The sequence below is a fragment of the uncultured Thermosynechococcus sp. genome (assembly GCF_937958135.1).
Taxonomy (GTDB): Bacteria; Cyanobacteriota; Cyanobacteriia; order Thermosynechococcales; family Thermosynechococcaceae; genus Thermosynechococcus.
This window is the reverse complement of the sequence record NZ_CALGOG010000066.1, coordinates 1-45,649: the sequence shown is the minus strand read 5'-3', so window position 1 is coordinate 45,649 and position 45,649 is coordinate 1. Positions and strand designations below refer to the sequence as shown.

47 protein-coding genes and 2 pseudogenes are annotated in these 45,649 nt (G+C 53.1%); 24 read left to right on the top strand and 25 right to left on the bottom strand.

Annotation, left to right across the window (positions count from 1 at the left end; all coding sequences use genetic code 11):
* From Q0711_RS08145 to Q0711_RS08135, 4 genes and pseudogenes are all read left to right on the top strand, one after another.
* Positions 1–888 (top strand): helix-turn-helix domain-containing protein (locus tag Q0711_RS08145; RefSeq protein ID WP_299042257.1); only part of this gene is annotated, 888 nt, incomplete at its 5' end.
* Positions 889–1,280: 392 nt separating this feature from the next.
* The gene (locus tag Q0711_RS08140) at positions 1,281–1,661 is read left to right on the top strand and encodes a transposase (protein WP_298614822.1); all 381 of its coding nucleotides are present in this window, start codon (positions 1,281–1,283) and stop codon (positions 1,659–1,661) included.
* A 3-nt stretch (positions 1,662–1,664) separates the two neighbouring features.
* Positions 1,665–1,868, top strand: a pseudogene (locus tag Q0711_RS11705) (site-specific DNA-methyltransferase); the annotation flags it as partial.
* Positions 1,869–1,987: 119 nt separating this feature from the next.
* Positions 1,988–2,290, top strand: a complete 303-nt coding sequence (locus Q0711_RS08135) for a carbon dioxide-concentrating mechanism protein CcmK (RefSeq protein WP_298617721.1) — start codon at positions 1,988–1,990, stop codon at positions 2,288–2,290.
* Between the two features lie 337 nt (positions 2,291–2,627).
* Here Q0711_RS08135 and Q0711_RS08130 read toward each other — a convergent pair whose 3' ends face one another.
* Genes Q0711_RS08130 through Q0711_RS08115 form a run of 4 tightly spaced genes read right to left on the bottom strand, consistent with a single transcriptional unit; the run spans position 2,628 to position 5,148 of the window.
* The gene (locus tag Q0711_RS08130) at positions 2,628–3,023 is read right to left on the bottom strand and encodes a hypothetical protein (RefSeq protein WP_298976668.1); all 396 of its coding nucleotides are present in this window, start codon (positions 3,021–3,023) and stop codon (positions 2,628–2,630) included.
* A 37-nt stretch (positions 3,024–3,060) separates the two neighbouring features.
* Positions 3,061–3,768, bottom strand: coding sequence for a GUN4 domain-containing protein (locus Q0711_RS08125; protein ID WP_298614815.1), 708 nt, complete (start codon positions 3,766–3,768; stop codon positions 3,061–3,063).
* The gene (gene rfaE2, locus Q0711_RS08120; protein ID WP_366142529.1) at positions 3,744–4,256 is read right to left on the bottom strand and encodes a D-glycero-beta-D-manno-heptose 1-phosphate adenylyltransferase; all 513 of its coding nucleotides are present in this window, start codon (positions 4,254–4,256) and stop codon (positions 3,744–3,746) included. The genes Q0711_RS08125 and rfaE2 overlap by 25 nt, the downstream gene beginning before the upstream one ends.
* 22 nt (positions 4,257–4,278) lie before the next feature.
* Entirely contained in the window at positions 4,279–5,148 is an 870-nt protein-coding gene (locus Q0711_RS08115; RefSeq protein WP_298617706.1) for a branched-chain amino acid ABC transporter permease, read from the bottom strand.
* A 344-nt stretch (positions 5,149–5,492) separates the two neighbouring features.
* On the opposite strand from Q0711_RS08115, the gene Q0711_RS08110 reads away from it, so the two are divergent.
* From Q0711_RS08110 to ychF, 5 genes are all read left to right on the top strand, one after another.
* Positions 5,493–6,569 (top strand): glycosyltransferase family 4 protein, encoded by a 1,077-nt coding sequence (locus tag Q0711_RS08110; RefSeq protein ID WP_298614809.1) that lies wholly within the window; start codon positions 5,493–5,495, stop codon positions 6,567–6,569.
* Between the two features lie 58 nt (positions 6,570–6,627).
* Positions 6,628–7,986: a glycosyltransferase family 1 protein gene (locus tag Q0711_RS08105; RefSeq protein ID WP_298614807.1), complete on the top strand. Its 1,359-nt coding sequence runs from the start codon at positions 6,628–6,630 to the stop codon at positions 7,984–7,986.
* 166 nt (positions 7,987–8,152) lie between these two features.
* Positions 8,153–8,650 carry a DUF2085 domain-containing protein gene (locus Q0711_RS08100; protein WP_298614805.1) on the top strand — a complete coding sequence of 166 codons (498 nt, stop codon included), beginning with the start codon at positions 8,153–8,155 and terminating at the stop codon, positions 8,648–8,650.
* 110 nt (positions 8,651–8,760) lie between these two features.
* Positions 8,761–10,176, top strand: a complete 1,416-nt coding sequence (gene glnA, locus Q0711_RS08095; protein WP_298614802.1) for a type I glutamate--ammonia ligase — start codon at positions 8,761–8,763, stop codon at positions 10,174–10,176.
* A gap of 238 nt (positions 10,177–10,414) precedes the next feature.
* Entirely contained in the window at positions 10,415–11,506 is a 1,092-nt protein-coding gene (gene ychF, locus Q0711_RS08090; RefSeq protein WP_298614799.1) for a redox-regulated ATPase YchF, read from the top strand.
* Between the two features lie 26 nt (positions 11,507–11,532).
* Here the strand turns inward: ychF and Q0711_RS08085 are convergent, their stop codons facing one another.
* The 4 genes from Q0711_RS08085 to rodA form a co-directional block, all read right to left on the bottom strand.
* Positions 11,533–11,985 carry a diacylglycerol kinase family protein gene (locus Q0711_RS08085; RefSeq protein ID WP_298614796.1) on the bottom strand — a complete coding sequence of 151 codons (453 nt, stop codon included), beginning with the start codon at positions 11,983–11,985 and terminating at the stop codon, positions 11,533–11,535.
* 167 nt (positions 11,986–12,152) lie between these two features.
* Entirely contained in the window at positions 12,153–12,632 is a 480-nt protein-coding gene (ybeY, locus tag Q0711_RS08080) for an rRNA maturation RNase YbeY (protein ID WP_298614794.1), read from the bottom strand.
* A 21-nt stretch (positions 12,633–12,653) separates the two neighbouring features.
* The gene (locus tag Q0711_RS08075) at positions 12,654–12,821 is read right to left on the bottom strand and encodes a DUF3285 domain-containing protein (RefSeq protein WP_298614792.1); all 168 of its coding nucleotides are present in this window, start codon (positions 12,819–12,821) and stop codon (positions 12,654–12,656) included.
* 59 nt (positions 12,822–12,880) lie between these two features.
* Positions 12,881–14,155: a rod shape-determining protein RodA gene (gene rodA / locus Q0711_RS08070; RefSeq protein WP_298614790.1), complete on the bottom strand. Its 1,275-nt coding sequence runs from the start codon at positions 14,153–14,155 to the stop codon at positions 12,881–12,883.
* 42 nt (positions 14,156–14,197) lie between these two features.
* Between rodA and Q0711_RS08065 the strand changes: the two genes are divergently transcribed.
* From Q0711_RS08065 to Q0711_RS08055, 3 genes are all read left to right on the top strand, one after another.
* The gene (locus Q0711_RS08065) at positions 14,198–14,374 is read left to right on the top strand and encodes a hypothetical protein (RefSeq protein ID WP_298614787.1); all 177 of its coding nucleotides are present in this window, start codon (positions 14,198–14,200) and stop codon (positions 14,372–14,374) included.
* A complete protein-coding gene (locus Q0711_RS08060) occupies positions 14,371–15,252 on the top strand; it encodes an inositol monophosphatase family protein (protein WP_298614784.1) in 882 nt (293 codons plus the stop codon). Before Q0711_RS08065 ends, Q0711_RS08060 begins: the two co-directional genes overlap by 4 nt.
* Positions 15,253–15,322: 70 nt before the next feature.
* Positions 15,323–15,553, top strand: a complete 231-nt coding sequence (locus Q0711_RS08055; RefSeq protein ID WP_298614781.1) for a hypothetical protein — start codon at positions 15,323–15,325, stop codon at positions 15,551–15,553.
* 100 nt (positions 15,554–15,653) lie between these two features.
* Here Q0711_RS08055 and Q0711_RS08050 read toward each other — a convergent pair whose 3' ends face one another.
* The 4 genes from Q0711_RS08050 to rseP form a co-directional block, all read right to left on the bottom strand.
* The gene (locus Q0711_RS08050) at positions 15,654–16,973 is read right to left on the bottom strand and encodes a hypothetical protein (RefSeq protein WP_298614778.1); all 1,320 of its coding nucleotides are present in this window, start codon (positions 16,971–16,973) and stop codon (positions 15,654–15,656) included.
* A 62-nt stretch (positions 16,974–17,035) separates the two neighbouring features.
* A complete protein-coding gene (gene gloB / locus Q0711_RS08045) occupies positions 17,036–17,794 on the bottom strand; it encodes a hydroxyacylglutathione hydrolase (RefSeq protein WP_298617708.1) in 759 nt (252 codons plus the stop codon).
* A 189-nt stretch (positions 17,795–17,983) separates the two neighbouring features.
* The gene (gene nth, locus Q0711_RS08040) at positions 17,984–18,652 is read right to left on the bottom strand and encodes an endonuclease III (RefSeq protein ID WP_298614772.1); all 669 of its coding nucleotides are present in this window, start codon (positions 18,650–18,652) and stop codon (positions 17,984–17,986) included.
* A 3-nt stretch (positions 18,653–18,655) separates the two neighbouring features.
* Positions 18,656–19,762 carry an RIP metalloprotease RseP gene (gene rseP / locus Q0711_RS08035; protein WP_299042251.1) on the bottom strand — a complete coding sequence of 369 codons (1,107 nt, stop codon included), beginning with the start codon at positions 19,760–19,762 and terminating at the stop codon, positions 18,656–18,658.
* Positions 19,763–19,999: 237 nt separating this feature from the next.
* Here rseP and accD point away from each other — a divergent pair, with 237 nt between their 5' ends.
* From accD to Q0711_RS08020, 3 genes are all read left to right on the top strand, one after another.
* Positions 20,000–20,923: an acetyl-CoA carboxylase, carboxyltransferase subunit beta gene (gene accD / locus Q0711_RS08030; protein WP_298614767.1), complete on the top strand. Its 924-nt coding sequence runs from the start codon at positions 20,000–20,002 to the stop codon at positions 20,921–20,923.
* Positions 20,924–21,051: 128 nt separating this feature from the next.
* The gene (locus tag Q0711_RS08025; RefSeq protein WP_298614764.1) at positions 21,052–22,902 is read left to right on the top strand and encodes a serine/threonine phosphatase; all 1,851 of its coding nucleotides are present in this window, start codon (positions 21,052–21,054) and stop codon (positions 22,900–22,902) included.
* A gap of 409 nt (positions 22,903–23,311) precedes the next feature.
* The gene (locus Q0711_RS08020) at positions 23,312–24,418 is read left to right on the top strand and encodes a CHAT domain-containing protein (RefSeq protein WP_298614761.1); all 1,107 of its coding nucleotides are present in this window, start codon (positions 23,312–23,314) and stop codon (positions 24,416–24,418) included.
* A 4-nt stretch (positions 24,419–24,422) separates the two neighbouring features.
* Here Q0711_RS08020 and hemC read toward each other — a convergent pair whose 3' ends face one another.
* On the bottom strand, positions 24,423–25,385 hold the full coding sequence (hemC, locus tag Q0711_RS08015) for a hydroxymethylbilane synthase (RefSeq protein WP_298617714.1): 963 nt from the start codon (positions 25,383–25,385) through the stop codon (positions 24,423–24,425).
* A 73-nt stretch (positions 25,386–25,458) separates the two neighbouring features.
* Entirely contained in the window at positions 25,459–26,793 is a 1,335-nt protein-coding gene (locus Q0711_RS08010) for a TIGR03279 family radical SAM protein (RefSeq protein WP_298614757.1), read from the bottom strand.
* A 216-nt stretch (positions 26,794–27,009) separates the two neighbouring features.
* Between Q0711_RS08010 and Q0711_RS08005 the strand changes: the two genes are divergently transcribed.
* A complete protein-coding gene (locus Q0711_RS08005; RefSeq protein WP_366142441.1) occupies positions 27,010–27,237 on the top strand; it encodes a hypothetical protein in 228 nt (75 codons plus the stop codon).
* Entirely contained in the window at positions 27,234–28,862 is a 1,629-nt protein-coding gene (locus Q0711_RS08000; protein ID WP_298614752.1) for a cyclic peptide export ABC transporter, read from the top strand. The genes Q0711_RS08005 and Q0711_RS08000 overlap by 4 nt, the downstream gene beginning before the upstream one ends.
* On the opposite strand, the gene ntcA is transcribed toward Q0711_RS08000, so the two are convergent.
* From ntcA to Q0711_RS07980, 4 genes are all read right to left on the bottom strand, one after another.
* Positions 28,859–29,524, bottom strand: coding sequence for a global nitrogen regulator NtcA (gene ntcA, locus Q0711_RS07995; protein WP_298614749.1), 666 nt, complete (start codon positions 29,522–29,524; stop codon positions 28,859–28,861). The two genes, Q0711_RS08000 and ntcA, sit on opposite strands and share 4 nt — an antisense overlap.
* A gap of 173 nt (positions 29,525–29,697) precedes the next feature.
* Positions 29,698–30,342, bottom strand: coding sequence for a DUF2834 domain-containing protein (locus tag Q0711_RS07990; RefSeq protein WP_298614746.1), 645 nt, complete (start codon positions 30,340–30,342; stop codon positions 29,698–29,700).
* A gap of 11 nt (positions 30,343–30,353) precedes the next feature.
* Positions 30,354–31,013, bottom strand: a complete 660-nt coding sequence (locus tag Q0711_RS07985) for a hypothetical protein (RefSeq protein WP_298614743.1) — start codon at positions 31,011–31,013, stop codon at positions 30,354–30,356.
* A gap of 339 nt (positions 31,014–31,352) precedes the next feature.
* Positions 31,353–31,562, bottom strand: a complete 210-nt coding sequence (locus tag Q0711_RS07980) for a hypothetical protein (RefSeq protein WP_298614740.1) — start codon at positions 31,560–31,562, stop codon at positions 31,353–31,355.
* A gap of 520 nt (positions 31,563–32,082) precedes the next feature.
* Between Q0711_RS07980 and Q0711_RS07975 the strand changes: the two genes are divergently transcribed.
* Complete coding sequence (locus Q0711_RS07975) at positions 32,083–32,916, top strand: acyl-CoA desaturase (protein WP_298614738.1); 834 nt, start codon at positions 32,083–32,085, stop codon at positions 32,914–32,916.
* 6 nt (positions 32,917–32,922) lie between these two features.
* On the opposite strand, the gene Q0711_RS07970 is transcribed toward Q0711_RS07975, so the two are convergent.
* Both Q0711_RS07970 and Q0711_RS07965 read right to left on the bottom strand, forming a co-directional pair.
* A complete protein-coding gene (locus Q0711_RS07970) occupies positions 32,923–34,698 on the bottom strand; it encodes a hypothetical protein (protein WP_299042247.1) in 1,776 nt (591 codons plus the stop codon).
* Positions 34,699–34,935: 237 nt separating this feature from the next.
* A pseudogene (locus tag Q0711_RS07965) lies at positions 34,936–35,349 on the bottom strand (DUF1269 domain-containing protein); the annotation flags it as partial.
* Positions 35,350–35,520: 171 nt separating this feature from the next.
* Between Q0711_RS07965 and Q0711_RS07960 the strand changes: the two are divergent.
* Both Q0711_RS07960 and Q0711_RS07955 read left to right on the top strand, forming a co-directional pair.
* Positions 35,521–35,913 (top strand): 2Fe-2S iron-sulfur cluster-binding protein, encoded by a 393-nt coding sequence (locus tag Q0711_RS07960; RefSeq protein WP_298614734.1) that lies wholly within the window; start codon positions 35,521–35,523, stop codon positions 35,911–35,913.
* A gap of 6 nt (positions 35,914–35,919) precedes the next feature.
* Positions 35,920–36,771: an inositol monophosphatase family protein gene (locus Q0711_RS07955; protein ID WP_298614732.1), complete on the top strand. Its 852-nt coding sequence runs from the start codon at positions 35,920–35,922 to the stop codon at positions 36,769–36,771.
* Here Q0711_RS07955 and Q0711_RS07950 read toward each other — a convergent pair.
* Both Q0711_RS07950 and Q0711_RS07945 read right to left on the bottom strand, forming a co-directional pair.
* Positions 36,768–37,493: a ScpA family protein gene (locus Q0711_RS07950; protein ID WP_298614730.1), complete on the bottom strand. Its 726-nt coding sequence runs from the start codon at positions 37,491–37,493 to the stop codon at positions 36,768–36,770. The genes Q0711_RS07955 and Q0711_RS07950 overlap by 4 nt on opposite strands.
* A gap of 28 nt (positions 37,494–37,521) precedes the next feature.
* Entirely contained in the window at positions 37,522–39,465 is a 1,944-nt protein-coding gene (locus Q0711_RS07945; RefSeq protein WP_298614728.1) for a DICT sensory domain-containing protein, read from the bottom strand.
* Between the two features lie 338 nt (positions 39,466–39,803).
* Between Q0711_RS07945 and Q0711_RS07940 the strand changes: the two genes are divergently transcribed.
* Genes Q0711_RS07940 through Q0711_RS07930 form a run of 3 tightly spaced genes read left to right on the top strand, consistent with a single transcriptional unit; the run spans position 39,804 to position 42,400 of the window.
* Positions 39,804–41,513 (top strand): AarF/ABC1/UbiB kinase family protein, encoded by a 1,710-nt coding sequence (locus Q0711_RS07940; protein WP_298614002.1) that lies wholly within the window; start codon positions 39,804–39,806, stop codon positions 41,511–41,513.
* A 55-nt stretch (positions 41,514–41,568) separates the two neighbouring features.
* Positions 41,569–41,940, top strand: coding sequence for a hypothetical protein (locus Q0711_RS07935; protein WP_298614003.1), 372 nt, complete (start codon positions 41,569–41,571; stop codon positions 41,938–41,940).
* Between the two features lie 28 nt (positions 41,941–41,968).
* Positions 41,969–42,400: a hypothetical protein gene (locus Q0711_RS07930; protein ID WP_298617719.1), complete on the top strand. Its 432-nt coding sequence runs from the start codon at positions 41,969–41,971 to the stop codon at positions 42,398–42,400.
* Here Q0711_RS07930 and Q0711_RS07925 read toward each other — a convergent pair.
* From Q0711_RS07925 to Q0711_RS11700, 3 genes are all read right to left on the bottom strand, one after another.
* Complete coding sequence (locus Q0711_RS07925) at positions 42,397–43,722, bottom strand: heterodisulfide reductase-related iron-sulfur binding cluster (RefSeq protein WP_299042243.1); 1,326 nt, start codon at positions 43,720–43,722, stop codon at positions 42,397–42,399. The two genes, Q0711_RS07930 and Q0711_RS07925, sit on opposite strands and share 4 nt — an antisense overlap.
* Positions 43,723–43,877: 155 nt before the next feature.
* On the bottom strand, positions 43,878–44,018 hold the full coding sequence (locus Q0711_RS07920) for a hypothetical protein (RefSeq protein WP_299042240.1): 141 nt from the start codon (positions 44,016–44,018) through the stop codon (positions 43,878–43,880).
* Positions 44,019–44,085: 67 nt separating this feature from the next.
* Positions 44,086–44,490, bottom strand: a complete 405-nt coding sequence (locus Q0711_RS11700; protein ID WP_366142724.1) for a transposase — start codon at positions 44,488–44,490, stop codon at positions 44,086–44,088.
* A gap of 17 nt (positions 44,491–44,507) precedes the next feature.
* Here Q0711_RS11700 and Q0711_RS07915 point away from each other — a divergent pair.
* Positions 44,508–45,649, top strand: a 1,142-nt coding sequence (locus Q0711_RS07915; protein ID WP_299042237.1) for a transposase, incomplete at its 3' end; no start/stop codon positions are given.

The following is a 45,649-nucleotide window of genomic DNA, read 5'->3' as shown; positions in this document are numbered from 1 at the left end:
TGCGGCACGGCAAGGCGCGTCTGGAATTGGGCGTTGGATGAGTGGAACAAGCAATACGCGGCGGGTCGCAAGCCGAATGCGATGGATCTGAAAAAGCAGTTCAACGCTATCAAATACAGTGATCCGCAATGGCTTGACGAGAACTGCCAGCCGTGGTTGCGTGGCATCCACCGGGATGCGCATTCGCAGCCGTTTGCAAACCTAGCAAAAGCATGGAATCAGTTCTTTGCCGATATCAAGGCCGGAAAACCGGCGCACGCCCCACGGTTTAAGAAGAAGGGTCGCTGTCGCGACAGTTTTTACGTGGCGAATGATAAGTTCACACTTAATGGCAAGACCATCCGCCTGCCCAAGATTAGCAGTATGTCAACGCAAGATAAGAAAATGAAACGGGTCCTGGTCAAGCTCGTTGAGCTTACCGACTGGCCAACCGAGTACGATGACAACAAGAAGCGAGAGGTTTTTTGTTTCGTCACCAAACGGTTTCAAGAAGCCTTCGAGCTTGAAGGTATTGAGGCCACCATGACGCCAACCAAAATCACAATCAACTCAGGCAGTTCTTCAGGAAGTTCAAGCGGTTCTTCTGGCTCCTCTGGCTCTACTAGCACTGCTCAAAGGGAAAGATGGATTATCAAGGGTCGTGGTAGTAGGTTTTCTAAATCCTATAAATTCTGGAAGGAAGTTAACAATAAACGCGTTGCCTACCAAGCGCCGTGTGGGGGTGTTCCAGTTTTTGTTGTTATATCTGCCGCCAAGAATATGAAAGATTGCATAGGTATCACAACTCCGTCGGGGGTTTCTTACTTCTTTAGTGAACCCGGTCGAAAACGGAATAGCTCTAGCAGTGGCGGCTCTAGTAGCGGTTCTAGCAGTTCTAGCGGCTCTTGATGAATTTACAATACTCAAAAACATTTTCGGTCATGCTTGAAGAACCCGGTGAGCGCATCATCGGGCCTATGGAACCCTATCAAGGTTTTGGGCAAAAGCGGGGTTTCCCCTGACCAATCAGCGAAAGCCTGGGGATTTTTCGCCACCACTTTGCGCACCTGCGCCAAATGCCTCAACATCCCCGTAGGGGTCTTGAAACATGGGGATTAGCTATCCTGCACCAGTTGAGTGGCGTCTGAGGATGTTCTGCCACAGCTCGACGCACACGGGAACTCCTAGCCAATTCCTCCGGCAACGTTTGCTCGTTTGGCTCAACGACATCCATTAATCCCTCCTAAGGAACGGATTCCCTCTCAAGCAATCCTAAACAGTGCGCAATAGTGTATAATTGTATGCTGGCCAACCACAAGCTCGCCCGCGCTATTAGTGATGTGGGCTTTGGCATGTTCCGCTCGCAGATCGAATACAGAACCCGGTTGATCATCGCCGATCGCTGGTATCCGAGCAGTCGCCTGTGCTCGGTCTGCGGTTATAAAAATGATGCGCTGGCCTTGAGCTTACACCATGACCGCCACCTCAATGCTGCGCTGAACCTTAAACGGCTGGCAACCGCAACTGCCCTACCCGTGGCGAGTCCGTCCGGTAACGGCGGCACTGTGGTAGAGGGTATCTCTATTACAGTCGGGGAAGTCACGCCTGTCAGATACGAATGCAGTCTGCAAGACGCTTCGGGGCAGGAAAAGAACGGTGCGCATGTTTGCGCACTTTCTTGATAGCAGCTACCGAGAAGATGTATCAAACTCTTCAGTTTTCCGGGGGATACTGTCTTCGATCCCTTTTGTGGCAGTGGTACAACACTGGTAGAAGCCTTTGCTAATAAACGAAAAGGCGTCGGTGTTGAAATAGATCCTCGATATGCAGAACTGGCAAAGCAGAGACTCCTGAATGAGATTACACTTTTCGATGTAGTAAATTTGTAAATTTCTCTAATTGACAGTTTTTGTTAGATAATTCTGTTAGTTCTGCTTGTAGCAAGCTAAAGTAGGATACCATCCTTTTCTCATCATAAAATATGGGAGACGTGGAAAGGGGAATGGCGATGGCCGCAGAGGCGGTGGGCATGGTGCAAGTTTTGGGGTACCCGGCAGCCCTTGCTGTGGCCGATACATTGGTGAAAGCCGCTCAGGTTACCCTTGTGAGTTGTGAAGGAATTGGTGCGGGCTATTGGACGGTGGTGATTCGAGGAGAGGTGGCGGACGTAAATGCAGCGGTTCGGGCGGCGCGATCGCTCAAGGGGCAAGCCATTATTTCCCATCAGATTATTGCCCGTCCCGATGGCAACCTGGAACATGTCCTACCAATTCTCACACCTCGTCAGCCACCCGAGGATTTCTTACTTTGAAGTGGTTTGCATCGGTGCTTGAGCAAAATCCCCTCGCGCTATGCTTTCAGCATCCCGATGCCGTACCGCTGGCAGTAGCCGTGGGCAACCCTGAGGTCATCCCGCCGTAGGTGAACGGAGTAAGCGCGATCGCCCTAGGTTTGATCGAGTCACCCCAAAAACTTAAGAAAGGCGATTGTCCACTCCAATAGGGCAACTGGGGTAGGCCAAGCGAGCCTCACCCCGCAGGAATGTCCGTGACTTATGGGCACTCCTGAAATTGGTGATGAAGCTGCAAGCCTTGGCAAACGTGACTGAACCACAGCGACCAGTACAGGGGACAAAAACGTTCATCACGCTAGCGCGATCCTTGCAGTTGCTTCACCTGCTCGGGGGTGAGAATGGTTAGCATTTCGACACGGGCCTCCTCTGTCACCTTCGAGAGCTGGGCTTTTTGCTCCGGCCGCAGGGCAACCGCGTTCATGGCTTCACTTGTGGATTTCCCCTCTTTGATGGCATTGCGAAAGATGCGCTGTTGATCGCGATCCAAGATTTTGAGGATGCGATCGTTGGTGCGCAGTGTGAGCCGCAGTACCGCCTGTTTTTGCTCAACACTGAGATTAAGTTTTTTCATTTGCTCGGCGGTCAATAGGCCACCACTGGTTTGAGCCATCACCTGAAGGGGAATGGCTGCAGTGCTGAGGCTTATCCCAAGGGCGATCGCGATCATCAATTGCGGAATCTTCTTCTGCATCCCTGCATTCACCCCTGCTACGATTGCTATCCCTATTCTAGGCTGTCCAAGCGGGATGATTGAGGAGAGCATTGATCACCTGTACCCCCCGCAGTTGATTCGTCAGGGGTAAGTGGCCACGAGGGGCACTCAAATCCCAGATAAATTCATGGGGATAGCGCGGCCACCGCTTGCCCTGCCGCCAGCCAATTTTCTCCCAGAGGCGATCCCAGTTTTGCCCGCAGCCCAGCCACAGTTGCCGCTGCACTGAATAGCCAAAGCGACCTAGAGAAAATGCCAGCCACAGTTGATCAATCGTTTGCAAATCCACAATGGGAAACTGCTCCACCTCCGTGAAGTAAACCCAGCGGCGTTTTTGCGCCATTGGACCAGCCAGTTCACACAGCTTTTGGGTGGTCAGGCGATCGGCGGCTTCAAATTTTTCGGCTACTAGGAGTTCAGCGAGTTCCTGATAGTCCACCCCGCGATCGGAGCGTAGGGGAATGACCCCTTGGGGATAGTGCTGTTGCAAAAAAGCTTGCACAGATGCTTCTGGACAATGGTATAGGAGACGATAGGCTTGACCCCGCACCCAGAGGGCAGGTGGAGGAGACAAGGTGGCACTGTCTTTGAGAAACTCCTGCAGGAGTTGATAGCCTTCACTGCCCACCGTACTCAGGGTGGTCATGGCAGCCAGTTGGGATTTTTCGTTGCCGTTGTACAACTGTTGCCGTAAATCGGCTAAGGTAGGTTCTGTGCTGACCATGTGCCCAATGACTCCTCCCCGTACAACTCTAAAATGCGCTGGACGATCGCCGTTGTCGAACTGGGAACCTCCACCTGAATAAGTTCAATGCGACCGCCATAGCGCTGGACAGCCGCTGCTTCCGGTAGAGTCTCCAATTGGTAATCGCCCCCCTTGACGTAGATCTCCGGTTGGAGAACCTCAATCAGGGATATGGCCGTGCGATCGCCAAATAGTACGACTGCATCTACTGATCGTAAACCAGCCAGCACCTCTGCCCGCTGCTGCTCAGGAATAATTGGCCGTTTTGGCTTGAGGGCAGCCACGGAGCGATCGCTATTTAACCCCACCACTAAGCGCTTGCCAAGGGCACGGGCGGCCGCGAGGTAGCGCACATGACCAGCATGGAGGAGATCAAAACAGCCGTTGGTAAACACCAAGGGGCGCCAGTCTTGGGGAGCGGCACCAATTGCAGCAACAAGGGTGTCAACGGTGTAGAGACGGGGAATCAGGGGAACCCTCCTGCCGGAACTAACTAAGTGTGCCACGAAATAGCCCTTGGGGGCGCACCAAGAGCACGGCCATCATGATCCCCAAGGCAACGGCTAGCTTGTATTCAGAGGGAATGAGAAGTGTACTCATCTCTTGGGCAACACCGATAATCAGGGCGCCGGCGATCGCCCCGTAGGGATTGCCAATGCCGCCAAGAATCACACTGGCAAAAAGGGGCAAGATCAAGAACCAACCCATATTTGGTCGTACTGCTGTCATCAGGCCGTAGAGACCCCCGGACACACCTGTGAGCACCCCTGTTAGGAGCCAAGTGCACAGCACCACCCACTCGACATCAATTCCCGAAACCCGCGCCAGGTCGAGATCATCGGCCACCGCTCGCATTGCCTTGCCCACTTTCGTGCGTTGCAGGATGAAATGCACAGTGGCAATTGCCATCACCGCCAAAATCATCACAATCACCTTCGAGTAGATAATTCTCACACCCCAAAAATCAAGGGCAGGCATCACTGGCAAACGGTAGGTTTGGTTCTCGCTCCCCCAAATAAGAATCACGCCATTGCGCAGCAGAAATGAAAGACCAATAGAAATAATAATCAGCGTCGTTGAAGTGGCGCGGCGATCGCGCATTGGCTGCCACAGAAGCTTCTCACTCACCAGCATCAACCCGGCCGTTCCTAGTCCCCCCACTGCCATTGAGAGCCAAATATCCAGTCCTGTCCTATTGGCAGCCAATGTGAGGTAGGCTCCCACGGTCATAAAATCCCCATGGGCAAAGTTAGGCAGACGCAAAATCCCAAACGTGAGCGTTAAACCGACGGCGGCAAGAGCAATAATACTGCCCACTGCCAAGCCATTAACGAAAACTTGAATCAGTTGAATATCCATGAACCATTGCGCCTAAAATTTTAGTAAGGTGTGAAACGGGCAACGCCTGTTCATAGAATAGCGATTAGAGGAATATTTTCACGATACTTTTTCTCTAGCTAGGAAAATTGCCGTTGCCTCAGAAATCGCAAAGACAAATACGAAATCTTATCATACCCTAAGTTGACAAAATGTAGCGACAATAACAAATAAAAGTACGGATTCCCGAAGTTTCAGGTAGGGATTTACCCCCTTGGTCTTTTGCGGCGAGATTGCGTACCGTTGAGGCAGCCATGCTGCTTGAGTCAATCGCGCGATTAGCATCAAGGCAGCGGTGACCAACCGTATTGTTTGAGGAGGCCTGTATGCGCATTGCTCAAATCGCTCCCCTGTGGGAACGGGTACCGCCGCCGGCCTATGGGGGTGTGGAGTTGGTGGTGAGTCTGCTGACGGAAGAGCTAGTCAAGCGAGGGCATGAGGTCACGCTCTTTGCCAGCGGCGATTCGATGACCCAAGCCAAACTGGTTTCTACCTATCCCAAAGCCATTCGCCTCGATCCCACTGTGCAGGAATATGCCGTCTATGAAGCCCTTCAATTAGGAGAGGTCTTTAGTCGCGCCAATGAATTCGATGTCATTCATTCCCATGTGGGCTACGCCGCTTTACCCTATGCCAGCCTGGTGAAAACACCCGTTGTTCACACGCTCCATGGTCGCTTTACAACGGATAATGAACGCATTTTCACCCAATATCGCCATCAAAACTACGTCAGTATCTCCCATTCGCAGCGGCAACTTGGCGATCTCAACTACGTTGCCACGGTTTATAACGCCATTGCCGTGGAAACCCATCGCTTTTATCCCCAGCCCAGTGATCCTCCCTATCTGGCTTTCCTAGGACGACTTTCCCCTGAAAAAGGCCCGCACCTTGCCATTGAGATTGCCAAACGGGTGGGCATTCCTCTGAAGATGGCAGGCAAGGTGGATCGGGTGGATCGCGACTACTTCAAGGAATTAATTGAACCCCACATTGATGGTGAATTTATCCAGTTCATTGGCGAAGCCGATCATCCTACGAAAAATGCCCTCCTTGGGGGGGCGATCGCCATGCTCTTTCCCATTACGTGGCAAGAACCCTTTGGCCTTGTGATGATTGAATCCATGGCAGCAGGAACACCCGTGGTGGCGATCGCCAAAGGAGCTGCCCCTGAGGTGATTGAACATGGCAAAACGGGTTTCCTATGCCACTCTGTTGAAGAGTGTGTTGCCGCTGTTGCAGAAGTGTCAAAACTGGATCGCCAAACCTGTCGTGATGCTGTTTGGAAGCGCTTTAGCGTGGAGCGCATGGTAACCGAGTATGAAGCCGTTTACGCAGCAGTACTCGCAGGTGCCTTGGTAAGTAACGGACATCGCAAGGGTAGTTTAGAACTAGTAGCGAGCTAGACTGCCCGGTATTTTCTTACAACGGTTGTTCCTTGGTCGTTATTCAAAAGGTGTATTTATGCAAACATTATCAACCCGTACAGCAAAAAGTACACTACCGCGAGCCTTTGCTACATCCCAACCACAAATTCCTGCTCGGCAACCTATTGCCCTGATTTCTGTCCACGGCGATCCCGCTGCCGAGGTCGGCCATGAATCGGCGGGGGGTCAAAATATCTACGTGCGGCAACTGGGGGAAGCCTTAGCAGCCGCTGGGTGGCAGGTGGATATGTTTACTCGCAAAATTGACCCCAATGACCCCGATATCATTGAGCACAGCCCCCACTGTCGCACTATCCGCCTTGAGGCAGGTCCGGTGACCTATATTCCGCGGGAAAAGCTCTTTGAGACCTTGCCGAAGTTTGTTAAAGCCTTTAAGGCCTACCATGCCAAATATGGGTATCCCCTGATCCACACCAATTACTGGCTTTCCGGTTGGGTGGGGTGGCAGTTGCGGCAGGACTTAAATTTCCAATGGCTGCACACGTATCACTCCTTGGGGGTAGTGAAATATCAGGTGGCTTCTGAGCAAGCTCAACGGGATGAAACTCGCCTGATGGCGGAAAAGATAATCCTTGAAAATGCCGATTGTGTCATCGTCACCAGTCCCCAAGAAGAAGCCTACCTGCGACGCTGGGTCTCAAAGGCGGGGCAAACACGTCTGATTCCCTGTGGGACGAATTTGAATCTCTTCTATCCCGTGGCCAATGCCCGCGAGCAACTGAAGCTGTCTGCCGAGGAACCCATTGTTCTCTATGTGGGGCGCTTCGATCGCCGCAAAGGGATTGAGACGCTGGTGGCAGCGATGGCTCAAGTTCCCGAAGGGCGGCTCCTGCTGGTGGGGGGCAGTAATCCCCAGCGCAGTGATGGTGCCGAACGGCGGCGCATTGAAGGATTGGTGCAGGAGTACCACTTAGGCGATCGCGTGACGTTTGTGGGCCAAATTGACCATGAGCGCCTAGCGGTTTACTACAGTGCCGCCAATGTGTGCGTGGTGCCCAGTTACTATGAACCCTTTGGCCTAGTGGCCATTGAAGCCATGGCCTGTGGCACGCCGGTCATTGCCTCCGCGGTGGGGGGTCTGCAATTCACAGTGGTGCCGGAGGAAACAGGATTACTGGTGCCGCCGCAGGACGCCAGCGCCTTGGCCAATGCCATTCAACGCCTCTTGGCCGATCCCGCCTGGGCACGTACCCTTGGAGAGAATGGCCGTGCGCGCGTGCAAGCCCTCTTTAACTGGGAGGCGATCGCCCTCCAGATGGGGCAGCTCTATCGTCAACTCTTTGCTGCCTCCCTCATGGGGAATTCACCCCGCCTAGATACCGTCAAAAACACAGCCTCACTGACGACTGTGACCAAAGCGGCCTTAGCCTCCTAAGCATCTTAATGACGTGGCAGAGTGGCTCAAGACAAGATCAAGTAGCATTCCCGCGTGGGCGGATCACGTCTGTCTCCGCTCTGCCCAACCCCTGATTGCCCTTGCTGTGAACAATTTGTTAGATTCTAGGGGGTTATTTATCGTTTTGTATCATTTCTAACATCCGATGGTGCGGTGGCGATCGCTTTCTCCCCTCTGGCCTGACGTGGTTCTGGCAGCTCTCGTTTTAGGTCCCCTCTTTGCCCCCTTCTTGGCTGCCAGCAATTTTCTTTTCTTGCCGCAAATTGCCCACATTATCTACACCATGGGCAATCATGTGTGTCCACAGCCAGACATGGGCCTGATGCTCGCTCCCCCTTGGAAAATGGCGGTGTGCATGCGCTGCTACGGCACCCTTTGCGGGGTTCTCTTGACCCGTTGGTGGATTCAGCGTTCCCCCACCGGCTGTGAATGGTATTGGCTGCCGCAGTATGGTCTAGGGGGCTTTTTGGTGGCGACGCTGTTGATGCTGTTTTATCCCCTAGAGTGGGCATTGCAACACTACGGTGTTTGGGGCTACTCCAATTGGGTGGTTTTTCCCTTTGGCGCGATCGCTGGATTGGGCTTGGGATTATTAATCATGCCCCTGCTGTATCCCAAACAGCGCCTTGTCACCTCCCGTTAGGGCGCAAACAACCGAATTTTGGTAGTCTCCGATACAAAAACTAATTAAGGCAACTTTCTACCATAGATTGTCGCTGCGGTGCGCCCAATACAGTAAGGAGTAATCTATACATGGCAACGCCCCAAGAAATCTTGGATTTAATCAACAGTAAGTACGAGCTAATCGACTTGAAATTTACCGACATGCCCGGTACGTGGCAACACCTGACAGTCCACAAAAGCCAAATTGACGAGGATTCATTTACCGAGGGTATCCCTTTTGATGGCTCTAGTATTCGTGGTTGGAAAGCCATCAACGAGTCTGATATGGTGATGGTGCCGGATCCAAATACGGCGTGGGAAGATCCCTTCATGAAAGAACCCACCCTGAGCATGATTTGCACCATCAAAGATCCGCGCACCGGCCAACTCTATGATCGCTGTCCGCGCTCCATTGCTATCCGTGCCGTTGAGTATCTGAAAGCAACAGGCATTGCCGATACAGCTTACTTTGGTCCTGAAGCTGAATTCTTTATCTTTGATGACGTTCGCTACGATCAAAATCAGAAATCGGGCTACTACTACATTGACAGCATTGAAGGAATTTGGAACACAGGTCGTGAAGAGGAAGGGGGCAACCTAGGCTACAAAGTCCGTGGTAAAGAGGGCTACTTCCCCGTCGCTCCCACCGACACCCTCCAAGACCTGCGCACAGAAATGCTGTTGACAATGGCCAAGTGCGGTGTGCCGATTGAAAAGCATCACCACGAAGTGGCCACCGCCGGTCAGTGTGAATTGGGCTTTCGCTTTGGCACCCTTGTTCAGGCGGCCGACTGGCTGATGACCTATAAATACTGCGTCAAGAACGTAGCACGCAAGCACGGCAAAGTGGCCACCTTTATGCCCAAGCCCCTCTTCAACGATAACGGTTCGGGGATGCACACCCACCAATCCATTTGGAAAGATGGCCAACCGCTGTTCTGGGGAGATGGCTACGCCAATTTGAGTCAAATTGCTCTCTGGTACATTGGCGGTATCCTCAAGCATGCGCCCGCACTACTGGCCTTTACCAACCCGACAACCAACTCCTACAAACGACTGGTTCCCGGCTTTGAAGCTCCCGTGAACCTTGCCTATTCCCAGGGCAACCGCTCTGCCTCCGTGCGAATCCCCCTCACGGGTCCCAATCCCAAAGCCAAGCGCCTAGAGTTCCGTTGCCCCGATGCAACCAGTAATCCCTACCTTGCTTTTGCGGCAATGCTGTGTGCCGGCATTGATGGCATTAAGAATCAAATTGATCCGGGTAGCCCCCTCGATGTTGATATCTACGATCTCAGCCCTGAGGAACTGGCTAAGATTCCCTCGACCCCCGGTTCACTGATGGCGGCTTTGGAAAACCTGCAAAAGGATCACAGCTTCCTGACGGCAACGGGGGTGTTTAGCGAAGACTTTATCCTCAACTGGATTCAGTACAAGCTGGATACGGAAGTGATTCCCCTGTCGCTGCGTCCTCACCCCTATGAATTCACCCTTTACTTTGATGCCTAGGGACATAAACCGCTAGATCGTTACCTCCAGAAAGATCACCATCAGAGGCACTCGGCGAGGGTTGCCTCTTTTATTTTTTCTGCGGATTCCATGCCGAGAGGGGGCTGAGGAGGGGGTGCTGGCAGTTGCCTAGGGCTAGAATTTCTGATAATTTGGGATGTTGCTAAAAATTAACATTCCTATGCTTAAATGCTATTTTTCAGGAATGTTTTTCCCAAGAACGAGGTTGTAGGGTCTGATGCTACGTGCGGGAATTGTCGGCCTACCGAATGTGGGCAAATCAACGCTGTTTAATGCCCTTGTGGCCAATGCCAAGGCGGAGGCAGCCAATTTTCCTTTCTGCACGATTGAACCCAATGTGGGTGTGGTGGCAGTCCCCGATGAACGGCTGGAGGTACTGGCAAAAATTTCCCAATCAGCGCAGATCGTGCCGACACGGGTAGAGTTTGTGGATATTGCTGGTTTGGTCAAGGGAGCCAGCAAAGGGGAAGGATTGGGCAACCAGTTTCTTGCCAATATTCGCGAGGTGGATGCGATTGTGCACGTGGTGCGCTGCTTTGAGGATGAAGATATTGTCCACGTGGCAGGACGGGTGAATCCTGTGGAGGATATTGCAGTCATTAACTTGGAACTGGCGCTGGCAGATTTGGCGCAAATTGAAAAACGCATAGAGCGCACCCGCAAGGCGGCGCGATCGCAAAAAGATGCCCAGATTGAACTGACTGCCTTGGAAAAGCTGCTGGAGGTGCTCAATCAAGGGCAGCCTGCCCGTCTCTGTCAACTCACGGAGGAGGAGGAAGCCGCAATCCGTTCGCTGGGGCTGCTCACCCGTAAGCCTGTGATCTATGCCGCCAATGTTGCTGAGCAGGATCTGGCCACCGGCAATGAATGGACGGCGGCGGTTCAGGAAATTGCCCGGCAGGAGGGGGCAGAGATGGTGATTGTCTCTGCGCAAGTGGAGGCTGAACTTGTGGATTTACCCGAGGGCGATCGCGCGGAGTATCTCGCCAGTCTTGGCGTCAGGGAAGGGGGCTTGCGATCGCTCATTCGCTCCACCTATAAGCTCTTGGGTCTGCAAACCTTCTTTACCACAGGTCCCAAGGAAACCCGTGCCTGGACGATTCCCGCTGGTGCCAAAGCGCCCCAAGCGGCAGGGGTCATTCACAGTGATTTTGAACGGGGCTTTATTCGAGCTGAAACGGTGAGCTATGAGGATCTAGTGGCCTGTCAATCCATGACTGTTGCCAGGGAAAAAGGCTTGGTGCGCAGTGAAGGTAAAGACTATGTTGTGCAGGAGGGGGATGTGATGCTCTTCCGCTTTAATGTTTAGCCATTCCTCACTGATTTAATCGCAACCTATAGTAGCATCCCCACCATCGGGTAAACCAAGGGGGGGACAATCAAGGTCATCGCCACCCCCACTGCGGCAATGGCACTGAGGAGAACCGCACCGGCGGCACAATCTTTCGCAATACGGGCAAGATCATGGTATTCCTTGCCAACGGTGAGATCCACCACCGCTTCCAGCGCCGTATTCAGCAGCTCTAATCCCATCACCACAGCAATTGTGAGGAAAATCACTGCCACTTCAACGGGGGGAAGTTTTAGCAAACCACTGAGGGCGATCGCGCTTAGCCCAACTGCGGTGTGAATGCGGAAATTGCGCTGCGTTTGAAAGGCATAGGCCACACCATTCCAAGCATAGCGAAAACTACTCAATAAAGAAAAGGCTACGCGGTGGGAGTGCTGTCGCCTTAGTGCTGTTTTTGCCACCTTTTCGGCACAGGCAGTCATTGCTTGCTGCGTCATACCACTCCAGTTACTCCCTAGTTTACCCATCACACCGAAAATCATTACTCAGTTGCTGAGCGATTTATCTAGTTTTGACCCCTCCTGGGGTAGAGGGGGAAAAACACCGTAGCACTCAACCCCTAAATGCCTCCCATTGAAGCACATCTTGCAGGAAAGAGTTCCAGTTAACAAAGGAGAGGGGGAGTCAGTCCCACCGTTTCTAGGCAGCGCGCTTGCTGCGCCAGCATTCGGCTCAAGTGCACCTCGTCGGGATGATCCCAGCCCAATAGATGCAGCAGGCCATGGCAAGCAAGCCAACTCACTTCCGTTAAGAAGGGATGGTTTGCCGCGGCGGCTTGCCGTTGGGCGGTCTCAGCAGAAATGACAATGTCACCAAGGTATTCTGGTTCCTCCGGCGGGAAGGGCAGAGCCTGATCCCGCGTGGCAAAGGCCAAGACATCCGTCGGGGTGTCGCGATCGCGATATTGACGATTGAGAACTCGAAGTTCGGCGTCGGTTGTCAAGCGCAGCGTCAGCTCATACGCTTTACCGGCCTTTGGTTCAACCATCCCGATCCAAGTTGCAAACCACAGGTTCCAAGGCAGTGCTGCCACCTCAGAGGGTAGAGAAGGGACGTGGAGTTCCAGATAGACGGTAACCGTCATTCGTTTTTTCTTGGTTCTTAACTAACGGGTGAGGTAGGACAAGCCCACCAGCAACGCCAACAGACCAATACTGGTGAGGGCGAAATGGGTCAAGGATTTACCCCCCTTGCGCACCATGTTTCGCATCGCCAATTTGACGTAACTGGGCTGCTCGGTAGGGGAAGATGTGGATTCTGGGGACTCGCTCATGGAACTGTCGGGATTCGGCTACATTAGTTTTAACAGATTTTAACAAAGAGTGATTCGACCTAGTAGCGCGATCGCGGGCGGTGATTGGCCACCGATTGCACCAGCCCCAAACCAATATAGGTTGCCAGCAGCGCAGAACGGCCATAGCTGAGGAAGGGGAGGGGAATACCTGTCACAGGAAGCAAATTAACTGTCATGCCGATATTGACCACTGCTTGGAACATCAACATGGCGAAAAGGCCGATCGCCAACAGGGAGCCAAAATCATCGCGGGCACTATTGGCAATTTGCAGCAGCCGCAGGCCAATCAACCAAAACAGCCCTAAAACCAGCAAACCTCCCACAAAGCCCAATTCCTCCCCAATGGCCGAAAAAATAAAGTCCGTGTGCTGCTCAGGAATAAACCCCAATTGCGTCTGCGTACCGTGAAACAGCCCCCGCCCCCAGAGGCCACCCGCCCCAATGGCAATGCGGGATTGGATGAGGTGATAGCCCGCCCCCAAGGGATCTTTATCGGGGTCTAGGAACATCAAGAGGCGATCCTTTTGGTAGTCTTTGAGAACACTCCACAGCAACTGGCCCAGACCTGCCCCCGAAAGATTGAGGACAATGCCGCCGATCGCCCCAATCCAACCCAAGGGAAGATTCTGCCAAGCCACAACTCCCATGGCCAATGTCCACAGAAACCAAAGCCATAGGTTGAGTCCATAGGGCAGGGGCAGGGCAAAGAGAATGGCCGCCACCAACGGGGAAAGCATGAGCACAATCCAGCCCAAACGGGCATTTGCCCAGTAGAGCATCCCCAAAGTAATCGCCCCAAAGACCAGCGAAGTCCCCAGATCAGGCTCAGCTAAAATCAACCCCAGGGGCAAAACCGTTGCCGCAAACACCCGTAGAATGCCACTGAGGCCATCGGCAGGCACTCGCTGCAGGAGGGCAGCTTGGGTGAGAATGATGGAGATTTTGGTCAGTTCTGAAGGCTGCAAATTAAAGCCAGCAATAGGCAGCCAGCTGCGGGCGCCATTGGCTTCAACGCCAAATAGGTTCACAGCCAGTAGGAGGGCGCAACTAATGCCGTAAACCCACCAGTGCACTGAGAGAAAGACCGAGGTTGGAACGCGGGCTAGCAGAAAAAGCAAAATTGTCCCAATACCAGCGATCGCCAGATGTTGGAAGCCATCCTTTTCGCCAATGTGCAGTTCGGCACTGTGAATGGCCACTGCCCCCAGCAGCGTAACTAGCCAGACGGCAATGAGGAGAACCCAATCCATCCCCCGCCATGGATAAAACCAAGCAGACCAGCGGCGTTGCCATCGCCGAGTTGTCCAAAACATCCTCAAATATCCTTGGTTCCCGCTAGGCTAGAACAGTGGTGATTGGATCAAGACTTCCATTCTACCCTGAGCAGATTCCTACTTCGGTGGCGACAGCGTTGGTCAGGGTTTTTGGGGGGTAAAGCTGCTATTCTCGAACAGTTACGCCAGCGATCGCCACAGGAGCCGCTGGTCTTTAGCGCCAAACTAAAAGAAAGTGGACGGCTAGACCTCAAATGACAACTTCTCCTCCCCTGACTGCTAGCCAAATCTGGCGGATCAATCAACTCCTGCGCCAAGCAGGACAGCGGGCACGGCAACTGGCACAGCAACCCTTTGAGGTCATTGAAAAGGGACGCCAAGATTTTGCCACTAGTATTGATCGCTTTTTGGATCGGCTGCTGAGTCAGAAATTTCGCGCTTGGTTTCCCGAAGATGGCATCATCAGCGAAGAAAATGCCGCCTCCCAAGCGGTGTTTCGAGAACAGAAAAATCGCTACTGGCTGATTGATCCCCTCGATGGCACCGACGATCTGATTCACCATCGCCAAGGGTATGCCCTCATGGTGGGATTACTGGAGTACTACAGCCCAGTGGCGGGTTGGATCTATGCTCCCAATCTGGATCATCTTTACTACGGTGGTAAAGACTGGGGACTCTTTCAGATGAGCAGTGGCGGGCCGCCTGTCCCCCTGTTACCCGTTTGCCCGCCCTCCCCCAGTGAAAACCATTGCCCGATCATGATTGGCTATCGCGACTACCGCACCTACGGGGAGGCGATTCATCGGGTATTGCCTCAAGTCCAATTTCGCTTTCTAGGCAGTTTTGGCCTCAAGGTAATCGAAGTGATTTTGGGGCGAGCAGGACTCTATCTTTACTTAAATCAGCGGGTCAAGCTTTGGGACACCACAGCTCCCTTGGCTTTAGCCACGGCGGCAGGTTTGGTTTGCACCGACTTGCAAGGGAATCCACTGCGCTTTGATGCCAGCGGTTTGCAGGGAGAGACCCTTGCCCACCAGCAACCCATTCTCATTGGCTGGCCGGAGTACGTGGCTGCCTTGCGATCGCCCTTGGTGGAGGCAATTACGACGGTTCAACTGTCCTTTGGCTCTGCTTAGAATCCCCGATTAATCGGCTATCGTGGGTCTAGCGTCTGCCGGCAGGCATCCCGATGGGGCGCCGGCATAGTTGTCATTCCTGGGAATGGCGATCGCCCTCAATCCCCAGTACACTGAAGCCTATGTATCTAACTTGCTCCTCGGCAATTTTGATAATGCCGTTGCGGATCGCGATCGCCCCCCTGCTCTGAGTCCCAACAGGAGCGATCTGCAAATGATTCAGTCCGTGGCGCTCTTTCTCAGTGGAAATTTTTGCCGCCGTATCCCTGTGTTTAACATATCAACATATCTTGTTGAATAGAATCCCAAAGCTAGCCTATCGAAACTCTCCCGCCCACAGGGGAATATGCAGTCCTCTAAGGAAATGATGGATGCGATTCGATTCGTCAGATTGAGGAGCGCTAGGGGTGCCGCCGGCGCTGCCACTGTTGTAAGAGCCAACGACCCCAGCCAATCAGGTGTTCTTCAATCCACAAAAACAGGCGATCGCACCACAGCAGCAGTCGTTCAAACCAGTGGAGTTCGTAGCCAATGAGAGCGGCATCCACATCGAGAATCAGCTGCTCTGGATTCAGATGGACACCGGTGGCCGCAGTTTCTGCTTGTAACAAATGAGCTGTGGATGTGCTCCCTAGCCTGAGCAGCGTCTCCCCTGGCGAAAAAACAGGTAAAGGATCCGTAGCTGCCAATAGTGGCGAATTCACGGCTGCCCCCAGCGGCGGCTGGACTCCCCCTAGCCAGTAGGAGAGTTGACTCAGCCAATTTCGGAAGGGCAGTTTGAAGGGGTGGAGATGGCGTTCAATCCAGGCTAGAACTTGCGCCTGTTGGGCAGGGCTAAGGGTGTAAAGGATTTCATTATCGCTGCCAATGAGCACCATTTGTTGGGTTCCCAGGAGCGTAGCAATTCCCTGGACTCGCCTTAGAGATAGCGGGTTCTTGCGTCTCAAGGGGAGGTGGGATCGCACCCATTGGATAGCTGCCCCTAGGGGAGATAGGGGGGGCAAGGCTAAATCCCCTTCCCCTGTTCCTGTGAGCTGAAGTTGCGCGAGAAAGGTTCCCACCAAACAGAACTGGGGGGTAGAGCCTGCTTTGAGCGATCTCTCCCGCCGGCCCCAGAGCCAGTGATGCCGCCGCCGATACCACTGCCGAAGGCGCTGATAGTACACTGCCAGGGCATAGGTAATCCGTTGTTCGATGTGCTGCTGTTCTGCAGCGGTGAAGACTTTCAAGGGACGGGCAGCCTCATCCACTATCAACAGGGATTTGGCGATGCGATCGCAGGCGAGGTAAAAGGGTTGCCGCTGTGCCAAGGGGGTGTCCTGTGGCAGTAACGTCTTAGACGGGGGGTGAAACCAGCGGTGCAAAGGGGCAAGCCAGCGCTGCCACCAAGGCAGGGGGCGGGCAAGGGGGGCGATCGCCACGGCCAAAGCTTCATCTTCTCCTCCTGTGAGGGAGAGAGCGGACATCACCCTTAACAGGGCTTCATCGGCAGGAGGAGCTGCCGTGGGTTTCGGTAGGAGGCGTTGACGTACTTGAGAGACCGTCCCCATGAGTTGGGGAAGTCCCCGCTGCCAAAACTGGGCTAGAATCGCGCCAATGACCTGAAGCGTGCCACTAAGGGTACTTTCAACCTGCCATTTTTGGCGTTGCCACTGCTGCTGCCAATACTGCCATTGCCGTCGCCAGAAGTTAAAAAAGCGACTCTGATAGGAAACTGCCATGGCAACTTTCTAGGTAAGGGGTATAGAACTAGATTACCGTTCTCTTGGCATCAGCGAGATTGCTAGTACTGATCCCGTTTACCCCGCAAGCGTGTAAAGGTCTGGAGGGGTGTGGTGGCCCCCACGGCTGCTTGAATGGCACTCACTTCACAGCGCAAAAAGGGATTGGTCGCCTTCTCAAGGCCAATCGTACTGGGAATCGTGCTTTTCCCTTGGGCGCGATCGCGACAAACTTGGGCGTAGCGCTCCTGCAGAACAGGATTGTCGGCTTCCACGGTGAGGGCAAAGCTGAGGTTCTTTTGGGTATATTCGTGGGCGCACCAAACCCGCGTACTCTCCGGCAATTGCCGCAGTTGGTTCAAAGACTCCAGCATTTGCGCCGGTGTGCCCTCAAAGAGACGTCCACAGCCACCGCCAAAGAGCGTATCGCCGCAGAATAGGTCACCCGTTTCCGGGGCATAGTAGGCAAGGTGGCCGCGGGTATGGCCGGGAACAAACAGCACCTCAAAATCAGTGTTGCCAAAGGGAACGCGATCGCCCGCCTTGAGAAAGACGGTCTGTTCTGGAATGCGCCCTTGATCCTCACGGCTGCCATAGACCTCGATATTGGGAAAGCGCGATCGCAGGGCACGATTGGCACCCACATGATCCCAGTGGTGATGGGTATTAAAAATGGCCGTCAGCGTTGCTCCCAATTCCGCTAACTTGGCAAGAACAGGCTCCGGCTCTGCCGGATCCACCACTGCCGCTGTCCCCGTTTGCGGATCGTGGAGCAGAAAAATGTAGTTATCCGTCAGGGCATTGAGGCGATAAATCATCATCGTGGCAGTACCGTTGCAAAGTGGATCCTCAGGGGCATTGTAATCTCAAGCGTGCCGCAATCAAATCAAATGAGCAGCACGGATTTGCGGCAAAGCATTGAGAATCTCTTCCTACTGCTGCCAAGTGAGGCCATAGAGAGCGACACGCTGCTGGCCAGTAGTTGCGGTTAGGTTGTCATCTACAATCCCCTATGACTTGGGTATGAGCTTCTTGCCCGTGGCACACAAATCAATGAGTTCACAGGCTTCACACTGGGGTTGACGGGCTTGACAAACCGCGCGGCCGTGGTAAATCAAGCGAATTGACCAGTTTTCCCAATCGGGTTGGGGGATCAGGCGCATTAAGTCTCGCTCAATTTTCACGGGATCCGTTTCTTGAGTCAAACCGAGGCGCCGACTCAGCCGCTTGACATGGGTATCCACAGTAACTCCCCCCAAAATGCCGTAGCCGTGGGCAAGAACCACATTGGCAGTTTTCCGGGCTACCCCCGGCAGCGACAGCAGATCCTCCATCACCTTGGGCACTTGCCCCCCATAGACTTCGACAATGCGGCGACAGGCGCCTTGAATATGGCGGGCTTTGTTGCGATAAAAACCAGTGGACTTGATGTACTGTTCTAGCTCGGCCAAATCCGCCGTTGCAAAGTCCTCGGCATCGCGATAACGAGCAAACAGCGCCGGTGTGACTTGATTCACCCGTTCATCGGTACACTGGGCAGACAAAATCGTAGCCACCAGGAGTTGCAACGGATTGGCAAAATTGAGGCTACAGGTGGCATTGGGATAGAGGCGCTTAAGACGGGTGAGAATTTCCAGTGCCCGTTGTTTCCTGGCACAGAGGCGACGAGTAATAGCCATGACTTAAAAGAGTTGCTGCACCCAGTCCAAGCCCGTGAGGTTCACGGTATCGCGAACAATGAGGAACATCCCAAGTCCGAGGAGCAAAACTAGCCCCGTTTGCATCACACCCTCTTGAATGCGATTGGGCAAGGGACGACCCCGCAGCGCTTCCACCAATAAAAAGAGTAGCTGACCGCCATCAAGAGCCGGAAAGGGCAGAATGTTGATGATAGCAAGGTTAATGCTGATCAAAGCCGTAAACGTAAAGAGCTGTTCAGCATTGGAGCGGGCAATGTCTGCCCCCATCGCCACGATCGCCACCGGTCCAGAGACCTGTTGAGCCGCTTGATCAAAGTGCTGGAAAATTTCCCGAAACCCCTCTAGGGTGAGTACAGTGACCCGCTGAAACTCCGCTGCTGCGGCGGTAACTAGCTTAATCGGGTTTAGGGTATGCTCACGATGGATGTCCGCATGGGGCGCTAGTTGAACCCCAATTCGGGCTTTGCCGTCCTCACTCACCTCTGGCGTCACGGTGATCTCTTTGATCTGCCCTTGGCGTTGAATCGTCAGGGTCAGGGGTTGCTGCGGATGTTGCTGAATGGCTCGCATCAGGTTGGGTAGGCTATTGGCATCGGCCCCCAAGGGTTGGCCATCTACGGCTAAAACCAAATCCCCCGGCTGAATGCCTGCTTTGGTGGCCACAAGGCTACTTTCGGGGACAAGCGCCGGAATCAGCACCCCCTCATGGTAGGTGGCCTGACTAATTCCCATGACGCCCACTTGCACTAGCAGTAGCAAATAGGCAAAAACCAGATTGGCAATCACCCCCGCGCTGATGACAATGGCGCGGTCTAAGATCGGACGGTTGCTCAAGAGATTGGGATCGGTGGCAGGAACGTCACTATTGGGATCGTCGTCTGGAAAGCCCACATAGCCCCCTAGGGGAATCAGGCGCAGGGCGTACTCGGTGTCCTTGCTCTGAAACTTCCAAAGAATAGGACCAAAGCCGATGGAAAAGCGGTTGACATGAATGCCTTGGCTGCGGGCAGCGATGAAGTGCCCCCATTCATGAACAAAAATCAGAACTCCTAGGATAGCGATCGCCACCACAACTGCAACCATGGACATAAATTTAACCCAGTGCTACGCTGCAAACTGTCAACTTCTTTCCTATTGTGACACCGAACTTCCCCCTTGGGTCGGTGATCCACCTACAGGCTCTTGCATACTTTCTCAAGCTTGTGCGATATATTGCAAAAATGCAACAAAGTGGGATGATAAGTAATTATTCTTAGTGGACACTCCTTGGGGAGACCCATACAAACGCGCTATTTGAGAACTGAACGTTAAAGGGAATTTTCTACAATGTCTTTATTTGATTGGTTTGCAAATCGCCGCAAAGATGCCCCCCTCACGCCCATGCAGCCAGAGCGAGAAATAGCCGATGGTCTCTGGACCAAATGCGAAGCCTGTGGCGTGATGATCTACAGCAAGGATCTGCATAGCCATCAACTGGTGTGCCCAGAGTGTGGCCATCACCACCGCGTCAGCAGCAGTGAGCGCATCCAACAGCTCATTGACCCGCACACGTGGCGTCCTTTAGACGAAAATCTGGTGAGCTGTGACCCCTTGCAATTCAAGGATCGCAAGCCCTATAGCGATCGCCTGCGGGAGTATCAAGAGAAAACCGGTCTTAAGGATGCCGTACAAACGGGCCTTGGCCAACTGGAGGGGTTACCGATTGCCCTAGGGGTGATGGACTTTGCCTTCATGGGTGGCAGTATGGGCAGCGTGGTGGGTGAAAAAATCACCCGCCTGATTGAGCGCGCGACCTGGGAGCATATTCCCCTTGTGATTGTCTGTGCCTCTGGGGGTGCCCGCATGCAGGAAGGGATGCTCAGCTTGGTGCAAATGGCTAAAACTGCTGCTGCCCTTGAGCGTCATCGCAGTGCCGGCCTGCTCTATATCCCTGTTTTGACACACCCAACCGCTGGAGGTGTGACCGCTAGCTTTGCCATGTTGGGAGATATTATTATTGCCGAGCCAAAAGCAACGATCGCCTTTGCGGGGCGGCGGGTTATTGAGCAAACGCTGCGGGAGAAACTGCCCGATGACTTCCAAACTGCCGAATTTGTTCAAAAATGTGGTTTTGTGGATGTGATTGTGCCGCGCACCCAACTGAAGTCAACCTTGGCACAGTTAATCCGTTTGCATCAGCCTGTGGCAAGTCAAGTGTCCTCAACACTGTTGCCAAAATCATTTCCCTTGATGGCAATGGTTGAAGAATAGTGATAAAAAGCAGGAACAGGACATAGAGAAGGGCCGTCCTGGGGCGATCGCTATACAATAGGGGATACCCCTCCCATACCGCAAGGTGTGGTCGTCGCTGTGCGTTTTTTGCTGACTCACCTGCTCTAATGCCTACCGCTCAAACGGATCAAAACCTCAAACTTTGGTGGGGTGTTCTCTATCCTGCCTATCCTAATCACCCCATTTTGGCTCTTCCCAACCGCAACTCTGAGGAAACGGTGTTTGAGCAGGACACCAATCCTCCTAATGCCGCCGCCTTTTTTGACCCACAACACCGCTATCAACGCTGGGATCACCGTTACGCCTGTGATTTACCCCAATTGGTACAGGATCTACAGCCTGAGGAACCAACACTGCTAGAAACCCTGCGGGCAACGGCTCAGGACTGGGCACAGGGGCTAAGTATTCTCGACCCCAGTGTGGTTATTCCCCATCTGCAATCGCAATACCCCAACCTCAGTGCGGTGGCGATCGCCTACCTTGCCTTGCACCTTGTCTATCCCGAAACGATTCCCCCTATCCACGATGCTTGGCTAGATACCGTTTCCACCGGCAACCTGCCGGCCAACTATTGCCACGGCATTATTCTCGACTACAATCCCACTGCTCGCCCTCTACAGGATGTTTGGCAAGACGACAACATTTCCGATAAGCAAATTTTTCAGTACCTAGAGGACATGATCGACCTCTGGAAAATCTTAGAACCGTGGCACTGCCATTATTCCTTGCTCACCGTGAAGAACTTAGCCGTCAACCCTGACAATCAATTGTGGCTGCATCAGCTCGACTTCACCTTGCCTTTAGTGGAAACCTTTGAACGACCCACGCCACCCCTCAGTCTCGTTGGTGTTTGGCAGGAGTTGTTTGCCCATGCCTCTAATCGCCGCCAAGCCGTTTTCCTGCCCCTCTTAGTTTCCTTGAGTACAGCGCCTTTAGAGAAAATTTCAGAAATTCAGATGTTACTCGACTCCTTTGCTTCCACCCTGCCTGGTGAACCTTTGCCAAACTGTGAGGAGGGGATAGGCGGAAGTAGGGGTGATTTGATTGATGAACTGCCAGACATCCCCCTCTCAGTGGAGGAAGATCACACTGCCATTGAGGATGCACCAACTGCCCTCTTACCGCGACAACTGGTTCAAGTAGATGTTGCTGCCCACACCGACACCGGGCGCGATCGCCACCACAACGAGGATTTCTATCTCATCAATCATCGGCAGCAGGTGCGCATGACTCCCAACGGTCAACAACTAGAAGTTCAGGGGGTCTATGTTCTCTGTGACGGCATGGGGGGGCACGCTGAAGGAGAAGTTGCCAGTTCCTTGGCCACGAAAACCGTTCATGACTACTTCGAGCAGACTTGGCCATGGCAGGGAGAACTTCCCAGTGCTGAGGAGGTTCGCAACGCGATTTACCGTGCTAACGAGGTCATTTTTGCCGCCAATGATCAAAAAGCAAAAACAGGTAGTGGCCGCATGGGCACAACGCTAGTGATGGCGTTAGTCCAAAACTACCATCTTCGCCTAGGTCATGTCGGAGACAGTCGCATTTACCGCTTTACTAAACGCCAAGGGCTGCAACAACTGACTACAGATCACGAAGTGGGCCAACGTCTGATCCAGCAGGGGGTCGAACCAGAAATTGCCTATGGCCGCCCCGATGCCTACCAACTCACCCAAGCCCTCGGCCCTCGCCACAATGAGGCCATCCACCCGGAAGTGATTGACTTAGACATCGAAGAAGATACGCTGGTTTTACTTTGCTCCGATGGCCTCTCCGATAATCGCTGCCTCGAGACCCATATTATTAGCCACCTAGTCCCGATGCTCGACTTTAGTATCCCCCTCAGTCAGTCGCTCCATAAATTGATTGACCTAGGAAATCAAGTCAATGGCCATGATAACCTGACGGCGATCGCCCTCCGGTTTAAGTTGCGATCTGTATTGAATAGCTTATTTTAGTTCTTAAATCCTCTAGTAAGGTAAACTCCGTATGTTAACTCGTCGCTTCCAATCTCTGCTTGCATACGCTCTGGGCAGTATTACGGGAGCCTGCTGGATTAATTTAGTTTTAGTATCGAGTAAATGGATTTTGCCTGTTGCTTCCCAGACTTATTACCCTCCTCCTTCTTACCCTTCTAAACCTAGTCCTTCTTACAATAATTTGCTGCAACCTCCGCCCTCAGTTACCCTCCCCTCGATTGAAGTCACAGGCTTCCCGGTTCCTATTCTCTCAACAAAAGAGATTGAAATTGCTTTAGCAAGGAACAATCCAAGCCGTGCTATCCCTCTTCTAGACCAACGAGGTTGCCAAGAGATAACAAGTTACTTGGGTCGGCTTTGTAACCAGCCAGAGCTATCGATCAAGGATTTGCAAGCTGCTCTAAATGAAATTGCCAAGCAAACAGGTAAGAAGCCAGCCGTCATCTATACACTGGCACGCCCTACCCAACTGGATTTGATGATGGTGACGCCTGAGGGAGAGACGATTTATGCACCTGTGCGGGCAGTTGGGCGGGAGCAGCTTCTAAAAACGGCGAACCAGTTTACCAATAGTATTCGTGACCCACGCTTGGTCAATACTCGTGCCTACCTACCTGCATCCCAGCAACTTTATCAATGGTTGATCGCTCCTTTGCGACCTCAATTGGATGCCCAAGGCATTGAAACCTTGGTTTTTGTCCTTGACAGTGGCCTGCGGACTGTCCCTCTATCGGCGCTCCATGATGGTCAACGCTTTTTGATTGAACGTTTTAATCTGGCACTCGTGCCCAGCATGAGCTTAACGGATAGGCGCTATCGCAACATTCAACGGGCGAAAATTCTGGCGATGGGGGCATCGGAGTTCAAAGACCAATCTCCCTTACCCGCTGTACCCATAGAACTAGACCAAATTACTAAGGATTTAGGGGGGGGTACGGAGTTCCTCAATGCTGACTTTACGATTCCCAACTTGCAGCGGCAGCATCGGCAGGGAATTTATCAAATCATCCACCTGGCAACCCATGCTCAGTTTCAGCCAGGGTCTCCTGAAAACTCCTATATTGTCTTTACTGATGGGCGGTTGAATTTATTGCAGTTGCGGAATTTACGCCTGTATCGTCCGGAAACGGAATTACTGACCCTGAGTGCCTGTCGCACAGCAGTAGGTGACTTGGATGCAGAACTGGGATTTGCCGGGTTGTCGGTGCAGTTAGGAGTAAAGTCGGTAGTGGCCAGTCTGTGGTATGTCAGTGATGAGGGGACACTGGCTTTGATGACAGGCTTTTACAATCAGTTGAATACAGCCCCCATCAAGGCGGAAGCACTACGCCAAGCTCAATTGGCCATGTTGCGAGGAGATATTACAGTCAAGGGGAATGAACTACGAACGATTCGTGGCGCAATTCCCTTACCCCCAGCACTTGCGGTGGGCGATCGCTCCTTGAGCCATCCTTACTTCTGGGCTGCCTTTACGATAGTTGGCAGTCCGTGGTAACTAATTACCGTTCAGGACGTGCGGTGGCAAAAATTTCTTCCAAAATCTCTGCGGCTCCCTGTTCGCGCAGCTTTAGGGCAAGGCGCATCCCCAGTTCTTCGGCCTTGGCAGGCTCCCCTGTGAGACTGTCTTTGACAAGGCGTTGGCCATCGAGACTCGCCACTAAGCCTGTGAGGGTGAGTTGGCCATTTTCAATCACCGTATGTACCCCAATGGGCACTTGACAGCCCCCTTCCAATTGCCTTAGGAAGGCTCGCTCCGCTAAGCAACGAGCTGCTGTTTCTGGATGTTCGAGGGTCTTGACCAAGGCCAAGATGTCGGCATCTTCGGCGCGGCATTCAATGCCCAAGGCGCCCTGACCCACGGCGTACAGAGAAACCGTTGCGGGTAAGACTTGGCTAATGCGATCGCCAAATCCCAAACGCCGTAGACCGGCTACCGCCAAAATCAAGGCATCGTATTCCCCGGCATCCAACTTGGCAAGGCGGGTATTCAGGTTCCCCCGCACATCCTTGAACGTCAGATGGGGATAGGAGTGGCGCAGTTGGGCCAAGCGGCGCAGGGAGGAAGTACCAATCACCGTGCCTGGGGGGAGGGTCTCAATCGTATATCCGGTCCATTTCGCCCCCAAGACAAGGGCATCCGCTGGGTCTTCCCGCTGGGTAATCGCGCCCAAAACTAGGCCCTCCGGCAACTTGGTGGGTAAATCTTTGAGAGAGTGGACGGCTAAATCAGTTTCGCCCCGCAGCATTGAAAGTTCTAGCTCTTTGGTAAAGAGTCCTTTATCGCCAATTTTTGCAAGAGCGACATCAAGGATATTGTCCCCTTGGGTAGTCATGGTTACCACCTCAAAGGCGCGATCGCGATGGCGAGCTTGGAGTTGCGCCTGTACCCATTCCGTTTGCACAAGAGCCAGTTGACTTTTGCGGGAACCAATGCGAATCGGACGGGACGAGGTGGCAACCATAGTGTTGGGTGTGCAGCGAACAGCATCCAGTCATTATAGGTCGCGGGGATCCCAAGGGGCAAGATCGGCCATTTTAGGGATGGGTACAGGCGGCAATAATCCCTGCCGCGCCACCGGAGACCACTTGAATTGGTACCTCTAGCGCCTCCTCCACCGTGGCTAAGGGCACATCATCAAGAAAGACTGCTTCATCGTGCTTGAGCATGAGACTGGGCAGCAGTAGGCGATCGCCCAAGGGCTTGCCCTTTAGGTGATAGATCAAATCATGGCCGGTCAACAGACCCGTGACCGACATCTGCTGTCCCCAATAGTCACTGGCAAGGGCATACAGATCAAGGCGCAGGTTCTCAATCTGATTAAGGCGAGCCACTAGGGGTGCAAAGGCTTGTTCTACCGCATTGCCCACCACCCAACTGAGATGGCGTGGCTGCGGTAGGCGTTGGGGAAGCTGTTGGGCGTGAAGGTCAAACTCTTCTAAAAACAGGCGAATTGTGCCCACGCCATTACTGAGTTGAGGATACTCCTGATAGTGGGCGGCAGGGGGTAAGGGGCAGCCAGCAATCAAAAACCATTCATCCGCCAACCAGGCAAAGGGGGTTTGCCACTGCTGCTCAAAGTGCTGTTGGAGCCTTTGTACCTGCTGAATGACCGCTTGGGCATGGTCAGGGGTGACAGGAATCAGTTCATCCTCAGGAGGGCGAAAGCGGGTCAGCCCCACGGGCACCACTGCCACTGAAAGCACGGTTGGTTCCTCCGGATCATAGAACTGCGCTAAATCCCGCAGTGTTTGCTCAAGGCATTCCCCGTCATTGATGCCCGGACAGACAACCACTTGGGCATGAAGTTGCAGCCGTTGCTCTTGAAACCAGCGAATTTGTTGGAGAATTTCCCCGGCGCGTGGATTTTTCAGCAAGCGCTGGCGAACGCTGGGCACTGTGGCATGGACAGAGACATACAGGGGAGAAAGACGCAGTTGGGCAATGCGTTGCCACTCCGAGGGCAGCAGATTTGTCAGGGTAATGTAACTGCCATAGAGAAAGCTAAGGCGGTAGTCATCATCCTTGACGTAGAGGCTCTCCCGTTTACCGGAGGGTTGCTGATCAATAAAACAAAAGGGACAGCGATTGTTACACTGCATCAATCCATCAAAAAGGGCCGTGGTAAACTCCAGTCCTAAGTCTTCATCAATGTCTTTTTCAATTTCGAGGACGTAGGTTTGGCCGTCTTTGCCCAGCACTTCGAGGGTGAGGTATTCCTCGGCACAGAGAAACCGATAGTCAATCAAGTCGCGGGGGCGATCGCCATTAATGGCCACCAAAGCGTCTCCGGGTTCAAATCCCAACTCAGCGGCAATAGAACCAGGCTCCACAGCAGCCACAACAGCCGGTCGAAGGGCGCGATCGCTCATGGTTAATTGATGAAAAGAGGGACTACATTGACATCCTACCCGGCCTGTTGGCTTGCGCCCGCGCAGCGGTACGGCGGAACTTGCCGCGCACCGGATCAGCAAAACTTCCTTATCTTGTACTGTACCTTAGCAAACACAGCCGCTTCCAACGCCAAGGATTCTCAAAGCAGTCGCTGCATTGATATAGTGGTGTTCTATATGTTAACGAGGGAAATCATGGGGTTGTTGGGGATTAGCTTTACCGTGGGGACTGGTAACTTTGTCCCCTTTTATGGGGTGTTGCTGCTGGGTCTTGTGGCTGCGGTGAGTATTGGCCTTGTTGCCTGGTACAACTCGAAACGTCCCCTCGGGTGGGAAAATGCCGATCGCCCCAGTTTTATTCCCAAGTTAAATCTCGAAGAGTCCGAGTCCACCCCCGCCCCTGATGAGACCACAGAGTCGTGAAGCTCTTTCGGATTCTATTACAGGCGGCTTGGCCGACGATTGTTGCAGCAGCGATCGCTGGGCTTCTCAACGGTGGCAGCACGGCTGCCCTCATTGCCCTGATTAATGCGGCTCTCCAGAAAACCCCTGTCCTACAACAGCTCTTGCCTTGGGGATTTATTCTCCTCGGCACACTTCTACTAGTCACTCACTTTAGCTCCCAAGTTCTGCTGGTGCGGGCTGCCCAACAGGCGGTCTATGAAATGCGTCTCCTCCTCAGTCGTCAGATTCTCGCCTCACCCCTACGCCACTTAGAAGCCATTGGTCATCCTCAACTCCTTGCGACGCTGACAGAAGACGTGGACGCCGTCTCCCGTTCCTTTTCCGTCCTGCCCAATCTTTTTAATGCCATTGCCATTGTCATTGGCTGTCTGATTTACATGGGCTGGTTGTCGCCGCCCCTCTTTTTTGCTCTTGTTGCCTTGATTGCCATCGGTACTGGCAGCTACTTGTTTCTAGCGGGCAGAGCACGAAAATTCCTAGAGCAGGCGCGGCAGCAACAGGATCACCTCTTTCAACACTTTCGGACACTGACTGAAGGCAACAAAGAACTCAAGCTCAACCGACAACGGCGCTTGGCTTTCTTTTATGGGGAGCTAGAACCCACTGCTCAGAAAACACGGCAGCAAAACGAACTAGGGTACATGGTCTTTGCCATTGCTGCCAGTTGGGGACAGTTGCTGTTGTTTGTGACGATTGGCTTCTTTCTCTTTACGCTGCCCCATTTGCTCCAAGCCACACCAACGGTTCTCTCAGGCTATGTTCTGACGATTATTTATCTAATGCTGCCGATGCAACAGGTAATTGATGCTATTCCTATCTTTAGTCGTGCCAGCGTTGCCTTAAAAAAAGTGGAATCCCTGCACCTGAACCTTGGAGATCCCCGCCAAGACATTGAGGGTCGTGGGGAACTCCCCCCCTTGGGCTGGAAAACCCTCTCACTGCGACAGATTCGCCATCAATACCACGGCAACCGTGAGGACGAACCGGCAACGTTTACCCTAGGGCCTTTAAGTTTGACCGTCCAAGCTGGCGAACTCCTGTTTATTGTGGGTGGCAATGGCAGTGGCAAATCTACCCTCGCCAAAATTATTACGGGACTCTACATTCCCGATCAGGGGGAAATTTGGGTGGATGATCACTGTTTGCAGCCTGAAGACTATGAATGGTATCGCCAACACTTTGCCACAGTTTTTAGTGACTTTTATCTTTTTGACTCACTCTTGGGCATTGAATCCCCCGAACGCTTGGCAGCAGTTCCCGCTTATCTTGAGAAATTGCGCTTGAGCCACAAAGTCCGCCTGGAAGGTAACCGCTTTTCCACAACCTCTCTTTCCCAAGGGGAGCGCAAGCGTTTGGGCTTGTTGATGGCCTATCTGGACGATCGCCCCGCCTATCTCTTTGATGAATGGGCAGCGGATCAAGACCCCCTCTTTCGGGAGATTTTTTACCGCCAACTTCTGCCAGAGCTAAAAGCCCAGGGCAAAACGGTGTTTGTGATTAGCCATGACGATCGCTACTTTGATGTCGCCGATCGCCTGATTAAACTGGACTATGGTCAACTGGTGACAACCACCAACCCTTAGGTAAACTGCTGGCTCAGCATGAGGGGATTGTGGACTGTGATTTTCTTTTTGTGGATTGAGATCAATTTTTGATCTCGCAGTTCTCCCAATAGACGCGTCACAGTTACCCGCGTCGAACCAATGGCCTCGGCAATTTCCTGATGGGAAAGCCTTAAATCCACGGTTATGCCAGCACTGGTGGGAATGCCAAAATCACGGCAAAGAATCAGCAAAAAGCTGACCAAGCGAGATCCCATATCGCGGTGGGCAAGGGTTTCAATCATCATCTCCGTTTGTAAGATGCGCGATGACAACCCCTGAATCATAAACATCAGCAACTCTGCATCCTCGTGCATTGCCTTTTCCACCTGTTCGATGGGAACCGCCAATAGTTCCACATTTGTAAATGCCACCGCATGGTAAAACCGATCGGAGCGGGTGCCCGTAATCAAGGACAACACGCCAAACACCGTATTTTCCCGCAGCAGTGCCACCGTAATTTCTTCACCTGCTTCATACACTCGGGAGAGCTTCACTGCGCCCTTGAAGAGAAAATAAACCTTTTCTGCTGGGTCCCCTGGAAAGAAAATGGTTTTCCCACGTTCGTAGGTTTCAGTTGTGGATGGAAACAAGCCACTGGCCATGTGGCGAAAGACGGGTGCCAAGGGTTGATCTTTGTTCATGAGTCGTGTGTCAATCCATGGTGGTTCAATGGATGGCGTAGCGATCGCAGAGGTGCTGTTGGCATTCCTATCCCCCCAACAACACAACTCTCTCAACGCCGGTGAATCTCGCTCTGGGTGTAGAGTTCAGCATTGACAGATGAGTAAAACCAATTCAGGGGCATTTTTTTGTATCATGCCACACTTTTTTTCGAGAGAATTAAAGGTGGACGCAAAAGTAAGTACCCCAATGCTCCCAGTAAGGGCACAACACTCCACCACCGCCACGGCGAATTCTCTATACCCCGCCGCTGCCAATCATCAACGAGAAGGAATGGAAACAATAGCGATAGCAGACAAAAATCAAGGGTCATCACATGGACAAAGCGGCTGGTTTGCCACTGCTGCCAAAAGTCTGCCCAATTGCCTGCGATCAAACCATAACCAAGGCAGCCCACAGCCAATAGACCAATGCCAGTGGCCGTAATTCGTGATTCCCCAAGGCGTACACCTCTATTGATTTCTCCTGTAAAGATCGGTGCCGGCCGGCGCAGGATGAAATAGGGTAATAGGGCAAACACACCCACGGCAAAACTCAAGACAGCAAATGGCCACGCTGGAAATCGCTGTTCTTGGCCATCCACGACCAGTAATGCAGTATAAATCAGTGGCCACACGCCCATAAGATTAAAAAGACTGACAATTAGGGGGTTAATGCCCTGCCAGTCTCCTGTAGCTAGTCGTTGAATCAGCACCAGTGTCTGCGGGTGATCTGGGGGTGCAAAACCAAAGCTATAGACAATCAATCCCAGCCAGAGAACCGCAAAGACAATTCGCATACCGCCCTTTTCTAAGCTAGAACCGTTTCCCGTACCCCTGCTTTTTGCAGTTGTTTCGTGAATTGGGGCAGCACTCGCTGGCACTGGCGAATAAATGCTTCTAGCCAACTTTGCAAATGCTCTAGCTGCTCCTCACTAAGGAACACATCATGGGTGGACTGGTACGATTGATAAACCACACGACCTTCATTGGTTACTGTAAAGTCAGCAAACCAACTGCTGTGGGGACGAGTACCCCGCCAATAGTTGGCCACAATCATTTTGCCAAGGTATTTCTGGGCAATATCACCAACTTTATTAAAGTGTTCTAGCACTTCAGCCAAGGTGAGGACTTTTGCTGCGGTACCCTTGGTCTCTTCGAGCTGAGGCAGGGTGATCTCTGTCAATTCTTCGCAGACTTGCCCCCCTAGACCCATGATGGCAAAGAGCTTTTGTTCTAAATTGGCAAGGTAGCGGTTGTAGGTTTGGCCATTGCGGCTGAGGGTTTGGTGCATCCGAACAATTAAATCAATCTCTGCCAACTTGGTTGCTGCTAAGGACTCTAGACGCGCCAGTTGATCGGCAAAGGCTTGACTGTGATCTTCGGTGCTACTCACGGTTAACCCAAGGGATTCAGCTCGCTCTGCAAGCAGACGGCGAATGTAGTAACGAGTCATGGGTGTGAGCGACATAATCTAAACCTCAAACGCGGCCAAAGTGGAACAGGAGGGGAATATGAACTTTTGTAAACCAGTTTAACATGTCTCCTGCTTTCGTTGCAAAATATAAATGCTCTGTTTATTCAATCAATGAATGTTGAAAGCAGTAGCAATTTGAATCTAGCCACATCCCTCCCTTTGTTTTACCAATGTAGAGGACAGTGCGTGTCAACTGCTCAGTAATTTTACGGAAATTTACTAGTATATTGGCATACTTTAATATATCCAAAATCAGCTAGGGTTACCGAGGTTTAGGGTTTTTGCAGCCGTTGTTCAATTTCGGTATCAAGAAATCAAAAAAAGGGGCGATTGTTAAGCAGGTGCGAGCTGGCGCTGATCAACGCCGCGAGTTGTTTCCAGACCACGGCTAAGTATCCTTATTTCCAGGACCTCCTCGGCATCGAAAACATTCAGCGCCATGATAATTTGTGCGATCAGCCCCATCCAGGCCGTTTGGTGACTCGCACCTAGTCCTACACCACTATCCCCGTGAAAGTATTCGTAGAACAGTGTTGCGTTCATTTGCTTGAGTTTGGGTTTGGCGAGAACCTTCGCCGGTGTCCACTTCCAAGTATTGCGGTATCGGAGGGCAAGGGCAAAACAGAGCTGCTGTCGGGCATCACAAATGCCGCCGAGGCCATCTTCATCCCCCCAGTAGGCTTGAGATCGCGCCTGAACATGGGAAACATATTCTCAAGCGTTGCCGTCGGCGGAATAATCTTCCCGCACAGTGCCCCACTGCCGTTCGCACAAGTAGGGATCCTAAAATTTCTAAGGGTTGGTCTGGCTCTGTACTTGTTTGAGTCGTTCCAGCTTGGGATTTTGATCAGGTGTCAGGGGGCTTAGATGTTGGTGGATAACCGATCCAAATTTCACTTGACGTGCTCTCTAATCTCGGCAAAAATAAAATTAAGGGTTGGCTGATTTGCCAATTAAGCTACAGGTTTCTCTTGAGGCCGAGCCGCAAAGGCATTCACAACCTGATGCCTCAATCGGGCTAGCTGTAAGTCCGGCGGGGCTTGTCAATGCGTTTGAGAGTTCTATGACATCTGTTTCTTCGTTGCCTTCACGCCCCCAGCGTCCCGAGTGGGGGGTGATTTTTTTTATGGGCATTGTCCATTTGGGAGCATTGCTGGCATTTGTGCCCGAACTGTTTTCATGGTCGGCAGTGCTTCTTTGTTTTGTCCTTTATTGGGTGTCCGGGGGTCTGGGGATTACCTTAGGATGGCATCGCCTTATCACCCATCGCAGTTTTCAGTGTCCAAAATGGCTGGAATATTTCTTTGCCTTTTGCGGTACCTTGGCCTGTGAAGGGGGTGTCATTGAATGGGTTGGCCTCCACCGCAATCATCACCTCCACTCTGACCAAGAACTGGATCAGCACAATTCCCAAAAGGGGTTTTGGTGGTCACATATGGGCTGGATGCTCCAAGAAGTGCCCGCTAAGGCAGAGGTAGAGCGCCTCACCAAGGACATTAACACTGATCCTGTCTATCGGTTTTTGAATCGGTATTTCCTGCCCCTTCAAGTGGTTTTAGGGGTTTTGCTGTATCTGTGGGGTGGGCTGCCTTTTGTGGTCTGGGGCATCTTTGTCCGCCTTGTCCTGGTGTATCACCTCACTTGGTTTGTCAATAGTGCCACCCATAGGTTTGGCTATCGCACGTTTGAGTCGGGCGATCGCTCCACAAATTGCTGGTGGGTTGCCCTGCTTACGTTTGGTGAAGGCTGGCACAATAATCACCACACCTATCCCCATTCGGCACGTCACGGTCTGCAATGGTGGGAATTTGATATTACGTGGATCACGATTCGGGCACTGCAAGCGATCGGTCTTGCCAAAAGGGTGCGGCTTGTGGAAGCTCCCGCGAACCAATAAAAGCTGCTAAAAAGGCTTCTCTGGTTCCGCCTCTTGCCAAACGCGGATCAATTCCCTTGCCTCTGGGTAGAGGGGATGCGTGGGGGGGATGAGTTCAGCGGTGGCGATCGCCTGCCGGTTGTTCCGCCCCACCCAATAGCGCGCTTGTTCTAGGATGTTGTTGCCCCACTGCACAATTAACTGGTGGGCGGCGGCATAGACACTGGAGTTTGGGGAAATTTCTTGGGCAATGGCAATGGCAGCGGCAAAGTCGCGATCGCGCCCTCCCCGAGCACGGCGCTGGGCTTCATCGAGACGGACTGTATCCGCATCAGGCTGCCAGCCGACCGCTTGAGTTACAAGGGGGGGAAAGAGTTCTTTGAGGCGATTTTGAGCCGTTTGATAGAGGGCACGCCGGGGGCGAATTTGCTCAAGGAGTTGGCGAGCTTCCAGCAGGGCTTCGGGAGTGCCTTGACGGGCAAGGGCATTGGCTTGATCAATGAGCGGTTGATCCTCGGCAATCTCAATTTGGCGTTGCCACAGCCGTCGCTGATCGCGGATTTGTTCTTGGCGGTAGGGACTGGCGTCCACCAAAGGAATGTTGAGCCTGTTGAGGGCAAGGTGAAGGTGATTAAGGGTGCCACCACGGGCAATGGCTTGGGCTTCTGCGAGGGTATGCAGGACTTTTAGATCCGCTTGCCAGCGGCGAATCGCCTGTTGAGCTTCAAAGTAGAGGGGGCGTTCTGCGGTAATTGTTCGTGCTTGGGCGATCGCCCGATCAATATCCTCTCCCATCCCCGCTTGGGCAAATTCTTCTGCTGTTGCCAACTTCAGCAAATCCTCAGCGCTGCGGGCACTCCTGACATCACGGGGAATTAAACCAGCAATTCGCCTTGCCTCTTGGGGGTCATGGCGATTCAACGCCACCACTGCTGAGGTAAGTAACTGTTCACCCAACTCATTGAGCAATCGCCGCGCGCCGGGATAAATATCACTGGTAGGGGGAATTCGCCGCACAATTTCAATAGCAGCGGCCAAGCGATCGGCTCCCCCCTGTGCCATAAGGGCGCGGGCTTCATCCAACTGCCGGTCTTCCCGTTGGGCACGGATAATCCGCTCATTAAAGGCACCAAACTGCTCCTGTGCCCAATAACGACAGTCCACAAATTGCAATTGGAGGGAAATTTGAAAGGCTTCTCGCCATGCAAGGTTTTTTAAGGCGGCTTCGGCGCGCCGATAAATGGCCTCCCCTTCTTGCCAAATTTCTTGCCAGCGCTGAATGCGCTCTTCCACCTTGGCATAGGCTTGAACCTGACGGGGAATGCGTCGTGCAAAGGCGATCGCCCGATTCAATTGCCCTTCATGAAAGGCTACCTCTGCCAAGGCCAAAACCTGATCTGACCACGCTTCTAAGCGACGATTAATTTCAGAGGCAAGGGGATGATCGCGGGGCAAGTCGTCAATGAGATCAATGGCATGGAGCAAATCCTCAAGGGTGTGTCGCTCCGCCGCCTGTTGGGCGCAGTAGAGGCGAAAGGAGGCCGATGCCAAAGGCCAAAGGACAAAATCGCAATTGCCGGGAGTTGTCGGTTGCCGTAGCAACAGCCATAGGGATAGCCCCGCAATACTCACAGAGGTTAAGAGGGAGAGGCCGGCCACCCCTTGCCAGTGTTGCAACCAAGGTAAACAAGCATGCCACTGCTTTTGCCCAAGGGGGACTAGACGATTGAGTTGGCGCGATCGCCCGCCAAAGCGTTTCAATATCCCGATCACTGTGGCTAGTTTGGTTTGATCCTGCACCATGTTCTCACTCCCCAACACTCCCTATTGGCATCCCTAACTGTGAGCACCATGCCCAGCGATAGCCCTTTTCTGAAATAGGGGTTAAGGAACTGGACTGTTGTCCGACACTTGCTTTCGCAGTGTTGCGCAAGTTCCTTGGGAAAAGGGCTGTATCTAGGGAATGGCCGAGCCTCTCAAGATTATCCTAGTCAATTTCGAGTGAGAGCTAGAGCAAAAACAAACTAACTGTTCGTTGGTTCACCAGAGGTTGTCACTTCGCTGGGGATAGGCATTGCCTCGATTGAGAGCTTCCTGCAACTTTGCCTCATCCTCTTTTGACAAAGACGTGCGCAGGACTTTGCCGCCAAAGGGAGCAATTTCCTCGATTACTTTGTCGGGTGTGGCTTGACGCACCAATGTAAAAATAGCCGAGCTAGCGGGAGATAGTTTGTCCCAATTCTTTGATGAAGTTGTCATCAATGCCAACGTCGGTAAATTTGCCGGAAATTGCCCCCGCCACTAGACCCGCAGCCCAGCCCAAGAGAGGATTGAAGAACAATAGACCGATTAACAACCCCCAAAAGCTCCCTGGAGGGTTAGATCTTGGGTTTGGTTGATTTTAACCTTGCCCTCTTTGGTACGTACAACAAGGGCAGCATCCTCCAGATCAAGGTACTCATAACTTTAGGTCTCCCTCAAATGTGGGTGATAGAACCGTCCCTACCCTAGCATTATCATTAGCGGGTTGCGACTGCGGTATGGTAACTAAGGGGCAATGCTAGACCTTGCACCAATGCTTTCAGACGGTAGTTACGACCTTTTTCGCTGTAGGATAACAAGACCATGAGTACGCCACAAACCTACACGGTGACCATTCACGTGCGTCCCCTAAAGCCGGGAGACCCCCCCACACGGACGTACACAATTACTGTTCCCAGCGATCGCTACATTCTGCAATTCGCTGAAAGCCAAGGCCTTGAGCTGCCCTTTTCCTGTCGCAATGGCGCCTGTACCACCTGTGCAGTGCGCATCCTCTCTGGCCAAGTGTATCAACCCGAAGCCATGGGTCTTTCCCCTGCCCTGCAAGCCAAAGGTTATGCCCTCCTGTGTGTCAGCTACGCCCGCTCTGATCTTGAGGTGGAAACCCAAGATGAGGACGAGGTCTATGAGCTGCAATTTGGTCGCTACTTTGGCAAGGGGCGGGTACAACTGGGTCTACCCCTCGATGAGGATTAAGTCTTTATGTCAGCCGTGAATTGTCCACTGCCGGAAAGTGAGCGGCAGCGCTATTTGGAAATTGCCACCGAGGCAGCCTTGGCGGGGGGCGCTGTCCTTCAATACTACTGGGGCAAATTAAGTGAGATTGAAGAGAAGGGGCGCTCCGGTGACCTTGTCACAGTGGCCGATCGCCGGTCGGAAGCGGCGGTGTTGGATGTGATTCGTCGCCATTGTCCTGACCATGCGGTACTGGCGGAGGAATCCGGCCTTTCGGGCCTCAAGGACAATCCATTTCTGTGGGCGATCGATCCTCTGGATGGGACAACGAACTACGCCCATCAATACCCCTTTAGTGCCGTGTCGGTGGCTTTGCTGGTGGAGGGGGAACCCCATGTTGGGGTAGTCTATGATCCCTTTCACCGCGAACTCTTTCGGGCGGCCACCGGCCTCGGGGCAACTCGCGATCGCCAGCCGATTCGCGTTTCTAGGACTGTAGAACTAAGTCACAGCCTTTTGGTTACTGGTTTTGCCTACGATCGCCGCGAAACCGAGGACAATAATTACGCCGAATTTTGCTACCTGACCCATCTCAGCCAAGGGGTACGGCGGGGAGGTGCAGCGGCCATTGACTTGGCCTACATTGCCTGTGGCCGTCTAGATGGCTATTGGGAACGGGGTCTTTCCCCTTGGGACTTGGCGGCGGGTGTGGTTCTGGTTCGCGAAGCTGGAGGTGTGGTGACTGCCTACGATCAATCTCCTTTTCAACTGACCTCCGGGCGGATTTTAGCGACGAATGGGTATCTCCATGCTGCCCTAAGTGAGGCACTCCTACGGGTGAAACCCCTGGGGTTTTCGTTTCTACCAGAGCTAACCTAGGCCTCTAGGGGTATCGGCTCAGCGACACAAGTCCGCACCTGGAGGGTTTGATAGAAGTCTGCTTGCTGAAGCTCCACCTTGGACTGGGCGGCAAGGAACAGCAGTGCCCAAAAGACGCCGACGGGATCGGGTTTGAGTTGCAGCAGGGCTTGGAAGTCTAACCAAGTGCCTGCGGGAGCCATTTCTCCAAGGAGACTTTCCACTTCGCCGGCTATCTCCGTGAGGTTTTCTTGGTGAGCCAGTTGGGTAATTGTCTTAAGGGGCGTGGGACGGCGACGACGGCGAGGTTGATGAGCTTGCAGTACCTTGGCGCGATCGCTTTGAACCGCCATCGTTTTCAGGTGGGCAATCAACTCCTCAAGGGTGACGCGGCGCCGTTGTTGGGGGGGAGCTACGGGGCGGCGATGCAAATGCTGCTCTAGGGCAGGGGGTAAGACTCTAACGGACTGGTTTTCGCCGATCTCTGACGGCTCCCTGAATTCTTCTTCGGCTGGCCTAGGTTCAACAACCGCCACTAGGCGATCGCTCTTTAGGAGTACCAGCATTGCAGCATACAAAAAGGCTTGCCCTGATTCACTGAGATTAGGCTCCCCCCGCCGCGCCAACTCTGCCAAGCAGCGATCAAAGACCTCAATTACTTGAATATCCCAAGGATCAATTTCCCCCCGCTCGGCCAAGTCAATCAAAATGTCAATGGCGGCATCGGCAAAGGATTGGCTCATGGCTAGCTGCCCCCTGTTGTTGTCTATCTTAGGGGGCTTGATAGCCCCTATCCAGAAAAGGCTCAGCAATGGGAATCGTAAAGTGGAACTCACTGCCGCGATCGCGCCCCGCCGATTCAGCCCAAATTTGCCCCCCCAAATTGGTAATAATTTGGCGACAGATGGCTAGACCCAACCCCGTACCACCCACAGAGCGCCGCAGCGCGCCTTCCTCTTGATAGAAGCGATCAAAAATCGTTTCCAAGCGATCCGGCTCGATACCCCGCCCCGTGTCGGCAACGGTCACCTCCAATAGCCCATCCGGACGAGGCTTGGCAGCAATGGAGATCTGACCGGACTGCTCGGTAAACTTACAGGCATTATCAAGCAACTTCGAGAGCACCTCCACCAACCACTCCCCATCGGCTCGGATCAAGGGCAATTCCTCAGGCAACACCGTGCGAATTGTCGGCAGTTGATCCTTCGGGGTGCGCAGACTACTGAGGGCAAGCTCTACCAGTTCTTGGAGGGGAAGGGGTTCCGGTCGCCACTGCACCCGGCCACTTTCTAACTGCGAGAGGGTGAGGAAGTCCTGAATCAGTTTCCGCATGCGCTCAGCATCGGCAAGAGCAGTACTCAACATCACCTGCCGCATTTCTGGATCCATATCAGGTTCACTGGCTAGGCTTTCCAGGCAGACTTGAATCGTTGAAAGGGGCGTGCGCAGTTCATGACCCGTAATGGCAATTAGATTGCTGCGGGTGCGATCCAAGGCCTCCAGTTGCGCATTGAGTTCCTCCAAATCTGCGTAGGCCTCCGCCTGAATCAGGGCAACCCCCACTTGGGTGGCGATCGCTTCCACCAACTCGGCATCCATATCGTGCCACGGCAGGGCTTCGCCTCGATGCAGTTCCACAATGCCCAAAAGCCGCCCTTGATAGAGCACCGGCGCCAGTAGGAGTGCCTTGACCTCGGCGGCATCAAGTGCCTTGAAACGGCTGGCTTCGTAGTGGGGATCAGCCGCTACATCATCCACCTGAATAACCTGCTGATGAGCCAGTGCCTGCTGGGTGTAGGGGTGCTCACTCACGGGCCAGTACTGGTACTGCAAGGAGGGGAGGGCACCACTGGTGTACTCATGCTCAATGCGCACCCGCGTATCGGTGCTGCGGCAGCGGTAAATCAGACAGCGATCCCCTTTGAGGGCTTCCCCCAGCTCTACCACCGCGCGAGTGAGAATTTCCGTGGGATTGAGGGAGTTGCGAATCGCCGTGGTAATTGCATTGGTGAGGCGTTCCTTGCGCTCTTGAATGGCAATTTGGCGATAGGCTTTGATTTGCTTGTACTGGCCTGCTTGAAGATAGGTCACTAGGCGATCAACAAAGGGGGCAGGATCGCTATTGCCCCCCTCCCCCTGGCGATAGGTCTCAACCCATGCCAGACCTTCCCTGAGTTTCTCCTCTAGTTCAGGGCGGTACTCGCGGATACGGTTGAGGAGGATTTCAGCGGCTGTGGCTGCCACCTGCCGATCAAAAGTCCAAATACCCTCAAAGCGACGCGCCGCATCCATTGGCGGCAACACATCCAAGCGGTTGGCGGGCGATCGCTGGACTTCGCGGCAGACCAAGCAAGTACTGTAATTTTTGCCCAAGACGGTTAGATGCCATTCTTGACTGAGGGCATCGGCAGGATCAAAGGCAACCGTTTCATAGTCCCCAGAGCAGTTGGCAAACTCGGTTTCGGGGGCGGCTAAGACGTAAACATGATGAGACTTTGTGGCAATGCGTTGATACCGATGGGCTTCTTGGCGATAAAAGCGCTCCCGCTGAAAACAGGCAATGATGATCGGCGCATCCTCATTGGCTAAAACCTGATCCTCCATTGCGTGGGAGAGCGCCGTCAGCGATGTCTTGAAGTACACTTGCGATCGCAGGCGAGGCAACCGCGCCAACAATTCCTCAAGAACAGATGTGGCAATGATCCTGTTGGCCATGGAAGGGTGTGAATAAAAAGATGCCCTACGGTACCATTATCGGCAAATCCGCACCCCAGAACCTATTCAAATTCAGCTCAATCGGCTGCCCACTTCCTTCAACCTCCAATCTTAAACTTTTGTTAAGAATTTTATTAATTGGTAGGGCTTATATGTAGTTTTCTATACTATATTTAAGCAAACTCAAAAAGAACCACTCCTCTAGGGATGGGGATCAACGAACTCCTCACAATTGCGATAGTCAGTTACGTTGCTTCCAAACGTGCTCCGTGAAAACACCCATGGCAAGGGGAGAGGGCTGTAGTAACTTGGGTTTCAGAGAATAAGGTGAAAAAGTTGTGACTGCCCCTGTATCTGCTATCCGAAGTGCTGGTCATCGTCGTTATGATCCAGAGGCGATCGCCCGCTACTACTGGCGACACCCTTGGCAAGTAATTTGGCGGTTTTTGGACGTTTCAATATCCTTCTTAACATTCTGGCTGCTGTTGCAGTGGGACAAGTGGCTCGGTCAACAGGAAACTCAGCGTCCCCTGCGGGCGATGCAACTGCGCAAACTCCTAATTCGCCTAGGCCCAACCTTTATCAAAGTGGGTCAAGCCCTTTCCACCCGCCCCGATCTCATTTCCCCTGACTACCTCGAAGAACTCACCCTGCTGCAGGACAAACTGCCCCCCTTCGCCAATGAGATTGCCATTGCCATCATTGAGCGAGATCTGCACTTAAACTTGGGGGATATTTTTGCCGAATTCTCACCCCAACCGGTGGCGGCTGCTAGTCTCGGTCAAGTCTATCGAGCAAAACTCCACAGTGGCGAAGAGGTGGCCGTCAAGGTACAGCGCCCCAATCTCTTGCCCGTAATTACCCGTGATTTATTTTTAATTCGGCTTTTGGTGCAGTGGGTCAAACCTTGGCTCCCCATTAACCTTTGCCACGATCTGCGGGACATTGTGGATGAATTTGGCCGTAAGCTCTACGAGGAAATTGACTACCTCAATGAAGGGCGCAATGCTGAGAAATTTGCCGCTAACTTCCGCGATGATCCCACGGTCAAGGTACCGAAAATCTACTGGGAGTACACCAGTGAGCACGTGCTAACCTTGGAATGGATTCACGGCATTAAGCTCACCCGTACTGACTGCATGCTGGCGGCGGGGGTCAATCCCGATGAGCTAATTCGTATTGGCGTCATTTCGGGTCTGCGGCAACTGTTAGAATTTGGCTTTTTCCATGCAGATCCACATCCAGGGAACCTCTTTGCCATGTCCGATGGTCGGATCGCCTACATTGACTTCGGCATGATGGATCAACTGGAGGAGAGTACCAAGGAATCCCTTGTGGATGCTGTTGTGCATTTGGTGAACAAGGACTATCAAGCTTTGGCAGCGGACTTTGTTAAACTGGGCTTCCTCACTCCGGAAACGGATATTAAGCCGATTATCCCTGCCCTTGAGTCAGTGTTTGAGGAGGTGATTGGCTCCAGTGTCCGCGAATTCAACTTCAAGGCAATCACGGATCGCTTCTCTGAGTTGATGTATGCCTACCCCTTCCGGGTTCCCGCCAAGTTTGCCCTGATCATTCGCTCCCTTGTTACTCAAGAGGGCATTGCCCTGTGCCTCAACCCCAACTTCCGCATTGTGGATGTCAGCTATCCCTATGTGGCACGGCGTCTGCTCCAAGGAGAATCGCCCCAACTGCGGCGACGATTGTTGGATGTCCTCTTCAAGGATGGTCGTCTTCAGTGGCAACGACTGGAAAATCTGATTACAATTGCCCGCCAGGATGAGCACTTTAACCTAGCGCCAACGGCAACCCTAGGCTTGCAGTATCTCTTTTCGGAGGAGGGACAGTACCTGCGGCGGCAAATTGTGTTAGCGTTAACCGAAGATGACCGCCTCCACACCGAAGAGGTGCAACGCCTTTGGAATTTGGTCAAGTCTGAGCTGCGCCCCCTCTTCTTGATTGATGTGGCATGGGAAGCCCTCAAGGCCTCTGTGTCCCACACGCTAGGTAAAGAGGAAGAAAGCAATTCTTTGGCGGTGGCCAGTTAAGGCTGGAAAGTGGTTGTCAACTGTCCTTGAGCGTCTAAGAAGGATTAGGTATCCCGTGTTTGATCCACCGATTGTCTTGCTACTGGCTGGTATTTTTATGGGGTTGACCAGTGGTAAAGCTTTTGAAGCCACCCTCAAGCAGAGTGTCCAAGAATGGAACCGCAGTCGCTCCACTCGCGTTTTAAGTCAATTGCGCGGTTCCCGCCTGCAGTTGCCCTACTTGGGCATTTCCATCGGCATCTGGCTGTTCCTGATGGCGGGATTGTGGACTTACGGTTTCAGCGCCGCTGTGAGTATGGTAATTGCCTTTGTGCTGACGATCGCGACTGCCCTTTTAGTGTGGCATCAACTGGGGAAAGTGCTGACAATTTTAAGTACAGGTGGCTCCCGTGCCCTAGATCTCGATGCCCTTGAGGCTAAGGAATAGTTCTTTAATAACCTCCCAAGGAGGCGTTGTGGACTTACTCGCCCAGCTGGATGAACTCATTGCCAACGCTCCCGATGACTCCACCAAGGGGGCAGTCCAAGCGATCGCCCCTATCCTCTACGCGGAAGCCCAGCGCTACAGCCAAACCCTCTACTACGTTCTCCAAACCCGCGAGGGGCAGTGGCAGGTAATTACCCTTGAGGAACAGCGCCCGCCCCATCGGGAAAAGAACGTCATTTATGCCTATGGCAGTGAGGCAATGGCTCAAGAGGCCGGTGATACATCTCTGCTGCCGGTGCCAATGCCGATTATTCCCCTTTTGTTTCAACTGTTGGCTGCAGAGCCGGTGGACAGCCTTATTATCCTAGAAACCAATGGTCAACGGGGCTGGGAAGTGGAACGCGGGAAGCTGCTGGCTCAGGTGCAGTCCATCCTGGGGGTACCCCCCGACATTGCCTAAGCGGGTAACTTCTCACCACGACTGGCCAACTCTAGTAGCTGCATTGGGTGGTAAATGGGCACCGGGCTACTCTGCTCTCGGAGATACTGACCCAATTGCAGCGTGCAGCCCACATTTGCTGAGACAATGACATCGGGCCGAGTATTGAGAAGGTGACGCACCTTCTGGCGCCCCAATTCCGCTGCTACTTCGGGTTGGAGAATGTTGTAAACCCCCGCACTGCCACAGCACAGTGCTGCATCGAGCGGTTCGCGCAGTTGCACTTGGGGAATTTGCCGCAGGAGTTGACGCGGTTCAAGGCGGATTTTTTGACCGTGGAGCATGTGGCAGGCATCCTGATAGACCAAGGTCAGGGGGCGATCGCCCAGAGGATGTAGAGGTGTCACCAAACCCTGCTTGACCAAGAAAACTTGGACATCCTCCACCTTTTGTCTAAAGTCACGGGCGCGATCGCTGTAGTGGGGATCAGCCGCCAAAAGGCGAGGATACTCCTTGAGGGTATGGCCACAACCTGAGGCGTTGATTAAGACCGCATCCACCTGGGCGGCAGCAAAACAGTCAATCATCTGGCGAGCGAGGCTTTTTGCCTGCTCCTCCTCCCCTTGGTGGTGGGGCAGGGCACCACAGCACCCCTGTTGGGGGGGCAACACCACTTCAAAGCCATTGGCACTTAAAACGGCAATTGTGGCTTCATTCACTTCAGGCAAAAAGAGCCGTTGCACACAGCCGAGAATGACCCCCACCCGTCCGCGTTTTTTTCCTTGGGCAGGCACCACTTCAGGAAAGCGATCCCGAAATGTTTTTGCCGAAAGGGGCGGCAGCAGTTGATACATGGCTGCCAGAGATTTGGGTAGCAGGCGCTTGAGGAGTCCCAATTGCTTTTCGAGGTTGGCCAAGCCTAGTTTTTGGTAAAGCCAGAGCGGCCAAAGGAGGGCACGCAACCGCCGAGGGTGGGGCAGTGTTTGGAAAATAAACCAGCGCAGGAGGCGATCGCCCACAGGACGCTGATAATGGCGCTGTACTTGGACACGGGTGGCGGCGATCAACTTATCGTACTCCACCCCCGACGGACAAGTGGTGACACAGGCTAAGCAACCCAAGCAGGCATCAAAGTGCTGTACGACCTCCCCAAGTTGCACTTGTCCCTCATTGATGGCATCCATGAGGTAAATACGGCCACGAGGGGAGTCCATTTCAGTGCCCAGCACTCGATAACTGGGACAGGTGGCAAGGCAAAACCCGCAGTGGACACAGGCATCAATGAGTTGGGGATCGGGGGAGGGCGAGTTACCAAAACTGGTCACGGGAGAGGGAGGGGTCATGTTTTTAAGATTTTTGAGAGGGGAGGGCAACCGCGCCGAGGACTGTTTTTGAAAACTATTCCCAGGGAGCCATTGTGTCCAATTGTGGCGCAAACCTCTGCTCAGTTCAAGGTCACTGCTTTGCCAGCCCCTCTCTGTTCAACCCTGAAGGCAGATTACTGGCCGCTGGCGGGGGGTGTCTTCCCTGTCCTAGGGGTTTGCTCCCTGGGTTGAGAAAGGGCCTCCATACTGGCAAACACAGGATTAGGTGCTCCCAGAAGTTCAAGGGCTGCCGGCGATCGTCCCGCTGGTTCCACGGCAACTACTAGAATTCCCCCCGCCTTGAGCAATGCCGCCGCGCATCCTACGAATGAACGCGAAGTGTCATTCACTAGTTAGCGGCGGGCGGAGTTTACGCGGATCATCCTGATTCTGAATGTACTTCAAGAGAGTTTCAATGCTGGCTCTCAGCCCATAGGCTCGATTCCAGAAATAGGGTTTCCAGTAATAAGGACGGAGCTGTTCAGCAAACTCTTGGCGCCTCTTCCGGGCTGATACTGACTTCAAGTTTTTCACCAAGTCAGAGAGTCGAACCGTTGGATCAACCTCGCCGCCGAACTCAATCAATTCCCGGCCCCACTTCACCAGAAGGTCACGGAATAGCACCCCTAACCCAAGCATCTCTGCGGTCAGGCATTTATGCCGATACTTCATTGACAAAACCAGAGGGTAACAAAGCCTGTAAGCCCTATGATTTCTGGTTTTTAGGGTAGTAAATTCCTGCTCTATGCCCTAACATCTTGAATATGGGTAAAGCTATTGTACGCACTGACAAGTGGGGCTTAGATCCATCGCCAGAAGTAAGACTTCGCCTTCTGGCAACGATTGATCAGTACCGAGCTTACTGCAAAGCGCTGAGCTATGTGATCATGGCTCATCGGCCTAAGCTGGTAGCCGTCCCCAGTTTTTGTGCAGCAGTAGAGAAGCTAATCCATCGCACCAGTAAGAACCCGTTGCCAAAGTACCGCTACTTCGAGTCACGGTTCTACAAGTTCCCGTCTTCCCTAAGGCGGGCGGCAATTGAATTTGTGAAGGGTCAGGTTTCGTCCTACCTAACTCGATACCGGGATTGGCAAGTAGGGATGAGAAACCGCCGTGATGCAAAGCCACCTGTCTTTAACGTAGAGGCAGGGTGCTACCCGGCCCTCTACAAAGGGCAATCGGTTAAGTTCGACGACGACTTACTGGTGGCCTCCATTAAGGTATGGAACGGCTCTGATTGGGTTTGGGCTGAGGTGCCCATTGCTAGCAAGCGAAAACGGCACCTAACCGGCGCAATGAAGTCGCCCTACCTAGCGATTTCAGAGAAGCACTGCCACCTAGCAGTGCCCTTTAGCATCACTCCACCGACTTGGGAGGGTGATGTGGTTTGTGGTGTGGACATAGGGATTAACACCCTAGCCACAGCTTCAATTGTTTGCCCTGACGGCACTGTATTGGCTCGGAAATTCATCCATCCGTCCTCTGACATAGACCGTCGCGACAAACAGGCCAATATCATTCGCCAAAAGGCGAGAAAGACCAAAACGTTGCACCGTGGTTTCGCCAAAACTCCCTATCGCAAGGTGAGGGGCATCAACGCCAACATTGCTCAGCAAGTGTCGCGGCAACTTGTCAACTTCGCCCTGGAGCCTGGAGCCAGCACGATCGTCTTTGAAGATCTCAAGGGCTGGCGTCCCAAAGGCGGCAGAAAGCGGTCAAGCCTGAAGCAAAAGTTTCACAGTTGGCTGCACCGCCGCCTGGTGATGTTCCAAGAGGAGGGGGGCAAGGTTGTCTACGTTTCCCCCAAAGGCACATCATCTTGGGCCTATGACGGCAGTGGCAAGGTGCAACGATCTAAGACCCAGTACGAGCTAGCGACGTTTGCCAACGGCGGCAAACAGTACTC

Excerpts from the sequence above, each read along its gene's own strand:
- Q0711_RS08140 (WP_298614822.1), top strand. The coding sequence starts at position 1,281 with ATGCTGGCCAACCACAAGCTCGCCCGCGCTATTAGTGATGTGGGCTTT.
- Q0711_RS08135 (WP_298617721.1), top strand. The coding sequence starts at position 1,988 with ATGGCCGCAGAGGCGGTGGGCATGGTGCAAGTTTTGGGGTACCCGGCA.
- Q0711_RS08130 (WP_298976668.1), bottom strand. The coding sequence starts at position 3,023 with ATGCAGAAGAAGATTCCGCAATTGATGATCGCGATCGCCCTTGGGATA.
- Q0711_RS08125 (WP_298614815.1), bottom strand. The coding sequence starts at position 3,768 with ATGGTCAGCACAGAACCTACCTTAGCCGATTTACGGCAACAGTTGTAC.
- Q0711_RS08115 (WP_298617706.1), bottom strand. The coding sequence starts at position 5,148 with ATGGATATTCAACTGATTCAAGTTTTCGTTAATGGCTTGGCAGTGGGC.
- Q0711_RS08110 (WP_298614809.1), top strand. The coding sequence starts at position 5,493 with ATGCGCATTGCTCAAATCGCTCCCCTGTGGGAACGGGTACCGCCGCCG.
- Q0711_RS08105 (WP_298614807.1), top strand. The coding sequence starts at position 6,628 with ATGCAAACATTATCAACCCGTACAGCAAAAAGTACACTACCGCGAGCC.
- Q0711_RS08100 (WP_298614805.1), top strand. The coding sequence starts at position 8,153 with ATGGTGCGGTGGCGATCGCTTTCTCCCCTCTGGCCTGACGTGGTTCTG.
- glnA (WP_298614802.1), top strand. The coding sequence starts at position 8,761 with ATGGCAACGCCCCAAGAAATCTTGGATTTAATCAACAGTAAGTACGAG.
- ychF (WP_298614799.1), top strand. The coding sequence starts at position 10,415 with ATGCTACGTGCGGGAATTGTCGGCCTACCGAATGTGGGCAAATCAACG.
- Q0711_RS08085 (WP_298614796.1), bottom strand. The coding sequence starts at position 11,985 with ATGACGCAGCAAGCAATGACTGCCTGTGCCGAAAAGGTGGCAAAAACA.
- ybeY (WP_298614794.1), bottom strand. The coding sequence starts at position 12,632 with ATGACGGTTACCGTCTATCTGGAACTCCACGTCCCTTCTCTACCCTCT.
- Q0711_RS08075 (WP_298614792.1), bottom strand. The coding sequence starts at position 12,821 with ATGAGCGAGTCCCCAGAATCCACATCTTCCCCTACCGAGCAGCCCAGT.
- rodA (WP_298614790.1), bottom strand. The coding sequence starts at position 14,155 with ATGTTTTGGACAACTCGGCGATGGCAACGCCGCTGGTCTGCTTGGTTT.
- Q0711_RS08060 (WP_298614784.1), top strand. The coding sequence starts at position 14,371 with ATGACAACTTCTCCTCCCCTGACTGCTAGCCAAATCTGGCGGATCAAT.
- Q0711_RS08050 (WP_298614778.1), bottom strand. The coding sequence starts at position 16,973 with ATGGCAGTTTCCTATCAGAGTCGCTTTTTTAACTTCTGGCGACGGCAA.
- gloB (WP_298617708.1), bottom strand. The coding sequence starts at position 17,794 with ATGATGATTTATCGCCTCAATGCCCTGACGGATAACTACATTTTTCTG.
- nth (WP_298614772.1), bottom strand. The coding sequence starts at position 18,652 with ATGGCTATTACTCGTCGCCTCTGTGCCAGGAAACAACGGGCACTGGAA.
- rseP (WP_299042251.1), bottom strand. The coding sequence starts at position 19,762 with ATGTCCATGGTTGCAGTTGTGGTGGCGATCGCTATCCTAGGAGTTCTG.
- accD (WP_298614767.1), top strand. The coding sequence starts at position 20,000 with ATGTCTTTATTTGATTGGTTTGCAAATCGCCGCAAAGATGCCCCCCTC.
- Q0711_RS08025 (WP_298614764.1), top strand. The coding sequence starts at position 21,052 with ATGCCTACCGCTCAAACGGATCAAAACCTCAAACTTTGGTGGGGTGTT.
- hemC (WP_298617714.1), bottom strand. The coding sequence starts at position 25,385 with ATGGTTGCCACCTCGTCCCGTCCGATTCGCATTGGTTCCCGCAAAAGT.
- Q0711_RS08010 (WP_298614757.1), bottom strand. The coding sequence starts at position 26,793 with ATGAGCGATCGCGCCCTTCGACCGGCTGTTGTGGCTGCTGTGGAGCCT.
- Q0711_RS08005 (WP_366142441.1), top strand. The coding sequence starts at position 27,010 with ATGGGGTTGTTGGGGATTAGCTTTACCGTGGGGACTGGTAACTTTGTC.
- ntcA (WP_298614749.1), bottom strand. The coding sequence starts at position 29,524 with ATGAACAAAGATCAACCCTTGGCACCCGTCTTTCGCCACATGGCCAGT.
- Q0711_RS07990 (WP_298614746.1), bottom strand. The coding sequence starts at position 30,342 with ATGCGAATTGTCTTTGCGGTTCTCTGGCTGGGATTGATTGTCTATAGC.
- Q0711_RS07985 (WP_298614743.1), bottom strand. The coding sequence starts at position 31,013 with ATGTCGCTCACACCCATGACTCGTTACTACATTCGCCGTCTGCTTGCA.
- Q0711_RS07980 (WP_298614740.1), bottom strand. The coding sequence starts at position 31,562 with ATGAACGCAACACTGTTCTACGAATACTTTCACGGGGATAGTGGTGTA.
- Q0711_RS07975 (WP_298614738.1), top strand. The coding sequence starts at position 32,083 with ATGACATCTGTTTCTTCGTTGCCTTCACGCCCCCAGCGTCCCGAGTGG.
- Q0711_RS07970 (WP_299042247.1), bottom strand. The coding sequence starts at position 34,698 with ATGGTGCAGGATCAAACCAAACTAGCCACAGTGATCGGGATATTGAAA.
- Q0711_RS07960 (WP_298614734.1), top strand. The coding sequence starts at position 35,521 with ATGAGTACGCCACAAACCTACACGGTGACCATTCACGTGCGTCCCCTA.
- Q0711_RS07955 (WP_298614732.1), top strand. The coding sequence starts at position 35,920 with ATGTCAGCCGTGAATTGTCCACTGCCGGAAAGTGAGCGGCAGCGCTAT.
- Q0711_RS07950 (WP_298614730.1), bottom strand. The coding sequence starts at position 37,493 with ATGAGCCAATCCTTTGCCGATGCCGCCATTGACATTTTGATTGACTTG.
- Q0711_RS07945 (WP_298614728.1), bottom strand. The coding sequence starts at position 39,465 with ATGGCCAACAGGATCATTGCCACATCTGTTCTTGAGGAATTGTTGGCG.
- Q0711_RS07925 (WP_299042243.1), bottom strand. The coding sequence starts at position 43,722 with ATGACCCCTCCCTCTCCCGTGACCAGTTTTGGTAACTCGCCCTCCCCC.